Origin of the sequence: Tritonibacter aquimaris (assembly GCF_009617595.1) — a bacterium.
Taxonomy (GTDB): Bacteria; Pseudomonadota; Alphaproteobacteria; order Rhodobacterales; family Rhodobacteraceae; genus Epibacterium; species Epibacterium aquimaris.
Window position 1 is genome coordinate 279,886 of record NZ_WIXK01000005.1, and the last position, 54,960, is coordinate 334,845.

The window sequence follows — 54,960 nt, forward strand, 5'->3', positions numbered from 1 at the left end:
GTACCCGGCACCCATGCGGGCGCGCCGGAAAAACATCATCTGAAAAAGAAGGCTTGGATCACCACAGGGATTGCTGCGGTGCTATGGGCAATTTTTGCAGCGATTATTCTGACCGGCGCAATCTCGGTCGAGAAACTTTATCTGCTGAACTAAAGAAAAGGGGCCGATTGGCCCCTTTATGCTGGTGTCTTACGCCGTGGCAACGGGTCGTGACATGTTCACCCGGTGAAATAAATGGGTGAATGTGGCCGCACCGAGGATCGGGATGACCAGGTTCAAGAGCGGCACTGACAAGGGCACCGCCATCAACCCGCCCGCAAGCCAGACAGTGCCTGCATGTTTTGCGCGTAATTTGCGCGCGGCCTCCATGCCAATGCGGCGCGCCGCCACCAGCGTGAAATATTCCCGTCCAAGCAAGAACCCATTCAGCGCCCAAAAGATAAAGGGCGCTGCCGGGGTGAAGATCAAATACAGGATCAACGCCAGCGCGTTGGCCACGATCAGGACACCCAGAAAGCTAAAGGTATCTTTCAGCGCCGTCATAAAGGGCACCGAATTTGCCTGGGGCAGATAAGGGTAGTGGCGATCTTCGACCGCCTGCGCCACGTCTTCCAGAAACATTGAGGTGATTGCAGAGGCCACCGGCACCATCAGCACCGTGGACAGCAGCATCATGATCAGGAGCGATCCCCAGGAAAGGATATCATCAACCCAGGTGACCGTGCCCAAAAGCGGCAGGTTGGTTTCAGGCCCTACCAACAGATTGAGCCCGGTATAAAAGAGCCCGTAAATCCCCATCAGCAGCGCAATGGTGAGCCCAAGACCTTTGAGCAGGACATGGCGAAATCGGGGGTCTCCGACCTGTGCCAAAGCTTTAAAAAACGCATCCAAAATCATGACTAATTTCCGCTTGTGCCGCCAGGCGGCTTATTCTGAAATCCAGCTGGTGATCTGATCCAACTGGGGGCGTGGGCGTTCCGGGGGGCGTTTGCTCTCGGTGCCAAGGTGGACGATGCCCACCACGCGCTCATGGGATTCTGTGCCAAAGGCTTCGGTGCAGAACTGCGCTTCATGGCTGGCCCAGCCCGAAATCCAGTTTGCGCCCCAGCCAGAGGCAAGCGCGGCATTGACCAGCGAAAGACAGGCGCCTGCGGCCGCATATGTTTGCTCGATTGCGGGGACTTTGGCAGACGGTTTTTGCACCTCAACCACCACAACGGCCAGATGGCTCATCTCAAACTGGCTGCGGCCTTTTTCGATCTCGGCATCGGTTTTGCCCAGACGTTTGCCTGCGGTTTCCACCAGATCCGCCAGACGCACCATCGCGGGCTTTTGCACCACAACAAAGCGCCAAGGCACAATCGCACCATGGTCGGGGGTACGGCTGGCTGCGGTCAGGATGGTGTCCAGCTCATCGCGGTTGGGAACCGGTTCCTGCAGCGTCTTCGCCGGGCGCGACCGACGGCTGAGTAGGAATTCAAGGGCGGCGTCATTGCGGGTGCTCATATGTGAAACCTTTTTACATGGGCGCTGCTTATGTCGGAGTTGGGGCAGCAAATTTCAAGGTGTTTTTGCCGGGCAGTGCGAGGCGCATCTGTCAAAAGCTTGAGGATGAGCGCGGGCTTGGTGTAGGCGAACCTATCGGCGCTGAGGTGGACACACAAGGTAAGGGGCAGACAATGGGACGACCCAAGCAAAAACAGCTCCCGGATTTGAGCGCGCGTGCGGTTTCGGGCGCAGAAATTGCGGTACGTGTCACGCCTAAGGCGGCCCGCAATGGGATCGTTGTTGCTGACAATACGATCAAGGTGATGGTCACGGCTGCGCCGGAAAACGGCAAGGCCACTGAGGCGGTGCGGTCGCTGCTGGCAAAGGCGCTAGGCATCGCGCCCTCACATCTGGAGCTGGTGCGCGGCGCAACTGCGCGCGACAAGCTGTTTCGCGTGCTTTAAGCCGGATGGCGCGGGCGCGGCCGAACTGGTAAGATCAGTCCGGCACCAGCCGATAGATGCCCTCGGGCAGGTCGAGCGCCGCTGCCAGATCGCGCACCTGGGCATGGCTGAGCGTCAGGCGCAGGATCTTATCAGAGGTGGGGTCAAACTGTTCGACTGTCACACATTCAGAGAAGGCGTTTACGACAACATCTTCCTGTAGGGGCGTGCTGCCTTCGTCCACCAGAGTGACAACCGTCGCGTCGAATTCGTGTTCGATGGTAAACATATATCCAGCTTGCCAGCTCTTTTTGCAGCTGGCAAGGCAAAGCTATGTAACATAAATCTGTAGTTTCATGGTCATTTTATCTGCGCGGCTGAGATTGATCTTGAGCCAATCCGCACGATATCATTGTGAAAAGAAGCAAGGAAAGTTTGATGCGTCGGATCTTGATGTTGTTGGCCTTTGTCCCAGCGGCCTGCACGGTGGCACTGGACCAGAATGTACAAACTGCGCCGCCACCTGAAGCGGTTGCTGTGCGGGGTGTTTCGCTGGCTGAGTTTTCTCGGGTGCAGCGCCAGGTGGAGCCCGTGGCCGAGCGGGAATGCCGAACACGGACCTCGGGACTGGATTGTGATTTCCTTGTGCGTATCGAGCCCGATCCCAACGCTCCGCCCAACGCCTACCAAAGCCTGAACAAAAACGGCCGCCCGGTGATCACCTTTACCAAACGTATGTTGGGGCAGATCGATAATCAGGATGAGCTGGCGTTTGTAATGTCGCATGAGGCGGCGCACCATATCCGCAACCACCTGGCCCGGCAGCGTAAAAATGCGATTTCTGGCGCGATTATCCTTGGTGGCCTTGCAACGCTTGCTGGTGGGACTGCGGCGGATGTGGCCAATGCGCAGGATGTGGGCGCGGCAGTTGGTGCACGCGGATATTCCAAAGATTTTGAGCTGGAAGCGGATGAGCTGGGCACCATTATCACCCATCGCGCAGGTTATAAGCCCAGCGTTGGGGTGCAGTTCTTCTACCGTTTGCCAGATCCCGGTGACCGCTTTCTTGGCAGCCACCCGCCCAACCCAGAGCGGATCAAAGTGGTGAATGCAACCATCCGCCGGAATGGGCTCCAGTGACGGGCACCGCAGGCGAAGGTCTGGTGCGGCTTGGGGTGATATTGACCGACCGAGGCTCCAAATACGCGGTGAGCGGAGCGCCTGTGCGCAGCCGCTCTGATGTGGATCAGGTGCTTGCTGAGCTGAAGGCAGAGCGCTCTTACGCCAAGGCTACCCATAATACCTGGGCCGCTTGCCTGCCAAGCGGCGGGTTAAAGGCGGATGACGGTGAAAGCGGCGCGGGCATGGTGATCTTGCGGATGATGGAGCGGGACGAGCTCAAAGATCACGTGATTATTGTCACCCGTTGGTATGGCGGAAAAAAGCTGGGCGGAGACCGATTTCGCCGGGTTCAGGACGCAACCCGCGCTTATCTTGAACAGCTCGACCCCCAAGCCTGAGCGATTACATAGGAAATGTATCGATACACTTTATGCGGTAAGGTGTATTGGATATTTTTGTTTTAGTTGATCCAAATCAAACTGGTACCTGTGAAATATCTTATACTGCGCCTCCGTTATGTATGTTTTGAGAAGGAGGCTTAGATGGCGGATTCTACGCAGTTAAGGCACCATGCTCGTTTGTTTGACCATATGGGCAAGGCCTTGGGTTTGGACTTGCAGGAAGAGGCCATTGCAGGGCGTTTGCAATTTGAAGAGATCGCCGAGGGTGTTTTGCGCTGCGCACGTTGTAGTGCGCCGGGGGCCTGTCAGCGCTGGTTGGCACAGCGAGAAGCCGGTGAGGCCGGTTCCGATGGAACCGCTGAGGCCATGCAGGGCCTCCAAGCACCAGAATATTGCCGCAATGCGGACTTGTTTTCATATTTGCAGCAGGTTTCTCAGTAAATGCCTGAAAAATATAAAGAATATAGAGGTGTCTCCGCAGGTGGGAACCTCTATCGCCACATCTGGTTGTCTGGTCAGGTGGCGCAATCTATTGGGGTTAGTCTGCGGGATGCCTTGCGCAGCGGCAGGTTGGACCCGCGGCGCTACTCTGAAATCATCTCGCGGTGTCAGAACAATGCATGCGATAAAGCTTGCGCATTACACATGTCAGTGCTGCGCGATGGGCAGCAGGAAAACGTACAAGATTTCTGCGCCAATCAGCAATTGTTTGAAGCGCTCAGGGTCACCGATGAGGATCATGCGGCGGTCGCCGCGCGTGAAAATCTGCCAGCGGATACCCAGCGAGAGGCATAATCTCGCTGGGTTTTCTTTTTGCCCCGATTTAAAAGTAAGTGTGGATTTCAATAAAGTTAACTTAGTATCCACACTTACAAGTTGTTTAGCGTCGGATCTGTCCCCATAGATCATAATCGCTGGCTTCATCCACTTCGACAGTCACCAGATCCCCCACCGACAAAGCATCAGTGCCTTCATCGATGAAAAGATTGCCGTCGATTTCTGGTGCATCTGCTTTGGTGCGGCAGGTGGCGATGCCATCTGCGTCGATGTCATCCACAATCACCTGGCAGGTGCTGCCCACTTTAGTCGTGAGCTTGGCTGCGGAAATGGCCTGTGCCTTTTCCATGAACCGTTCCCAGCGCTCTTCTTTGATCGCCTCTGGCACGTGATCCGGCAGATCATTGGAGCGGGCGCCATCAACATTTTCATACTTAAAACAACCAACCCGGTCCAACTGGGCTTCGTCCAGCCAATCCAATAGGTGCTGGAACTCAGCCTCTGTTTCGCCCGGATAGCCTACAATAAAGGTAGAGCGCAGGGTGATATCGGGGCAGGTGGCGCGCCAAGCCTGAATTTCATCCAGTGTTTTGGCTGCTGCTGCTGGGCGGGCCATACGGCGCAAAACATCCGGGTGGGCGTGCTGAAACGGAATGTCTAGGTAAGGCAGCAGCGCCAGATCAGGATCTGCCATCAATGGGATCAATTCGCGCACATGCGGGTAAGGGTAGACATAATGCATCCGCACCCAAAGCTCATCTGCGGGGGCAAGACGTCCCAGTTCGCGCGCCAGATCCTGGATATGGCTGCGCACATCTTCGCCTTTCCAGGGGTGGGTGGAGTATTTGCGATCCAGGCCATAGGCAGATGTGTCCTGGCTGATCACCATGATTTCACGCACGCCCGCTTCGACCAGTTTTTCCGCCTCGCGCAGCACCGCATGTACCGGGCGCGACGCCAGCTTGCCGCGCATATCGGGAATGATGCAGAATTTGCACTTGTGATTGCAGCCCTCGGAGATCTTGAGGTAGCTGAAATGGCGCGGGGTCAGTTTCACCCCTGTTGCGGGCAGCAGATCGACAAAGGGATCCGGGGCAGGCGGCACCGCATCGTGTACAGCATCCAGCACCTGCTCATATTGATGCGGCCCGGTCACCGCGTGAATGCGCGGGTGATGTTCGCGAATATAGTCTGGCTCTGCCCCGAGGCAGCCGGTCACGATGACCTTGCCATTTTCCTTGAGCGCTTCGCCAATTGCATCCAGGCTTTCCGCCTTAGCGCTGTCGAGAAAGCCGCAGGTGTTGACAATCACCGCATCCGCCCCGGCATAGTCCGGTGAGATCCCGTAGCCCTCTGCGCGCAGTCGCGTCAGGATGCGCTCGCTGTCCACCAGCGCTTTGGGGCATCCCAGCGAGACCATGCCAAGCGTGGGCTGGTCTGAGCGTGGTGTCTCTGCAAGCGTGGGTTTGGGGGCGAGGTCGGGGCGTAGATCTGGCGGATTGCTGGTCATGCCGGGCGTATAATACGCAGAGTGCCCATGTGAAAAGGATCTTTGTGCCGGTGAGAGCCTTCCCAGGGGCTATCGTTGAACGAATACTGCCTCACAGAACCAGACCAACACGGGCATATCAGCTGTGTTGGCGTGTGTTTGCGTCGCTTCGCGGCCACCACAAAGAGATCGATTCCATTGCTCGGCGCATTAAATTGGCTTTCCAACGGTGGAGTAGAGAAGATTTCTTGAGAAAGTCCTCACTTGTCGTGATGGAAACAATGTTTTTCTTGTGTGGAAATTTTGTGACAAGGCAAACTGGGCAAAACAGAGCGTGATCTTGTTCTTCGTACTTTGGTGAATGAGTTAAGTCGCGGTTTTTGAAGAGCTAATTTATTCGTTAACTAATTTATTGTTTCTCGAGATATCTTATTTTTCGTGATTTCAGATGGGAGTTGGCTTTCACGAGAACGCGAAGTTAACGTGCTAAACTTTTGTGTGAAACTACTTAAAGTGTGAGATGTTAACACTTTGATTAATAATATTTTAACCAATATTTTTCTATACCTTGCGCCGAAATGATGTTCGTAGCGCCATAACTGTTTCCGTAAATTTAAACGTTTGCGGCCCGTCCTGAGGTTGTCTATTGTGGCAGAAGTAGGGCGAAAACTTGTCAGAGGATCGCTCGCGAATTGCGAAAAGAAGTAATGAGGGTTTTATGATTAGCCAATTGAAACGAGCCGGTATCATTGCCGCACTGATTTCGCTGCCCTTCGCGGCGAATGCAGCAACGATCTCCGGTCAGGTAGATATCGCAGGCGCGGTAAATATCCCAGGTTCTACCTTTAACGCAGGCGGCAATGCCGACTTGACCGATACAGGTACCGTTATTCTCTCGAACGGCGATTTTGCTGGACACGTGAGCTTCGGCGACACCGCGACCTTGTTCGATATCGACTTCACCAGCCCATCCACAATCTGGGAAGTTGGCGGTTTCTCTTTTGTTGCCAGCGTATTTGACGCATTCCAAGATGGCACCGTAAAAGCCTTTACCGCTTTGGGTGTGATTTCCGGCAACGGTTTCGACGCCACGAACGGTACTCTGTCGTTCACTGCACAGCTGAACGGTGGCGCAGTAGATGTGTCCTTCTCAACCACAAGCAGCGCAGTTGACTCCGCACCGGCACCAGTGCCTGTACCGGCTGCTGGCCCACTGCTTTTGCTTGGCCTTGGTGGCCTGGCTGCTGCGCGCCGCAAAAAGCGCAAAGCCTAAGCTGAATTTGAGCCAGGCCGTCACATAGGTTGGCCTTGCTTGAGCAGATCATGAATTGACCGCGCCTTGGTATAGCTACAAGGCGCGGTTTTTTTATTTGTTTTCTCGTTGCGCATTGTCAGCACCCAGAGAGCTTCCTAATCTGTGCACGCATTACAGGAGGCCTCTATGCGATTGATCATTCGGCTTATTTCGGCAGTCTTTGTGGCGATTGCGTTAGGGTTGGGCGTGGTTCTGTTGTTGCCGGGCGAGAAAATCGCCGCTCTAGCAGCAGAACAGTTGGAAAAACAGACCGGACGCACGCTGACTTTTTCTGGACCCGTGCGTTTAACCTTTTGGCCAACCTTGGGAATGAAGGCAGATGGGGTGAGCCTTGCCAATGCCGAATGGGGCAACAACCAGCCCTTATTGCGGGCCGAGCGCCTGACAATTGGTTTGGCGGCAGCTGATCTCTTGCGCGGTAATGTAAAAGTCACCGAAGTCTCCGCCGTTTTGCCACATCTTAACCTCCAAACCCGCGCCGATGGGGTTGGCAATTGGGTGTTCGATCAAGGTGGATCTGCTGCTGCATCGTCTGGTGAAAGCTCGGATACAGCTGTCTCGGTTGATAAATTGCTGCTGACAGGGGCAAGCCTGCGCTATGCGGCGCATGGGGCAGAGGTGGTCGAGATGAAGCAAATTGATCTCATGGCCCATTGGCCTGACCCCCAAGGCACCGCGCAAATTGATCTTACTCTGCGCCCTGAAGGCAAGCCTGTACGTCTTCAGGGAGAGATCGGAACATTTGCGCAGTTCCTGCAGGGCGGTGTTGCTTCGGTCGGGTTGTCTGTGGATATGCCGGGGGCAAAGGCCCGTTTTGATGGCAATGCGGATCTGGCCGGGGATGCCAAAGGACGCCTGACAATTGATGCCCAATCGCCGCAAGAAGCCTCAGCGGCCGTTGGCATTGATCTTCCTTTGGCAGGTACCGCGCTTTTTGCTGGTGATATCACCTATACGTCTGACAAAAAGCTGAGCGTGCGCGACATGGATCTGACCGCACTGGATAATCAACTTAGCGGTGCACTTGATCTCGATCTCGCAGCCAAAGTGCCGCAATTGAACCTGCGTCTCAAAGCTGGTGATCTCAAGCTGCCCGATGTTGCCGGGGAAACTTCGGGTGGGGAGGTGAAAGACAATAGTGGCTGGTCAAAAGACCCCATTGATGCCTCTGCACTTTCGCTTGTGAACGGCAAGATTGCCCTGGGCTTTAACAGCCTGCGTGCGGGCGATGTCCAACTGGGCGCATCCTCAGTGTTGCTGAGCATTGATCGCGCCCGGGCGGTGTTGGAAATGCTGCCTGTTCAGGCCTTTGGCGGCACCATTCAGGGCCAGCTTGTCGCCAACAATCGCAATGGGCTCTCGGTGGGGGGCGCGCTTGGTTTTAACGGCGTCCATCTGGAAAAGGCCCTGGGTCAGACGGCTGATTTTGATCGTCTGAACGGTGAACTGCTTGGTGAATTGGATTTCCTGGGCGTTGGCAACTCGATGGATGCCATTATGAAAACGCTCTCGGGCAAGGGCTGGTTTGAGGTTGGGAAAGGGTTCTACACCGGGTTTGATCTTGAGGCTTTGATGCGCTCTGGTGGTGGCAATGGCGGCAGCACTGTGTTTGACGCGCTATCGGCAAGCTTTACGATGCAGGATGGGGTGCTGAATAGCACGGATCTGCTCGCCAGCGTTAAGGGGGCTAAGGTGACTGGTGTGGGTAATGTGGACCTCGGTGAGCAGAGACTGGATTTCCTGTTCAAGCCAGAGCTTTCTGCCCAGGATGGGTTGACCATTCCGGTCAAAGTGGCAGGCCCCTGGGATGATCCTAAAATTCGCCCTGACCTGGATGCAGCGATTAAGCCAAAGCTGAAAGAAGTGGAAACCAAGGTCAAAGATCAAGCCAAGGAAAAGCTGCGCGAGAAGCTCAGCGAAGAGCTAAACACTGAGGTTGCGCCTGAGCGGGATCTGAACGAAGTTCTGAAAGACCGTATCGAACAAGAAGCCAAAGATCAGTTGCTGAAATTCCTAGGCGGCAATTGATGCAGCGCGACATCCAATTGTTTGATGTTGCGCCCTGCTGCGGGCCAAAAAAGGCGCAACAGGGCTTTTGAAAACCAAAGCGCCCGCCGAAGGCGGGCGCGTGAGTCGTCTGCCGCAGGCAGGCGAAATCCTTATCGCTTTTAGATCACAACCGGTTTGGCTTTGGCAATCTGGTCAAACTGCATCAGGGTCTGTACCAGCTCTGCCATCTGATCAAGATAGATCATATTGGGCCCATCGCAGGGCGCATTGTCCGGGTCTTCATGGGTTTCCATAAAGATTGCAGCAACGCCAATTGCTGCTGCGGCCCGTGCCATCACCGGCGCAAATTCACGCTGTCCACCAGAGGATCCGCCACGGCCACCGGGTTGTTGCACCGAATGGGTGGCATCCATCACCACGGGATAGCCGGTTTGCGCCATGATTGGCAGCGACCGCATATCCGCAACCAGCGTATTATAGCCAAAAGATGCGCCGCGTTCGGTCAGCATGATCTTGTCATTGCCGGTGCTCTGGATCTTGGTGGTGATGTTTTCCATTTCCCACGGGGCGAGAAACTGCCCTTTTTTCACGTTGATCACCGCACCAGAATTACCTGCAGCCAACAGCATATCGGTCTGGCGGCACAAAAACGCGGGGATCTGCAGAATGTCAGCCGCGTCAGCCGCCAGCGCACATTGCGCTTCGGTATGCACATCGGTCAGCACTGGAACGCCAAATTCCTTGCGGATGCCATCAAGCACCTTGAGCCCCTGATCAATGCCAATGCCGCGCTTGCCCGAGAGCGATGTGCGGTTTGCCTTGTCGTACGAGGCCTTGAACACATATTGCGCGCCCGCTTTGGCGCAGGCTTCTTTCATCGTGCCTGCGATCATCTGCGCGTGGTCTGCGCTTTCCAACTGGCAGGGGCCAGCAATAATGGTCAGCGGCTGGTCATTGCCAATGGTGATGTCGGCGATATCGATATGTTTCATAGCTTATGATGAGACCTGTTCTCGGAGAATGGATGCTGTTAGCGAGCACATCAGATAAATACCGGAAAAGATCAAGAAGGCCAAAACTGTATTTTCGAATTTGCGCGGATAGGATGGGGTTTCGCTGGGAACCGGCTCAACCGATGTGGTCAGGTAACGAACCTGGCGGTTGGCCTCAAGCCGGGTGGTGTCCACCTGTTGTAATGCGGATTGCAGGATCAGATCGCGGGTGGCAAGATCTGCTTGTGCCATCTGGATCTGAACCCGGATATTGGCCAGTGAATTTTCGCCCTGTGATGCATCGACCATACGCGCATTCAGCTGCGTAATCACACGTTCAAGACGGCGGATATCTCCTTCTACGCCCGCAACTTTTGCCTTATTGGGGCGGCTGTTGTCTTGTAGCGCAGCCAGCTCCAGCTGCTTTTCCTGCAATTGCACTTCAAAGGTGGAAATCTGCGATCTGAGGGAGGCAATTACCCCTTCTGGATCCAGCACCGAGCCCTGTTGTTGCAACAACACAAGCTGCTCTTGCGCGGCGCGTCGTTTGGCTTCGGCATCTGCAAGAGTGAATTCTGCATCGGCCATCTGGTCCGCACGTTTTTGCTGGGACAGGTTGTTTACACGCTCTTGCGCATAGCCGATCAGCCTGCGCGAAAATTCGCTTGCGACCTCGGGATCAGCGGCAGAAACCTCCATCCGGACCGTGCCTTCGGTGGGATCATAGCCAATTTTGACGTTGCGCGCGTAGATTTTATAGGCGTCTTCATTGGAGGCCGCGGGATCCAGACGCTGTAGTGGGTCGATCCAATCCTGGGTGAAGTGCGCCTTAAAACCACTTTCGCGATCCAGCCGCAGCATCGCCTCTTTGGATTCCAGATAGCTCTGTACTGCAATCGAATCCTGACTGGTGGCAAATTGGGTGCCGCTCAAAAGGCCGCCAACCGCGCCAGAGGCGCTGTCAGCCTGAAGCACCAGAAACTCTGATTTTGACGAATACATCGGCGTCGCCATCACGCTGTAATAATAGCCTGCGATCGCTGTGGGTATAAACACAAAGAAGCTGAGCCGCCCCAGCAACAGGCCAAGCCGACGACGTCTGCGGCGCGCGATGTCGCGCTGAATTTCTAGAATTTCACGGTTGCGCCGCTCGGCGGGGCTCATCTCGGTTGAGGGCAGGGTGGTCTTTGACGCGGGCACGGTCTGCGGCAGTTGCACACTGCCGGGCGCTTTGGGAACACCATCGGGCTGCGCTTCGTTTCTGGCCACCACCAGTTCAAGCATGTTGGAATGTTTGAACGGATCGATACCTTTGCGGCGCAGCAGCCGCACCGCGTCAAAATCGGAGCTTGGATCCAGCCCATGTTTCTGCGCAAGGCGGCGCGCCATGCGCAGTTGGCGACCGGTCAGACCTTCTTTGCGGATGTCGTCGATATCCGTATTCATGCTGCCGTCACGGCCTGTGGTCGCGGGTTTGGCAGCTGACTGGCTGGTCGGGGTCTGCGGCGCAGCAGAAGGGCGCGCCTGCGGTTGTGGCGGCGCAATGGGCTTGGGCGTCTCACCGCGGGCCTCGGTTTTGGCAGAGCGGCGGATGCGAAATTTTTTAGCCTTGGGTTTCATAGTCATAGAGCTGCTTCGCTTCTTCCAAGGTGTCAAACATATAAAGCTGGCCGTCCAGCAATACGGCGGCGGTGCGCGCAAATTTTTCAAGCGTCTTCGCTTGGTGTGACACGATCACAATGGTTGTTGTTTTCAGCCGCTCTTCCAGGATGGATCCGGCCTTCTTGTTGAATTCCACATCTGTCGTGCTCGGCATGCCTTCGTCGATCAGGTATATATCGAATTCCAGCGCCAGCATCAGCGAAAAGTTAAACCTTGCCCGCATCCCTGAGGAATAAGTGCCTAAGGGCTGATCAAAATATTCACCAAGACCACACAGCCAGCGGCAATAGGCTTCGATGTAGTCAGGATCCAACCCGTAGAGTTTGGCGATGTAACGCGCGTTCTCCATCGCTGAAAGCCGACTGACAACGCCGCCCATAAAACCCAGCGGAAACGACACCCGACAGGAACGGCGGATGCTGCCCTCATCGGGTTTTTCAAGCCCCGCCATCATGTTGATCAATGTGGTTTTGCCGGTGCCATTGGGGGCCAGGATGCCAATGGAGTTGCCGAGTTCAACGCGAAAAGACACGCGATCAAGGATGACCTTGCGCTGCGTGCCGGTCCAGAAGGACTTGCTTACGTTTTCAAACTCCAGCATCACTCATTCCGGTACTGCTCTAACTGCCCCGCTTACGGGTGCTGTTCTGGGGCGTCTGAGCACTGTCCAATTGGGGTTAGAACAAAGTGTACTCTGAGACGGTTAACCAATTATATGACGACTTTGTTTTTATTATGTCTCATCGTTTCGTAAAGCTGTAGGCCCTTTGCGTTTCCATGTTTCGATCCCATCTTTATAGTCCGCCTGCTTGAAAACAGGGGCGACGGAGCGATTTTGCACCGAATTACTTAACATTGCCTTTGTCCTCTGCGACGGGGAATAGGGATCAGCCAAGTCTATGAGCCAGGATCTTGCACAGGAAATACGCAATTGCCGCCTTTGTTCGGCCCGTTTTGCGGCCACGCCTACGGGCCATCGGCCGCGCCCGGTTGTGTGGTTTCGCCCTTCGGCGCGGATCTTGATTGCGGGGCAGGCGCCGGGGATGCGGGTATATGAAGCAGGCCGCCCCTTTGCAGATGCATCGGGGGATCGGCTGCGCGCATGGCTTGGTTTGGATGAGGCCGCGTTTTACAATCAAGACCAGCTTGCGATTGTTCCAATGGCTTTTTGTTTTCCAGGGTATAACGCCAAGGGCTCTGATTTGCCGCCACCACCTATATGTGCGCAGAGCTGGCACAGCCGGGTGTTTGACGCCCTGCCAGATGTGCGGTTGCGTATTCTGGTCGGCGGCTATGCACAGAAATTTCACCTTGGCACGCGCGGCTCAGTGACCGATACAGTGGCCAATTGGCGCGCTTTTGGTCCAGATGTGTTTCCCTTGCCGCATCCGTCCTGGCGCAATACTGCTTGGTTGAAGAAAAATCCCTGGTTTGAGGCGGAGGTTCTGCCCGTGCTGCAGACCCGCATAAAGGAAGTGATGCGCAATGAGTGAAACAACACCGCTTGATATCGCCCATGCTGCCATGATGGCAGCTCCGAATGACGATGTGGCGCGGTTGCGGTTTTATGAGCGGCTTGCGGATAGTGAACTGTTCTTGCTGCTTGCGTCTGAGCCGGAAGGTGAGCGGGTGGAGCCCGAGGTGTTTCAGACCGAACAGGGCAGCTTTGTGCTGGTGTTTGACCGTGAAGAGCGCCTTGCCGGGTTTGCCGGGAGAATTGTGCCCTATGTTGCCCTTTCTGGTCGTATCATTGTGCAGATGCTTGAGGGGGCGGAAATTGGTCTGGGGCTGAATCTTGAGGTTGAGAACGGATCACAAATGCTCGTGCCTGCGGAGGCGCTTGATTGGTTGCGTGACACGCTTGGTAATGCGCCAGAAACGGTAGAGGCCAATGTGGAAGAGGTGTTGCCCCCCAAAGGGTTGCCCGAAGTTCTACTGACGGCCATTGATACCAAACTGGCCATGGCGGCGGGGCTTGCTGAAAGTGCGTATCTGGTGGCGCTGCGCTATGACACGGGCGGTCAGGGGCATCTGCTGGGTTTTGTGGGTGCAAAGTCCGGCGCTGAGAACGCTTTGGCCAAGGCGGTGTCTGAGGCGTTGATTTTCTCGGGCATTGAAGCGGGCGCGTTGGATGTGGGGTTTTTCCAAAGCTCTGATGAAATGGCCGGGCGTCTTGCCCGTGTTGGCTTGCGTTATGAATTGCCAAAACCGGTGGAGCCCAAAGTTGAGCGGGCAGCACCTGGGTCTGACCCGGACAAGCCGCCGCGCCTAAGATAGGGGGCGCTCCCGCCCGTCATCGCGTTTTGGAAAAACGCTCTTCCCGTTGGGCCGAGCGCCGCGCCAGAGGCGCGGCGTTTTCATGTTGCGCCCGTCGCGCTGCGAAACAGCGCAACGGGCAAGGCGGGCATTTTACTCCGCAGGCGCGAGCTTATCTTGCGTCTTGGTTTCAAAATCATCCGCTGAGTGACGCTCATGCAGTTGCTCATGCAACTCACCCCAGGTGCGGTTCACTTTGCGGCCCCGTTGCACGGCCGGACGTGCGGCAATCATCTTGGCCCAGCGTTGCAGGTTCGGATAGCTTTCTACGTCCAGAAATTCCGCCGCATCATAAAGCGTGCCCAGCGCAACCGCGCCATACCAGGGCCAGATCGCAATATCTGCGATCGTGTATTCTTCGCCTGCAATATAGGTGTTGTTGGCCAGCTGCTTGTCGAGCACGTCAAGCTGGCGTTTGGCTTCCATAGTGAAACGGTTGATGGCGTATTCGAATTTTTCGGGCGCATAGGCGTAGAAATGGCCAAAGCCTCCGCCCAGGTAAGGCGCGGAGCCCATCTGCCAGAACAGCCAGTTCATCACTTCGGTACGGGCGGCGCCCTCTTTTGGCAGGAAGGCGTCGAATTTTTCAGCCAGCTGCACCAGAATGGAGGCGGTTTCAAACACCCGCACCGGAGCGTCGCCGGTTTTGTCCAGCATCGCCGGGATCTTGGAGTTGGGGTTCACCTCAACAAAGCCTGAGCCGAACTGATCCCCTTCGCCAATGTTGATCAGCCAGGCGTCATATTCCGCGCCAGCGTGGCCTGCTTCCAGCAGCTCTTCAAACATCACGGTGACTTTTACCCCATTGGGCGTCGCCAGTGAGTAAAGCTGGTAGGGGTGTTCGCCAACCGGCAGCTCTTTGTCATGGGTGGGGCCAGAGATCGGACGGTTGATATTGGCGAATTTGCCGCCATTGCTCTCGTCCCAGGTCCAAACCTTTGGCGGAGTATATGCGTTGTCAGTCATCGATATGCGCTTTCTGTAAACCCTGATGCCACCCAAAGGCCTGCTTTAGATGGAATGGTGCTGATCTTTTGAGGCGGCCCGTGCGAGCCGCCGCAGATCCTTAGATATGACATGGTGTGAAAATTCCAATGACTGGAAGGATGGCCCGCGCAAAAAATACCAAAATTTGTTTACGGGTTTATATTACGACTTTCTCACAGCTGCTCCAAGCTGGACACATGGCTGTGACCCCCAGATGCGCAAATGTGACAAAACGCATATGGTCAGAGGGTACCGGCCGGGCACAGATGCACGGCTGCAGCCTAACGATACCTCAAACATCGAATAGAGGATTTGACATGAAACGTTTTGCTTTGGCCGCAGTGGCGGCGCTCGCCCTGTCCGCCCCGCTGGCCCTACCGGCATTTGCAGGTGATCAATATGTGGATGAAACCGGTTTTGCGGTGTCCGGCTATGATGTTGTGGCCTATCGCTCATTGGAGCAAACCCCCGTTGGCACGCCGCAGCCGCTGGCGGTTCCTGGCTCCTCACAGTTCACGGCTGACTACAATGGCTCCACCTTTGCTTTTGCTTCGGCTGAGAACCGCGATCTGTTTGTGAGCAACCCGTCTTACTACGCGCCGCAATATGATGGGCATTGCGCCTATGGCGTGTCGCGCGGTGGTAAAGTGCCAGCAAACCCGCATCTGTGGCGCATTGTCGATGACAAACTGTATCTGAACATCACCAAAAACGTGGTTGGTTTCTGGGAAGAAGATATCCCCGGCAACATCAACTTGGCAGAGGACAACTGGGTTGGCATTGATGACACCCCAGCCTCTGATCGCACTATTCCGCAATTTACCTCATCTGCGCCTGAAAAAGGCTAAGTTGGCAAGCTTAGGTGTCATTTGAAACGAAAAAGCCCCGCAGCAACCGCTGCGGGGCTTTTTTGATCTTAGGTCAGCGCCTTTACGCGAGGCTTGGCAGCCAAAGCACAATGGAAGGGAAAGCCACCAGTGCGGCAATGGTCAGCGCGTCGGCGATGAAAAAAGGTGTTACGCCTTTGAACACGTCCTGAACGCTGATGTCATCGCGAACGCCCGCCACCACAAAACAATTCAGGCCAATTGGTGGTGTGATCAGGCAGAACTCTGCCATTTTCACCACCAAGATCCCGAACCAGATCGCACACATCGGACCTGACATGCCAAAGCTACTGTCCGCGGCTGAGACAAACTCACCGCCGTTCAGCGCCATCACCGCAGGGTAGACCACCGGCAGTGTGAGCAAGAGCATGCCAATTGCGTCCATGAACATGCCCAGCACCGCATAGGCCAGCAGAATGCAGATCAGGATCAGCATCGGTGACATGGTGAGCGAAGTGATCCAATCGGCAAAGGCTCCGGGCAGATCCGCAAACCCCAGGAAACGCACGTAGATCAATACGCCCCAGATGATGGTGAAAATCATCACCGACAGTTTGGCTGTTTCCAGCAGCGCGTCTTTGAACTCACTCCAGCGCATGCCACGATAAAGCGCCATCAGAAACACAACAAAGGCTCCGATCGCGCCGCCCTCGGTCGGGGTGCCCCAGGCATCGCCGCCAAAGGGGTTGTAGACAAAGAGCACAATAGTCGCGACCACAAACAGGATCGGCAGCGCTGGCGGCAGCGCGGTGAAACGTTCCTTCCACGTGAATCCACTGACAGCGGGGCCGAAACCTTTGATTGTGAGGGCCATGCCAATGATCAGCGCGCCGTAGATCAGCGCTGAAAACGCGCCGGGCACAAAGCCTGCAAGCAAAAGCTTGCCCACGTCTTGTTCGACGATGATTGCGTAGATCACCAAAATGGCAGAGGGCGGAATAAGCGAGGCCAATGTGCCACCCGCGGCCACAACCCCCGCAGCAAAACGTTTGTCATAGCCGATTTTCAACATCTCAGGGATGGCGATACGGGCAAAGACAGCTGAGGTCGCAACGGAGGCCCCAGATACGGCTGCAAAGCCTGCGGTGGCAAACACGGTTGAGACCGCAAGCCCGCCCGGAACCCAGGCAAACCAGCGTTTTGCCGCCTCAAACAAGGCCCGCGTGAGGCCTGCGTAATAGGCAAGGTAGCCGATCAGGATAAAGGTCGGGATCAGCGACAGCGCCTGGCTTGAGACTTTGGAATGGGGCACTTGTCCTGCGGTTTTGACCGCAATGGTCAAGGCTTTGCCAAAGCGGCCCGGATCATAGCCAAACTTGGCCCAGAAGATCCAAATGAGCCCGATCATACCCGCAAGGCCAGCCGCAAAGGCCACGCGCATGCCAAGCACCACCAGCACCAGCATGCCGCCAGAGACGATCAATCCAATTTCAATAGGTTCCATCTTCAGCGTCCCTCGGTCTCATCATGGCCAGAGACATGCTCGGCTTCCATTGCGGCTTGGGTGGCGGCGTCGGCAATCATCGGGATTGCAACAGGGGTCTGGTCATTGCGTATGAATGCGCGCGCATAGCCCCATAGCTGCAGGCAAAGGCGCAGACACAGGATGGAAAACGCAACCGGTGCCAAGAGTTTCGCGGGCCAAATCGGTAGGGCAATATCCATCGAGCTGTCGCGGCTCCACATCGGGGATGCAAAATCAAAGCTGCGCTGAAAATGCGCCCAGGTGCCCCAGACCAGAAGGATCATCAGCAAGAGGATTGCCAGGGTTGTGATGAATTCCACCAGATACAGTGCCCGCCCATGCAATGCGCCCACCAGCATATCCATGCGAATGTGGCCGCCATCACGTTGGGTATAGGCCACACCCATAAAGGCAATAAGCGGCATCGCCTGTTCGATCCAATCCACATAACCGGGCAGGGGGGCGTTAAAACCGTTACGCCCGCTGACAGAAACCACCGCCAGCAACATCAGGGAAAAAACCGCCAAACCACTGAGCAGGGCGAACAGCTTTTCCAATGCATAAAGCCGCGTGTCAATTCGGCTCAGCAGACTGTCATCAGACAGAACGAGAGAGGATCCGGCCATGCGGGTCGCTCCTTATGTTCGGGAAATAAAAAGGCCCCCAACAGGCCGCTTTGGCGCTGTCGGGGGCGAGAGGGTGGTCTTATTTGCCTTCGGCAATCATACGCGTGACCATGTCATAGAGCTCTTGTGCAGGCAGGCCGCGTTTGGTGTTTTCTGCGATCCATGCTGCGGCTGCGGGGGCGGCTGCAGCATCTTTGAACGCGGTGATTTCTTCTTCGGAGAAGGTCACCTGGGTGATGCCGCGCTCATCCAGAGCCGGACCCCATGCATCCATGGTTTTGTTGTTGTAGTTGTAGATATAGTAATCCAGCGCCTCGGGCACGGAATCCAGCAGCGCATTGCGGTGCTCATCTGACAGACCCGCCAGCGCGTCGCTGTTGACCACAACCGGACAGTTCAGCGTGCCTGGGTTCAGGTTTGCAGTCCACCAAGTGGCGTTTTCAATGGTGCCGTAAGACATATGCGCGTGGGGCGCAAAGCTGGCCGCTTTGATCACGCCGCTGTCCATAGACTGGCGCACTTCGGTTGCAGACATGGAGGTAGGGACCGCGCCGATGGTTTCCATCGCAGCGCCAATACCACCGGTCGCACGTACGGTCAGGCCCTGAAAGTCAGACAGCGAAGCAGGCGCATCACCCACACCCACAATGTTATACTGCGGCAGCGGCGACGGCATCAGCAGGGTTGCGTTCCAACGGCCCAGATCCTCAACAACTGCCGGGTGCTGATACAGCGCCATCGACAGCTCGGTTTCTTGTGCCAGAGAGGTCACGCCCAGGAAGGGCAGTTCCAGCACGGTGATCGAGGGGTTTTTGTCGCGGTGATAACCGGCACAGAATTGCGCCATCTCAAACGCGCCAATTTCGATCCCGTCAAGGTTCTCGCGGTTTTTGGACAGGCCACCATAGCTGATGTTCAGGGTGAACTCGCCATTGGTTTTTTCATTCACAAGCTCAGCAAGCTTTTCCACGTGCTCGGTAAAGGCGCGGCGTTTGCCCCACAGCGATACATTCCACTCGGTGGCCATAGCCTCACCGGCAAAAGCGACGGTCAAAGCAACAATAGCTGTTTGTGTAAGGGTCTTGCGCATTCTGTCTCCTCCCAGATGCATTCTGAAATCTCGATACAGAGTGTCTAAAACTGAACAGAGTTTGGCTATGAAGGAAATCGCGCGCGGCTGTGTCTTGGGCCTGCGGCTTTCCGCAGGCTGCTAATCTTGGATGAATGGCTTACAAAAGCGCGTCTTTGTCGAGGCCAAGTTTGACGATCTTTTCGTTCAGCGTGCGCCGCCCAATCCCCAGCGCATCTGCGGTGTCATCCATGCGCCCATGATGGTCACGAATGGCCTTGGCGATGAGCTCGCGCTCAAAACTTGCTACCGCCTCACGCAAAGTGGTGGGGCTGTCTTCAGCAGGGGCGGCGCCATGAATGGCCTGCATCATTGTGCCACCGCCACGGCGCGCGGTGAGGCATCTGCGTTCGCAGGCATGGCGCAGTTCGCGCACATTGCCGGGCCAGTCATGCGCCAAAAGCGCGGCGAGGTCATCGTGGCTCAGCTCGGGGGCGATCAGGTCATAGACCCGTGCCGCCTGATTGAGGAAATGACGCGCCAGTAGGGCAATGTCATCGCGGCGCCGTCGCAGCGGGGGCAGCTCCACCATGACAGTATTGAGCCGGTAAAACAGATCCGCGCGCAGATCCCCGGCTGCAACCGCCTGTTCCGGATCCACATTGGTTGACGACAACACGCGGAAATCCACCGCGATCGGGTTGGGTGCGCCAATCGGCAAGATCTCTTTTTCTTCGATCACGCGCAACAGTTTGGCCTGAACCGGCAAAGGGCAGGCGCAGATTTCATCAAGATAAAGCGTGCCACCCACTGCACCGCGCAGCTGGCCGTTGTTTTTGCCATGAACGCCGAACATTTCGGCTTCAAACCGCTCTTCCGAGAGGGCGGCGCAGTTCAGTGCCAGAAACGGCCCATCCGGGTGCGGGCCCAGATCGTGCAGGGCACGGGCGACCAGATCCTTGCCGGTGCCCGTTTCACCTTTGAGCAGCACCGATACACCTATGTCGCTCACGTTTAAGATATCGCGGCGCAGGTGTTCCATATGCGCTGTTTGACCAAGCACGCTGCGATCAAGGCCCGACAATTGCATCAGGCGTTCCGTAAGGCGTGCATTGCTTTGGCGCATGCGGGCGCGTTCAGCTGCGTTTTGCAACACCTGCAACAGGCGGCGCGGCTCATAGGGTTTTTCCAGAAAACTATAGGCGCCGTCCTGTACCGCCTGCACCGCCATCGGAATATCGCCATGGGCGGAAATCAGCACCAGCGGCGGCGTACCTTCACGCAAGGAGAGCGCTGCCAAAAGTTCAAGCCCGGACATGCCGGGCATACGCACATCAGACAAAATCACATCCGGGCGCGCATCATTTAGATAGTCCAGCACCAGATCCGCGCGCGACAAACATTCCACTTGCCAGCCTGCAGCCTCTAACAGTGTCATAAGCGACTGGCGCATTTGCTTGTCGTCGTCCACCACCAAAATACTGTTGGGGCGTTGATCGATCATGTGGTCTCCTGCGTGTTCGGGCTTTCCACAACCGGGAGGCGGACACAGAAACAGGCCCCGCCGGTTTTGCGGTTTGCGGCGCTCATCTCGCCCCCATGTTCTTTGACAATTTGTGCAGATATGGCAAGCCCGAGCCCCATGCCGCGGCCGCTTTCACGTGTGGTCACAAAAGGTTCTTGCAGATCGGACAGGGTATTTGCGCCCAATCCATGCCCATTATCACGCACTTCAACTACGATGCTGCCGTCTTGATGTCTGGCATCCAGATGGATCCTTGGGGTGTCTACGCCTTCAATTGCATCCGCGGCGTTGCGCAAAAGATTGACCACCACTTGCTCTAGCCGCAGCCGGTTGCCGCGCAAACTGGGCAGGCCAGTGGCAATGTTTGTCTCAACCACAATCTTTTGCTGCTCAAAGGTCGGCGCCATAAGCTCAAGCGCGGCCCGCAATGCGCCTTCCATCTCAACTTTGTCGAAGGTCTTTTTGCCGGAACGGGCAAAGAACTTTAGCTGCCGGGTGATCCCGTCCATGCGATCCACCAGCGATGTGAGATTGTTGAGCATCGCGCCAGGGTTCTGCGCGCCGCTGATCTGGGCTGCCACCAGATGGTTGCGCATGGCGGCGATGGGTTGGCCAAGTTCATGGGTAACAGAGGCGGAGATCTGCCCCAAAGCGGCCAATCGGCCCGCGCGGTTCAGCTCTTCTTGAGTGCGTTCTAAACGCTGCTCGGTGAGGCGGCGTTCCGAAATTTCATGGGCAAGACGTGCGTTGGTGGCGCGCAGGCTGCTTTCTTCGCGCTCAGATCTGCGCAGCGCCTCGCGAATGCGGCGGGTGCGATACAGCTGCAGCGCGCCAAGCGCCAGACCCGCCGCCACCGCTGCCACAGCGGTGATCAGGCCACTGCGTGCAACGGCGCGGTCATCGCTTGCGAAATAATGCACTTCCCAGCCGTGAATACCTGATGGGGCGTGAACATGGAGATGGGTGTCATCTTCGATGCGCGCGCGCTGCTCAGGCTCGCTGTGCCAATCCAGGGGTGTTAATCTATAGCTGCCGAATTGCCGGGTGGTTTTTATGTATTCTGCCGCCTCCGGTGCCAGGGGTCGCAAAAGTTTATACTGCCAGTCCGGCATCGACGACAGGATCACCACACCGCGATCATCTGCCAACAAGACCTTTTCGCCAGAACTGCGCCAGCTTTCGGCCAGGGCTTTCAGCCCAACCTTGATCGCCACCACGCCAATCACTGTCCCATCGTCGCGCCGCACAGGATCTGCGATGAAATACCCCGGCGTGCCGGTGGTGCTGCCAATGGCGTAAAACCGGCCCTGCCGCCCTTCGAGCGCGGATTTGAAATAGGGGCGGAACCCATAGTTTTTGCCCACAAAACTTAGAGGTGTGCGAAAGTTTGATGCGGAAATTGTGCGCCCACCCGTGTCCATCAGATAGATCGCTTCCAGCCCCGCGCGCTGGGCAAATTCAGCCAGGCGGAAATTCAGCGTGACGGTGGCGGATTGGTCCAATGCGGCGCGCACATAGCTGTCGCGGGCCAAAACATGGGTGAGATGGGAAAACCGTTCAAGCTCTGCGTCAACGGTCGACTGATACAGCGACAGCCGCCCTTCGGCCCGTGCCATTTCTTCGGCGACAAAATAATCATAGGACAGGCGAAACAGCAGCCCGGTGATCAGCACACAGCATAGAACCAGATAGGGAAGGCGAAAGCGGCGCATATGGGTGGTGTTGGTCCTCATCAGATGACAGGTGCCACCATGAGCCAGAAACAACATGCAGTGCAAATGAAAACACCCCGCGCCTTAGGCTGCGGGGTGTTTGTTCAATCATTGCGTCTGATCAGCGTTTGCGATCGCGCCGGGTGCTCATGGGCTGGAAGGCCACGCCCACATGGGCTTCGCAATAGGGTTTGCCCTGTTGCACCGGCAGGCCGCAGAACCAGAAATCTTCGGTTGCGGGATCACCCACCGGCCATTTGCAGGTACGCTCGGTCAGCTCCATCAGGGTGAGCTTTTTGGCTTTTTTCTCAATCTCATTCACCTTGGCCAGCGCTTCGGGGCTGATTTCATTGGCCGAAGGCTGCGGGGGCAGGGGCTGGCCTGCGGGAATGATCTGTTTGCGCGCGGGCAGCGAAGGTTTCGCATCCGCCGCCGGAGCAGGTGTCTGTGGGCGCGCAGGCTCGGTCTTTGGCTGCGGCTTTGGCTTGGGCGCGGCCTTTGCTGCGGGTGCCTTTTCCTTCGCCTCAGCGCTTTTGGTGCTGGTTGCGCGGTTGGACAGTCCCAGACGATGGACCTTGCCGATCACCGCATTGCGGGTCACGCCCCCGAGTTCCTTGGCGATCTGGCTGGCCGATTGACCCTCGCCCCACATTTTCTTGAGCAGTTCGACGCGCTCGTCTGTCCAGGACATAGTTTGCCTTTCAAAGCTAATAGCGGCCTCAGCATGCTGCGGCCGCCATCGAATTCCTTATCAGCGGTCTATTCTAATCACTGAATTGAGAGTTACAAGGTATCTTGCGCCTGCTGTTACATAAGCTATGCAACATAACCACAGCACAGCAGCACACATAGCACAGCAATGATGGGGCGAAAATGGCAGATTATGGATATCGCGTCGGCGGGATGGAACGTCGTTTTGGCCGCGTAAACTGGTTGGGGCTCAGAACACTTGCACGCCGCGAGATCACCCGGTTCTGGGTGGTTTGGACACAGACTTTGATGGCGCCACTGGTGACCGCTGGTCTGTTTTTGATGATCTTCAATATCGCCATTGGCCCCAGTCGCGGGGATGTGATGGGGGTGCCGTTTTTGCATTTTCTGGCACCGGGCATCATGATGATGACGGTGATACAAAATGCTTTTGCCAATACATCTTCGTCGATCGTGATCTCCAAGGTGCAGGGCAATATCGTGGACACGCTGATGCCACCGCTGTCTGGTTTTGAGGTGCTGATAGGCTACCTAGCAGGCGCTGTTGCGCGCGGTTTGTTTGTTGCGCTGGGTATTGCTGTTGGCCTTTATTTGGTGCTTGGCATTGTGCCTGCGCATCCGCTGGTCGCGCTTCTTTATGTGGTTTTGGGCGCAACCTTTTTGGGCGGGCTTGGTATTGTGGCCGGGGTCTTTGCCGATAAGTTCGATCAGATGGCGGCGATCACCAATTTTATTGTGACACCGCTCGCATTTTTGTCGGGAACTTTTTATTCGGTTGACGCTTTGCCGCCGGTATTGCGCACGCTGAGCCATCTCAATCCGGTGTTTTACCTGATCGATGGCGTGCGATTCGGTATTATCGGCACCTCGGACAGCTCACCTTTGCTTGGCTTTGTGGTGTGTTGCCTGTCGGCGCTGGCGATTTGCACGCTGGGCTGGACAATGCTGCGTTCGGGTTATCGTCTCAAAGCCTGAGCGCGCTGCACCCCTTCGCGCCAGGCCAAAAGCGCAGCCCCGCTTAGAATCACGCAGGCGCCTATCACGCTGATCCAGTCAGGCACCTGCGCAAAGATCGCAAAATCATAGAGCGTGGCAAACACCAGCGTGGCATAGGCGAACGGTGCCACAAACGAGGCATCCGCCCGCGCCATGCCGTTGATGAAAAAGCTCTGTGCACAGGCCATCAAGACACCCAGTGCTGCCAGCGCCCCCCATTGAGACAGGGTTGGCATCTGCCACACTGGAATTACTGCAATGCTCGCGATCGCTACGCCAATTGCGTTGTTGATCCAAAGCACCTGCAGCGGGCGTTCGCGCCCGGTGAGCTTTTTGATAAAGATCAGCTCCATCCCCATCACAACCGCGGCGCCCAACGCCAGTAGCGCGGCGGGTTGAAAACTTGCGGGTGTTGGCCGCAGCAGGATCATTGCACCAATCATCGCAATGCCTGCAGCCCCCCAACGCCAGGGGCCGACACGCTCGCCGAGCAGGGGAATGGCCAGCAGCATGGCAAACACCGGGTTCAAAAAGGTGATTGCGGTCGCGTCAGACAGCGGAATATAGGCCACCGCTGCAAACATCAGCGTAACCCCGCCCCAGCCAAACAGTGTCCGCCCCAGATGCAGCGGCAGATATGGTTTGCTCAGTGTGGGCCGCATTGCTGCAACCGCTGTGGTAATTGCGCAAAAGGCAAAAACAAAACGCCCGTGGCTGACCTGCAGGGGATGCAGCGGTGCGCCCAGGCTTTCAGTGCCAAGAAGCTTTGCAAGCAGCGACGTCGCGGCGATGAAGACCGTTGCTGCAACAATAAACAATGCGGCAAGAGGCGGGTTTTGCTGGGGTGTTTTGCTCATGGTCTAGCGATGCGTTGCATTTGTTGATTTGGCAAGACTGAACTTTGCCCAACGCGCTACAGTCAAAGCCGCAGCCGTGCCATGGCATAAAACCACATCGCGCCCATTCCTGCGGCCGCAATGACATAGGGCAGGCGCAGGGCCAGAAGGTCACCAAGCATCGGTGCGGTCAAAGCCACCATCCAGCCCCCCAACAGCGCGCCAAAAGGTGACATGCCCCAGCCAAAGAACCGATAGAGGCTGTTTACCCGTCCCAGCAGGTCATCAGGGATGTGGCGTTGGCGATAAGAGACCGTCACCACATTCCACAACAGCGCTGCAAACATCTCCAAAAACAGACCGGCGGCCACCCAATACACAGAAGGTGCCGCGGCAATAACGGCCAGCGCAACTGCCATAAGAGGCAACGCCAACAGCAATGCCTGTCGTTCACCGCTTCGTGCCGCAATCATCGGGCTGATCAGCCCGCCCAGAACCCCACCCGCGGCACCAGCCGTCAGCAGCAGGCCATGCTGCGCAGCCGTCAGTCCAAACACATCCTGAACAAACAGGGGAAGTACCGCCAGGGTCATCATCGACAATAGGTTCATGATCCCCAGCATCAAAGCAAGGCGCAGTATCGTTATGTGGCGTAGCAACCATTGGATGCCATCTTTTGCTTCTTGGTGCCAATTGCGCTGTGTACGCGGTGCACGCGCAGGGATCCGCATGGCCCAGATCAGCGCAGCCGCAGCTGCAAAGGTCAGCGCGTCCACCACAAAGGGAGCGGGGGTTGCATAAGATATCAAGATCCCCGCCAAAGGTGGCCCAACAAAACTGCCCATGATCTGTTCAATGCTCCAGAGCTGGCCATTGGCTCGTTCCAGCGCGTCTTTGGGCACGACAGTTGGCAATACGGTTTGTGCAGCATTGTCGCGCAGTACTTCTGCCGCGCCGAGCAGAAAAGCCAATGTGCTGAGCGCCAGAATATAAACCAAAGGGTCAGATGCGGGCAACGGCGGCAGTGCAAGGATTAATGCAATCACCGTAAACGTGAGCATCATGCGACAGAGGTCCGCGCGCACCATCAACTGGCGACGGTCGCGCCGATCCGTCCAGACTCCAGCGGGGATGCTCAATAAAAGCCAGGGCAGGCGGCCCGCAAATGCCACCATCGCCACGAGCATTGGATCGCGGGTGATCAAAGTCGCCAGCCACGGAAACGCAAGCGCCGAAATCCCATCACCCAGATTGGAAATTGCGGTTGCGGAAAACAAAAACCTGAAGTTCGGCACCGCCCATATATGTGTCATACCCGCATCAGGCGCGCGCAGCGGGTTATTGTCAACGTCTGGTCGCAGTGGGGGCGAGTGCGTGTAAAATTGCCGTGCATTCATTTTGCCCGAATGAGGTGACAAAAGGGGTTCACAAGTGTCATTTCCTCCATTATGGAACTGCTCTATGATCAAACGCGCATATACCACGTCCTTGCGACGCCGACGCTGATAGCAGTTGCTTGGGCCATGGCCCTGTTTGATCCCCGTGCCTTGTTGTTTTGTGCACATCACCCTTTCAAATCAATTGACCCAAAGGCCAGGCTGTTGCACTGATTTGGCCTTACTGTTCCAAAAAGGATGATCCAATGATCCCGTCCGTCTTGCCAACCTATTCGCGCGCCCCGCTGCACTTCGTCAAAGGCGAAGGCTCCTGGCTGGTGGAGGCTGACGGCCGACGTTTTCTGGATCTTGGCGCAGGTATCGCGGTAAATGCGCTGGGCCATGCCCATCCGAAACTGGTGGATGCACTCACCAGCCAGGCGCAAAACCTCTGGCATGTGTCAAACCTCTATGAGATCCCGCAGCAGCAGGCTTTGGCAGACAAATTGGTAGAGCATTCCTTTGCTGACACGGTGTTTTTCACCAACTCCGGTACGGAGTCCTGTGAACTCGCCGTCAAAATGGCGCGTAAATACTTCTATGAGAAAGGCCAGCCTGAACGGGTGGAGATCATCACCTTTGACGGATCTTTCCACGGTCGCTCCTCTGCGGGTATCGCGGCTGCTGGCAGCGAAAAGATGACCAAAGGCTTTGGTCCGCTGTTGCCGGGGTTCAAACATTTGACCTTTGGTGATCTGGATGGGGTGACAGACGCCATCTCTGATCAGACCGCCGCAGTTCTGATTGAACCTGTGCAGGGCGAGGGTGGCATTCGCCCGGTGCCCGATGCCGAGCTGAAAACGCTGCGCGGTATCTGCGATGAAGCGGGGATCTTGTTGATCCTTGATGAGGTACAATGTGGTGTGGGCCGTACCGGCAAGCTCTTTGCTCATGAATGGGCAGGCATCACCCCTGACATCATGATGGTGGCCAAAGGCATCGGCGGCGGCTTCCCACTTGGCGCGGTGCTGGCAACAGAAAACGCGGCCTCCGGCATGACGGCGGGCACCCATGGCTCCACCTATGGCGGCAACCCGCTTGCCTGTGCTGTGGGCTGCGCCGTGATGGACGAGATCGCCAATGAAGACTTCCTCGCAGAGGTCAATCGCAAGGCCGCGCTATTGCGTCAGAAGCTGGAAGGCTTGGTGGCAAGCCATTCTGAGGTGTTTGATGCCGTGCGCGGATCGGGCCTGATGCTTGGGCTGAAATGCAAGGTGAGCAATCTTGATGTGGTGCAAGCGGCCTATGACGCTGAGCTTATCACGGTTCCTGCAGGTGACAATGTGATCCGCTTGCTGCCCGCGCTTAACCTGACGGATGATGACATCCAAGAGGCCTTTGCCCGTCTGGATAGGGCCGCGAGCCAGGTCAAAACCAGCTGATTTCACCTTTTCCCAAATACTCCGGGGGTGTGGGGGCTGGCCCCCACATAAGCCCGATCCTGAAAATGAGACCGATATGAACCATTTCCTCGATATCCATAAAACCGACCCGGTCGCCCTGCGCGGCATTATCGATCAGGCCCATGCGATGAAAAAAGCGCGCCTTGGCCGCCCCAAGGGCACGCCTGATGATGAACAACCGCTTGCGGGCCATATGGTTGCACTGATTTTTGAAAAACCCTCCACCCGGACGCGCGTGTCCTTTGATGTGGGAGTGCGCCAGATGGGTGGCGAAACCATGGTGCTTTCCGGTAAGGATATGCAGCTGGGGCATGGCGAAACCATTGCCGATACCGCGCGGGTGCTGAGCCGCTATGTGGATCTGATCATGATCCGTACCTTTGATGAAAGCGTGCTGGTGGAAATGTCGGAATACGCGTCTGTTCCAGTGATCAACGGGCTCACGGATCGCACCCATCCCTGCCAGATCATGGCCGACATCCAAACCTATGAAGAGCACCGTGGCTCGATCAAAGGCAAAAAGGTTGTCTGGACCGGCGATGGCAATAATGTCTGCGCCTCCTTCCTGCATGCGGCGGGCCAGTTCGGTTTTGATGTGACTTTCACAGGGCCTGCGCAGCTTGATCCCGAGGATGAGTTCATCGGTCTTGCACGCAAAGCAGGCGCAACCATCACCATTGAACGTGATGCTGAAAAAGCTGTGCAAGGTGCGGATCTGGTCGTCGCGGATACCTGGGTGTCGATGCATGACAGCCAGTCCTCCAAGGAGCGCCGCCACAATATGCTGCGCCCGTATCAGGTGAATGATGCGCTGATGGCACATGCAAAACCCGATGCGCTGTTTATGCACTGCCTGCCTGCGCACCGCGAAGAAGAGGTGACCTCAGCGGTGATGGATGGCCCGCAGTCGGTGATCTTTGATGAGGCCGAAAACCGGCTTCACGCGCAAAAAGCTGTCATGCGGTATTGTCTGGGCGTCTAAGTGCGCCGCTATACATACGGCAAAAAAGCCGTCCCAGTTCTCGGGGCGGCTTTTTTACGTCTGCTGCCGTTACATAAGCCCCAGCCGGATCAGGCTAAAGATCATTGCCGATAGGGCTGCGGCGGCGGGGACCGTAAACATCCAGGCTGCAATAATGGTCATGAAATGGCTGCGCCGTACCAGTTTGCGACGGCGGCCTTCTTCTGCGGCCAAGGCAACGGGGGCGTTCTTTTTCTTCTTTTTACGCTGGCGTGCCATATGCCATTCGCGAAAGAAACCAACGCCAAATACGCCACCAACCGCCACATGGGTCGAAGACACTGGCAGGCCGAGGCTGCTTGCGAAAATGACCGTGATCGCTGCGGAAAGCGACACACAGAACGCCCGCATCGGGTTCAGCTTGGTGATCTGGTCGCCCACCATGCGGATCAGCTTGGGGCCAAAGAGAAACAGACCAAAAGAAATTCCCAAGGCCCCAATCACCATCACCCAGCGCGGAACCTCTACGTCGGCCACACTGCTGCCGGTCTGGGTCACGTGGACAATTGCAGCCAGCGGCCCGATCGCATTGGCCACATCATTGGCGCCATGCGCAAAAGACAGCAGGGTTGCGGATATCACCAGCGGCAGGGTGAACAGGGTTTTGAGATCGCGATTGCGGTTCTCCAGCTGTTTGGCACGATGGCGAATGATCGGTGCGGTGATCACATAGGTGAGGCCTCCAACCACCAACCCGGCCAAAGGCGCGCTGGTCGGTGCAGAGGTGAATATCCGGTCCACGCCCTTGATCATCAAATAGCTGGTAAAGGCGCCTGCCATAATTGCCACCAGCACAGGCACCCACCGGGCGGCGGCAGCGATTTTATCTTCTTTATAGGCGATCTGAGTTTTGACAAAGGCCAGAAACAGCGCCGCAATCACCGCCCCCATCAAGGGCGAAACCACCCAATTTGCTGCAATCAACGCCACCAGAGGCCAGTTCACCGCGTCAGAGCCAAGCGCAACAAGCCCCGCGCCCAGAACGCCTCCAACAACTGAATGTGTGGTGGAAACAGGCGCACCAACCCAAGTTGAGAAATTCACCCAAAGCGCCGCAGACATCAATGCTGCGAGCATAGCCCAAACCAGGGCGTCAACATCCGTGATATGTTCGATCTGCAAGATATCATAAGAGATCGTGTGCACCACATTGCTGCCCGCCAAAAGCGCTCCGGCGCTTTCGGCAATAGCGGCAATCAATATGGCAGCCCCCATCGGCAGCGCGCGTGCACCCACCGCGGGCCCCATGTTGTTGGACACGTCATTGGCCCCGATATTGAGCGCCATATAGGCCCCAAGCACCGTTGCCGCGAGTACCACAACCATATTGTCGAGATGGCCCATCGAGGCCGCAGCCAGCAGCACCGCAAGCACAACAAAACCTGCGGCCGCCGCTTTGCCGATGACGCCCCGTGCCACATAGGTTGCGGCCAGCTCTACTTGTGAGATCCGGCTCAAATCCTTGTCGAGGGTGCGCCACCCTTTGGGAGAAGGGGCGTTGGACATTGCGGTTCCTTTGGCGTCTGTGCTCAAAGAGCAGCGAGCAGTTCTTGCAGCTCAGGCTCAGCCACCAGTGTTGAAGCCTTTTTCGGCGAGAGCCATTTTCGCTTTCGCTGCGAGGCTTCGGGGTAGCTGTCTGCCAGTTTGTGCACATTTACAGCATAGATCAATGTTGTCACCGGCTCGCGGGTGCCATTGTCGCGCCGTTTGTAATAGTTATACGACCCAATTGGCGTGTCATCAATTTCAGCTTCGATGACACCAGCCTCTTCCCAGGCTTCTTGCAACGCAGCTTCTGAACAGGTCTTGCCGTTCATCGGCCAGCCTTTGGGGATGATCCAGCGACCGGTGTCACGGCTGGTAATCAGCAAAACCTTACGATTGTCACCGCTGCCACGCAGGCACAGGGCTGCAACCTGCAACCGACGAGGGCGCAGGATGAGCGGGCGCAGGTATTCTTCCCAAACCTTTGTTGGGAAAAAAGATGTCATCGACGGGGACAGAATTGTCTGCTTCCTCTGAAATTTGATGGAATGTAACGATAACATGTAGGTTTTCAAGGCCTCGACCGTCGCTTCTGAAGACTACAGCCGGGTTATTTGCAATTCATTGCAAATTTCTTGCAATTGCTGCCGTTTGATAGGTGTGGCGCGTTATTTTGCGGTGGGACGACGTTTGGCCCGTAACGTGGGATCTGCCTCGGTGGGATCTTCGGGCCAGGGGTGTTTGGGGTATTGCGCGCGCATGTCCTTGCGCACATCCTCATAAGAGCCGGCCCAGAAACCGGGAATGTCGCGGGTAATCTGGATCGGTCGCTGTGCGGGTGACAGCAGGGTGACTTTCAGTGGTTCTGTGCCGATGGTCGGGTGGCGTGTGACGCCAAACAGCTCTTGCAGGCGAACCTCAATGGCGGGGATCTCGCCGCTGTAATCAATTGGTATTTTGCGACCAAGCGGCGTTTTGAAACTGGCAGGAGCTTCACGTTCCAAAAGCTGCGACTGCTCCCAGCTCAGCGCGGCTTGCAATGCGGGCACCAGATCAAACCGTTTCCAGTCTTCCTGGCTGCGTTCACGCCCAAGCATCGGCAAAAGCCAGTCCTCCAGCGTGGCCATAAGGCCATCATTTGAAAAATCTGGAAGGTCATGTCCGGCCTCACGTAAAAGCTCTACCCGCGCCACCAATCGTTTGGCCGCGGGGGAGAATTTGAACCCGAGATCGCGCACACCATCCAACATCGCGCGGGCGACCACGTCTTGGGGGGCGTTCTTCCAAATCTGATCATCCAGAACGATTGCGCCAAGTTGCTCTTGTTTGCGCGTGACCACGCGCCGGTCGCGTTTGGACCATTCACACAGATCCACCTGGGTGATCTGATCTGCAAACAGGTCGCGGATGTCGCTGAGGCTGATCTGCGCGGCCATCCGAATGCGCGCTTCACGGGGGTTGCCATCAGTGTCGAGCGTCACAATGAACGGGGCGCTCGCCAGGCCGTCGGCGCTTTCCATCACTGCGCCTTTCCCACCTGAGAGCACAAAACGCGCGATATCGCCCTTGCGACGCTGGCCAATGCGATCCGGATAGGCCAAGGCGGCCATTGCGGCAGGCGATAGGTCGCGCGATACTTCCGGAGACTGACGGCGCAGGCGTTTGATCTCAGATTTGATCCGCTCAACCGTTTGGCGGTTAAACTGATAGGGGCGGCGGCTGGCAAAGGCTTTGGCATCTTTTAAAAGCTCAAGCCGGAGCGCCAGGTCCGGTGGCGCGCCGCGCAAAGGATCGCGTTCGCCGCACAGCGCACATAGCGGCGCGGCGGCAGGGCCTGCGTTCAGCAGCAGATGTCCAAGGCGTGGGTGCAGCGGAAGTTTTGCCAGAGCTTTGCCGTGATCGGTGATGCGCCCATCCTCAGCAAGCGCGCCCAGCATGCGCAGCAATGCCTGCGCTTCGCTTAGCGTGCCAACTGGGGGCTGGGTCAAAAACGAAAGATCCTCTGGGCTAGCCCCCCATAACGCGAGCTCAAGTGCCAGTGGCGCAAGATCCGCCGCCTCAATCTCTGCCGGAGGGAACGCCATCAGCGCGCCTTCTTCGCCCTTGGTCCAGAGCCTGTAGCAGATACCTTCGGCCACCCGGCCTGCACGACCCTGACGCTGGGTGGCTTCGGCGCGGCTGACCCGCTCGGTCACCAGCCGCGACATGCCGGAGCCGGGGTCAAACCGCGCCCGACGCGATTGCCCCATATCAATCACAACCCGCACATCCTGAATGGTCAGCGAGGTCTCGGCGATCGACGTGGCCAAAACGATTTTGCGCCCCTGTGTGGCAGGGCGAATGGCCGCCTGCTGTTCTGCAAAGGGCAGCGCGCCAAACAGGGGGCGAATTTCGCAGCTTTCTGGCAGGCGCGAGGACAAGGTGGTAGCTGCGCGACGGATTTCGCCTTCGCCGGGCAAAAACGCGAGCAAAGCGCCGCCGGTTTTGCGGCTTTCACGTTCGGCGCGCACAATAAGATCAACCATCTCATCGATCCTGCGGGCTTTGGCTGGCAGAGGTTTTTCCAACCAGCGCGTTTCCACCGGGAAGCTGCGCCCCTCGGATGTCACCATTGGCGCATCCATCAAAGCAGCAACAGGTGCCGCATCCAATGTGGCAGACATGGCAATCAGCATCAGATCATCGCGCAGCGCACCCGCAACCTCGAGACATAGCGCCAGGCCAAAGTCAGCATTCAGCGAACGCTCATGGAATTCATCAAAGATAACCGCAGAGATCCCCGGCAGATCGGGTTCGCGCTGCAGCAGCCGGGTCAGGATGCCCTCTGTTACCACTTCGATCCGGGTGTCCTTGCTGACTTGGGCTGCGCCGCGCATGCGGTAGCCCACGGTCTGCCCTACCGGCTCCCCCAGGGTTTCTGCCATCCGTTCTGCGGCGGCACGCGCTGCCAGACGGCGTGGCTCCAGCATGACAATTTTACCCGCGCAGAGGTTCGCATCCAGCAACGCGAGCGGCACCCGCGTGGTTTTGCCCGCCCCCGGTGGGGCCTGTAAAACCGCACGACCGGTTTGGCGCAACGCGGCTATCAGGTCGGGCAGGGCGGATTCGATGGGAAGCTTTTGTGACATAGCTCCTTATTGTCAGAGCTGCGTCAAAGGTCCAGTGCAGGTGCGACCCCAAGCTGTTTTCGCGCGCAAATCGCAGGAGCGTTACGTCAGGGGTTTTGACTTGGTGCGCTAACACTCATTTCTGCCAATCCAAGACTGGACTTTCGGGCGCGGCTCCGGTTGAACTCGGGCAACAAAGAGGGAGGCTGACGCATGGGTGATGAGATAGCACAATTGGGGGAACGGATCCTCAATGGCGAGCGGCGCGCACTGGCCCGCGCCATCACCCTGATCGAAAGCGGTCGCAGCGATCACCGTGCCGATGCTGAGCTGCTGTTGCAGCAGGTGCAACAATCAGGCCGCGAAGCGCTGCGCATTGGCCTTTCTGGTACGCCGGGTGTTGGCAAATCCACCTTTATCGAAGCCTTCGGTATGATGCTGATCAAAATGGGGCTGAGGGTAGCTGTGCTTGCAGTGGATCCAAGTTCTACCCGATCTGGTGGTTCGATCCTTGGAGATAAAACCCGGATGGAATATCTGAGCCGCGAGAAAAACGCCTTTATCCGCCCATCGCCCAGCCAGAATCATCTTGGTGGGGTGGCGCGTCGCACCCGTGAGGCGGTCGCGCTCTGCGAGGCGGCTAATTTTGACGTTGTCTTGATCGAAACCGTTGGTGTGGGGCAGTCAGAAACCGTTGTGGCAGAGCTTTCGGATCTGTTCCTGCTCTTGCTGGCACCTGCGGGGGGCGATGAGCTGCAGGGCGTGAAACGCGGCATTATGGAAATGGCCGATATGATCCTGGTGAACAAAGCCGATGGTGATCTGAAATCAGCCGCCACCCGCACCTGTGCCGATTATGCTGGTGCGCTGCGCCTATTGCGCAAGCGTCCGCAGGATCCCGATGGTTATCCCTGTGCAAAAACGGTGTCCGCGATTGAAAAAGATGGCCTCCAAGACGCCTGGGAGACCATCCAGACCTTGATCGAATGGCGCAAGGACAATCACCATTGGACTCGCCGTCGCGCTTCACAAGCGGCCTATTGGTTTGATCAGGAAGTGCGCAGCGCGCTTTTGGCACAGTTGAATGCGCCCGATGTGCGTCAACGCATGGCGCAGCTCAGCGCCCAGGTGGGGCAGGGGCATATGGCACCAACGCATGCTGCGCGCAAATTGCTTGCCTCATTGGCGCAGTCATAGCGCCAGACGGGCTTCATCTTTATATAAATACTCAAGACAGCCCCATCAGGGGCTTTCTTTATATTGTGGGCGCGGCAAAAGCACAGTAGATGCCGGTGCAGCGCATGCATTTGCGGGAAAACACTGGCTGGCACCATAAATCCGTTTCATTTGGCTTGACCCCGCCCGCGATTCCTCCTAAACGCATCCAACCAGTTTTCGGGCGCAGCCAATGGCCGCGCCCCTTGTGATTTGGCAGTTGATTCGATGTTTCGGCAATTTGGTCGGCCTCGGTTCTTCCGCCCCAGAAACGAAGGATAAACTCATGTCGCGCCGTTGCGAACTGACCGGAAAAGGCCCGATGACTGGCAACAATGTCAGCCATGCGAACAACAAAACCAAACGTCGCTTTTTGCCGAACCTGAACGACGTTACCCTGCAGTCCGAGACCCTGGGTCGTGGCGTCAAGCTGCGCATCTCTGCTGCTGCACTGCGCTCTGTTGATCACCGCGGTGGTCTGGACGCCTTCTTGGCAAAAGCCAAAGACGAAGAGCTGTCCACCAACGCGCTCAAAGTGAAAAAAGAAATCGCAAAAGCGCAGGCTGTAGAAGCCTAATACGCGTCTTTACGATCGTAGAATACAAAACGCCGTCTGGTTATCCAGGCGGCGTTTTTGTCGCGTGTGTCCCTCTTGTGATGTGCTGATCGCCTCGGCATAAGAAGTCTATGAGACATCTGTTGCGGATATACCTGAGCTTGGCTTTGATGCTGAGTGTGACCCTGATGGGGCAGGGGGCCGCTGCTGGCATGGTTATGCCGGATGCCGCCGGGCGGATGGTTATCTGCACCGGTGATGGGGTGATCTCGATCTATGTGGATGCGGATGGCCAACCCACCGCCCCTGATCACGTCTGTCCTGATTGTGTGGTCATGAGCGCATCACTGCTGATGCCCGCGCTGCTGGAATGGCGAGCGCCGCAGTCCACAGCGCGCAATGCGCCAATCCTTGTACGTTCCTTTTGCACCACTTGGCTTGCCCCAAGTTCAAGCGCCCGGGCACCGCCCGTCAGCCTGTTAATTTCATCCCTAATTACAGTCTGACACTTAAGGAAAACACATGTCTTTTACCTCTAAATTCATCGCCGTCGCTGCTGCTGTGATGCTCAGCGGTGCAGCGCTCGCAGATCAAGCCAATGGTGTGGCCATCGAAGACGCCTATGCGCGCGTCTCCTCTCCGAACGCCAAAGTGGGTGCGATCTTCTTTGAAATTGACAACCACGGCGCGCAGGATGATCGCCTGATTGACGCCAAATCCGATATCGCGGCCCGCGTTGAGCTGCACACCCACAAAGAAGGCAATGATGGCGTAATGCAGATGCTGCATGTGCCCGAAGGCTTTGCTGTTACTGCTGGGGGGCATCACGCGCTCAAACGTGGTGGTGATCATGTGATGCTGATGGGGCTGCACAAGGGGCTTCGTGACGGGGATGAAGTTGCACTGACACTGGTGTTTGAAAAAGCCGGTGAGATCGAAGTTGTGGTGCCTGTTGATCTTAGCCGCAAGGGTCATGCTGGCCACGGCGAGCATAAGCACAGTGAGCATAAACATGATGACCACAAGCACGATGGTCACGGGGATCACTCTGGCCACAATCATTAAATCACAATTTGGGCGCGGGGATCTCGCGCCCTTTTTGCATCCAACTTCGTGAGGTGATCCAAATGGCGCAGCGTATTCTGTTTGTCTGTCTTGGCAATATCTGCCGTTCCCCCGCGGCTGAGGGCGTGTTTCGTAGTCTTTGTCCTGAATGTGAGACTGACAGCGCTGGCACCTCTGCCTGGCATGTCGGCGAGCCGCCCTACGGCCCAATGCAGGCCGCCGCGCGGATGCGGGGGCTGGATCTTTCAGATCTTCGCGCGCGTCAGTTTGTGGCGGGGGATTTTGCGGCTTTTGATCTCATCGTGGCAATGGATCAGGATAATCTGCAAAATATCGAAGCTTTGCGCCCAGATGGATCTGACACAGAGGTGGTCTTGCTCACAGATTACGCGGCAGAGACCGGGGCAAGCCATGTTCCCGATCCCTATTACACGCGTGAATTTGATGCCTGCCTCGATCTGATAGAGATCGCGGCCGCCGGGCTTAAACAGGCTTTGGCTCCGGGCTGAACAAGCGCAGCCCGTGCAAAGTCAGTCGTTGATGACCTTAAACTCACCTGCGAGCCAGGGCAGGCGCGCCACGACTTTGTCGATCATCTGGCTTTGCACCAGGCGGCGGCTGGTGGTGGCGACATCACGTGGCACCCGATCTGCCCAATCTGACGCTGCAAACAGCGAAATTGTACGTTCCAGCGCGCCAAATGGCAGCGGGAACGCTTCGAGTTGGTCATGGAAACGCTCAGCACGCATATATCCCAGTGGTGTGGTGACGGCCCAGCCGATCCGACGTGCTACCATCGCCATCAGCGCCAGATGGGAGCCAATTTCAAAACGCTCCTCAAAGGCAAATCCCGCGCGCTGCATCTGTGCTTCGATCTGCTGCGAAATGAGCTGCTCGCGGGCATAGCGCAGGAAGGGCAGGGTATTCAGCCGATCAATGTCGACTTCAGCGCTGCCCAGCAACCCCTTGGGGGCAACCAGAATAAAGGGATCTCGTACCAGCGGATATTCGGTGATGCCGCTGCGGGGCTCACCTGTTGATGCGGCGATGGCGATGTTCAGTTCACGTGCATCCATCGCACGGCTGATTTCCAGGCTTGAGGCGGTGATCATCTTGAACCGGCACTGGGTCATGCTGTCGGCCAGGATGGTTGCAAGGCGTGGTGTCAGGTCATTGTCAAAATCATCAATCAAACCTATCGACAGGGTGCTGAGATGGGTCAGATCCATCACCGACATTTCGCTTTGAGCCAGTCGCAGTTCTGACAGAACCAATTCCGCGCGGCTTAGAAAATTGCGCCCCGCCGGGGTTACAACCATGGGGCGCCGTCCGTGATCCACCAGATCCCCACCCAGTGCTTTTTCCAGATTTCGCAATTGTTGGCTGACGGCGGGTTGGCTCAACCCTGTAATTTCTGCAGTTTGTGCCACCGACCCTGTCTTTGCCAAAGCTTCAAAAACTTCAAGCCCCCGCAGGGTAACCCCTTTTAACAACATATTTGCGCTCCAAAAAAATCTGGCACTTAGTAACCGTTGCGCGCATTTAGGAAAAAGGTGCGAGTCCACCGGTTTTTCCCCATAAACTTCAACGGGAAATTCAGTCACAGACAAGCGTTTCATTGTCTTATGGCATTCACGTAACATGCCCATATATTTCGACAAAGCAAAGTCAGGAAACGCGCAAGGTGCCTATTGATCGTGCAGCCGTGCAAAAAATATCGCGCTGGCGGAATATTATAGGGCCGAAAGAAAAAGGGCCGCTCAGCAATGAGCAGCCCTGTTTTGGCTCGTGATGAATTAGCCGCAAATCCGTCTGGCTGTTTCACCAAACGCCTTGTAGCGCTTCCACAGTGCCTCATCGCTGCGATTGCTTGATTGGCGCACGCTTTGCGCCTCATCCGGGTTGCTAAACCATTTTGCCACGGTGCGCTGTTCGCGGCGAGACAGCTGATTATCAGCAACGCGGCCGATGCAATTGCACAGGTTCCGATTGGCTGTGCGATCTGATTGTCGGCAGGCTCGTTCCACATCTGCACTGGCGGGAGTGAGCGGTACAAAAGCCGCCAGCGTCATACAGGTTGCGCCAACCATCAAAAAGATACGTGTCATCGATTCTGCCCCGCTATTTCGCCTGTTCCAGATTGTGATGAGTTGCGGCTTGCACCTATAAGGTGTGCCGCCTCAAACTGGTTAAGATCAGCTTTTGAAAGATATTTATTGATGCGACAGGACGGGACGAGACGCAATGCTTTCAAATCGAAAACAGCTGCTGCGCGGGTTTTTGCCCAAACAGCAGCTGAAGAAATTTTTATGCAGCTTTCGCCAGATCCAGCCAGGTTGCAGCAAAATCCTCATAGCGGTCTTGCAGGCTTTGATCTTGCCCGGCGAGAACAGACAGACCACTGGCCATAGAGCCGAGCAATGCGCGCTGGTTCAGCAGGGCTGTCAGTACCTTTTGATCCGGGGCAGGCAGATCGGCGCGGTTGTGTTTCAGGGCAAGCACTGCGGCTTCAAACTGCTGAAACGCCATATTGAAATGGGCAACCTGCGTTCGCATACCCATGAGGGTGCTTTCTTGTTTCAGTGCGTCAGGCGTGCTGGTACGCAGCGTATTGCAGACCTGGCTCAGGCCGGTTTGCATTTTGGCCAGCGGGGCACTGATGGTGGCACTGCTGGCAACAAGGCTTTGCGACAGTTCCACCTGCGCGCTCAACCCATCAAGCACCGCAAGTGCAATGGTGCGATTGGCAACCAGGTGATCCACAGATGCGGGCATGGCACCGCGCAGCTGGCGCTGTTCTTCCACCGCGACGGCCTTGGCGGCGGCTTCGGCCTCGGCTGCTGCTGCGGCTTTGGCGGCGATTTCCGTGCGGATGCGTTCGATCTCTATGCCCACCGCTTCGGCGCCTGCGCGCCAGATCGTATCATCGATCAGCGCGACCAATTCCTGCAGCTCCCAATCCAGCGGCGCTCCGGACATAAACCCTTGATACCATTCGACCCAATAGGTCCAGGTTGGTTCATCGCGGGCTGCTTTGGAGAAGCCTTCCCAATACTCAAGGATCGGCATGGGCGCTTTGCCGGTGGTCCAGAGGCGGGTTTCAAACAGTTCCGCACCGTGGGTATCCTGACCCGCTTTGGCATCGCCAATGACAGTTGCTTCTGAGCTGAACGGCGCAAGCCCAGCGGTCAAAGTGGACGACCGTGCCGTATCACTTGAGAGGCTCAACGCCTGACCAGCAGCATCGGCCACAGATGCGCGTGCCTTGCAGGTCACCGATTCCGCAGCAGACATTGCGCACAGCGTTGCGGTGCGATCTGTCACCGATGGGTACATGCGCGGTGCTGCGTTGGCAGCTGCGACAGCTGCGTCAATCAAGGCTTCGCTTGGCCCATCCAAACGATGGGCTGACACGCAGGTCACAATTGTTGCCCGTAAGCATGAGACCAGCGATGCGCCCGCATTGGCATTGGTGGTCATACGCTCCACCCGTGTCATCACCGCAGGCAAGCTGCGCAAGGCCGAGCGCGCCGCCATTGCACGGCTCAGCTCAGCTGGCTGAGTGGCCATCCAACCGTAGAGCTCGCGCTCCGATGAAATATCGTCCAAATCAACCTGCATTACCGTGCCAACCGCCATAGGTCCTCAAACTCCTTACGTCTTGTCTCAAAATTCCTGCCTCTGGGTCATTCGCATCCTTGACCGGGACGCAAAATCGAACCATATCCCAAACCCATGACAGAGCTCTCAAAGATCCGTAACTTTTCAATCGTCGCCCATATCGACCACGGTAAATCCACGCTTGCCGACCGGCTCATCCAAGAGACCGGCACGGTTGAGGACCGCGATATGAAAGAGCAGCTGCTCGACAGTATGGACATCGAACGTGAACGCGGGATTACCATCAAGGCAAATACCGTTCGAATTGATTACAAGGCGGACGACGGTGAGGACTATGTTCTCAACCTGATCGACACCCCCGGCCACGTAGATTTTGCCTATGAGGTCTCCCGCTCCATGCGCGCAGTCGAAGGCTCATTGCTGGTGGTGGACAGCACCCAGGGCGTTGAAGCGCAGACGCTGGCAAACGTCTATCAGGCAATCGAGGCCGATCATGAGATCGTGCCGGTTCTGAATAAGATTGACCTGCCCGCTTCTGATTGTGATCGCGTCGCCGAACAAATCGAAGATGTGATCGGCATTGATGCGACCGAGGCGATTCAGGTCTCTGCCAAAACCGGGCAGGGGATTCGCGAAACCCTCGAATCCATCGTGCAAAAACTGCCCGCCCCCGAAGGCACGCTGGATGCGCCGCTCAAAGCGATGCTGGTGGACAGCTGGTATGACGCCTATCTCGGTGTGATTGTTCTGGTGCGCATCATGGATGGCACGTTGAAAAAGGGCATGCGGGTCAAATTCATGTCCAACGACACGCTGCACCATGTGGATCGCGTTGGCGTGTTCCGCCCGGAAATGCAGATGGTCGACAGCCTCGGCCCCGGTGAGATCGGTTTCCTCACCGCCTCGATCAAACAGGTGCGTGACACCCGCGTGGGCGACACCATCACCAATGATCGCCACGGGACTGAGATCGCGCTGGATGGCTTTAAACCGGCGCAGCCTGTGGTGTTCTGTGGCCTGTTCCCGGTCGACAGCTCTGAATTTGAAGACCTGCGCGACGCCATTGATAAACTGGCGCTGAATGACGCGTCGTTCAGTTTTGAAATGGAAACCTCTGCGGCGCTGGGCTTTGGCTTTCGCTGTGGCTTCCTTGGGCTCTTGCACCTTGAGGTGATCCGCGACCGGATTGAGCGCGAATATAATATCGAGCTTATCACCACCGCGCCCAGCGTGATCTATCACATCTATATGAAGGGCAAGGAAAACGAGCCCGGTGAGATGATGGAGCTGCACAACCCCGCCGACATGCCCGACATGTCCAAGGTGGACCACCTGGAAGAGCCGCGGATCAAGGCCACCATCATGGTGCCCGATGAATATCTGGGCGACGTGCTGAAGCTGTGCCAGGATCGCCGCGGCATTCAGGAAGACCTCACCTACGCAGGCACCCGCGCCATGTGCGTCTATGATCTGCCGCTCAACGAGGTGGTGTTTGATTTCTACGACCGCCTGAAATCGGTCACCAAGGGTTATGCCTCCTTTGACTACCAGATGACCGGCTACCGCGAGGACAATCTCGTGAAAATGTCGATCCTGGTCAACGATGAACCGGTGGATGCGCTGTCAACCATGGTGCACCGCGACCGGGCAGAGATGCGCGGCCGGGCCATGTGTGAAAAGCTCAAGGATCTGATCCCGCGCCACATGTTCAAAATCCCGATCCAGGCGGCCATCGGCGGCAAGGTGATCGCGCGTGAAACCCTGTCGGCGCTGCGCAAAGACGTGACCGCCAAATGCTACGGCGGCGACGCCACCCGGAAACGCAAGCTTCTGGACAAGCAGAAAGCGGGTAAGAAGAAGATGCGCCAGTTCGGCAAGGTGGATATTCCGCAGGAGGCGTTTATCAGCGCTTTGAAAATGGATGATTGATTTTTGACCCCGCGCCCCGGCGCGGGGTTCTTTACGAGTGCGGGCATGTGACCACAGTATTTCAAAAGCTCTTCATGGTTGGTAGATTTTCCAGCTTGAAGGTGGTCTAATTCTAGAGGGATGCAGTCTTGCTGCCAGATAGGCTCTATAGATACCGCAGTACTTCGCCGGGGTACTTTACTGATGAGCTGAAGCATCTCGTTGATAACAAGGTATGGCTGAACTTTATTTGCAAGCAGAATGACCCCTTTGAGGGAACACTTCGTTTTGACGTCGAGACTGCCGAGCAATTCACTGCGAATATCTATGAATACAAATGCTACCTTGAAGAAAAATACAGCTTAGGGAATTTGTTGCCGGATCAGGTCACAGAAACGGACATCAGTAGATCCCATCTGGAACTTCCTCTTTTTGGCGATCGTGTCGCCAAGGATGTGACGCAAGCCTCTTTCAATAGGTCTTGGAAAAACCCTTTGATGTGGGCTCACTATGCAAATAGTTATTCTGGGATTTGTCTGGAATTCGAAAAAGACCTGAAGCGCTTAGATGTTGTTGGGCCGCCAATTCTGCAGGTCCAGTATTGGTCTGATCAGCCCCCAATTTATTCGCCTTCCGAATTTTATGTTCATATGAAACTGCATGATGCTTTGCAGAATGGGGTCAGCGATTTTACTCTCAATGAGCGTTTCCAAACACACCGCAGTGACATCGCAGCTATAGCACGCGAAAAAATGGAACTAGCTGTACTCTCAAAGGCAGCTGTTTGGAGGTATGAAGAAGAATTCCGCATGGTCAGCCCGTCTGGGAACTGCGGTTATAGCAACGTTCCTGGCTACAGGCTTTCCGGCGTCATTTTTGGTAATAGGGCAGGGGATGGTTTGGCATCTCAAGTTATTGATGTGCTTGGGCCTGAACTGAATTACTCACGGCTAGAACTGGCTGGCGGGCAGTATGGTTTCAGGCGTGTGGACTTACCCGGTTTCTGAAGTTCTGCAAAATAAATCTATCTAGTCCGGTCGCCAGACCGGGCAGCCCCCGCCCGCCCCCCAGGCGGGGGCTTTGCCCCCACCTCGGTCGGGCGCTGCCCTCTACGTGTGATCCCGGACTGTCTGTAACACCCGTTTGATCACCCCGCGAAATTTCCCCTAACTCAAATCCCTAAGCATTGCGCAACTCTCTTTGCCAGCCCTGCGCCTAGATGCGTCCCCTCTGATCCAAATCAAAGCCCCGGTGGTTGGCGTCGCTACACTCCTCTAAAGGAAACGCGCCAGATCTCATGGAGACAGCCTATGACCCGCCTCGCTTTGATTCTTCACCTGCTGATTGGCACCACCCTCTCTGGTGTCGGCGTTTTGGTTGCACTGGTTATCGGGCAGGTGACGGTGTCTGCTATTGTGATCGCGGCTGCGCTGGGGTTTGTGCTGGCGGTGCCGGTCTCGTGGCAGGTCGCCAAGCGGCTTTATGAGCTGCGCTAAGCTGCGGCACCTTGGACCTTTTCACCGATGCCACAGTGTTTTAAACCGCTCTGACATGCTGTTGGAGTAACTGGCTGATGAATTGTGATCTTTGCGGCGCGGATGCGTCGCTTTTGCCGCTTGATGTGCCCGGTGGTCCGGACGATGGCCAGGCTCTTATCTGTCAGGACTGTGCTGAGCAGCTCTCTGGGGAATTGCAGCCCAACTACTGGCGTTGTCTCTCGACCGCGATGTGGAGCGAAAAGGCGGCGGTGCAGGTGTTGTCGGCCCGGCTGCTTACGTGCTTGTCGGATCATGACTGGGCCCGCGATCTGCGGGAACAGCTTTGGCTGGATGAAGAGACCCAGGCCTGGGTGGATGCGATGCCTGCCGGAGGGACGCCAAATGATGGCGCCCATAAAGACAGCAATGGCACCCCGCTTGAGGCTGGCGATACCGTGGTTTTGGTCAAGGATCTGCCGGTAAAAGGCGCAGGTTTTACCGCGAAACGGGGCACCGCGGTGCGCAATATTTCCCTAGTGCAAGACAATCCCGAGCACATCGAAGGCCGCGTCGAAGGTCAGCGCATTGTAATCTTAACCAAATTTGTCAAACGAAAGTGAGTTTCCCGCGTCACATCCGCGTGGAAATTACTTGGAATCGTTGCTCCGCCGGGTCGCCTGTGGCACAAAGGTGTAACCGCCAAGTTATCTATGAGCTGAGCCAATGAGTGAATTCGCCGAACGTCGCCGTATGATGGTTGATACCCAGGTCCGTCCGTCAGATGTGACCAAGTACCCGATCATTGACGCAATGCTGGCTGTTCCTCGTGAGGCATTTGTTCCGGATGCGCAGGTGGAAGGGGCCTATGCTGACCAAAACGTGCCGTTGGGGGATGGTCGTGTTGTGGTCGAGGCCCGCACGCTCGCCAAGACGCTGGATGCGCTGGACATCAACAATGATGAGCTGGTGCTGACCGTGGGCTGTGGTCTGGGCTATACGGCAGCGGTGATTGCGCGCATGGCGCAGATGGTCATTGCCGTAGAAGAAGACGAAGCACTGGCGCGTGATGCGGCGGCGCAACTTTTGGAAGTGGGCGCGGACAATGCCATTGTGCATCCAGGTGCCTTGGTTTCAGGGGCCGCTGAACACGGTCCTTATGATGTGATTTTTGTAGAAGGGGCGGTGGAAACACTGCCTGACTCTTTGCTGGATCAGCTCAAGGATGGCGGGCGCATTGCGGCCCTGTTCATGAGCGGCTCGGTCGGAGAGGTGAAAATCGGCTATAAATCCAACGGTCAGACCTCCTGGCGGTTTGATTTTAATGCCACTGCGCCGGTTCTGCCCGGCTTTGAAGCTGCCAAGGAATTTGCTCTTTAAGGGCAAGATCTGTCTTGGATCTGCCTAAGGGGAGCTGACGTCTGGATCTGGGGACCGGCGTCATACCTGTGGATGATAGTGGTGCTTGGCAATTTGTCTGGCAGCCTGTCATATTTTAATCACGTCCATTTGCCACACGGCAGGGGGCGGCGGCAGATAGGGGGCAGTCACATGCTCAAGACTTTTTTTGCAAACCGGTCCCGCAGGGGCTCAGTCTCTTTTGCACTCAAGGGAACTGTACGGGCGGCGGCGATGGCCGGCGGGATGCTTGCTGTGCTGGGCGCTCCCAGCGCGCTGAAAGCCGATAATCTTTCGGATGCTTTGATAGGGGCTTACAAAACCAGCGGCCTGCTGGATCAAAACCGCGCGCTGTTGCGGGTTGCGGATGAAGACGTGGCCTCGGCCGTGGCTGCGCTGCGTCCGATTTTGAACTGGGCGCTCACTGCGTCACACCAATATACCCGTGGGCCGGGCACCTTCGGGCTGCAGGACCATGACACCAATACATTCAGTGCTAATGCAAACCTATCTTGGGTGCTTTGGGATGGCGGCCAGCGAAAACTGACCAAGCGTGCGGCCCAAGAAGTGGTGCTGGCGACGCGGCAGAACTTGTTGAACGTTGAACAACAGGTGCTGTTCAGTGCGGTGAACGCCTATGTCAGCGTGTTGTTCCAAGAGGAAAACGTGCGCCTGCGGGGCAACAACCTACGCCTGCTGCGGGAAGAACTGCGCGCAGCACAAGACCGTTTCGATGTTGGTGAAGTGACCCGCACCGATGTATCGCTTGCCGAAAGCCGTGTTGCTGGCGCGCAGGCGGAGCTGACCCAGGCTCGCGGTGATCTTGCTGCGGCACGTGCGACCTATAAACAGGTGGTCGGCAATGCACCTGGCACCATCCAGGGCCAGCCACCACTGCCAAGCGCCAGCCGCTCGGAACGTGATGCGCAGGCACTGGCCCGGCGCAACCATCCGGCACTTTTGTCACAACAGCATGCGGTAAAAGCGGCGCAGTTGCGTATTGCGAGTACCCGTGCAGCCCTGGGGCCAACCATTACGCTGCGCGGTAACGTCGGCCACACTCAAACCTTCAATCAACGCACCGATACAGACAACCGTGGTGTGTCGCTTGAGCTGGGTCAGACTCTTTATGCCGGGGGCGGGCGCCAGGCTGCCGTGCGTGCAGATCAAGCCCGTATGGATGCAGAGAAAGGCGTGCTGATCACTGTGCAGCGCCAGATCGAGCAGGGGGTTTCCGCGACCTTCGCCAACCTCAATGCAACCCGAGCAAGTCTGACCTCTTCTGAGCAGCAAGTGCGCTCGGCCCGCGTAGCCTTTGATGGCGTGCGCGAAGAAGCCACCTTGGGCGCGCGCACAACGCTGGATGTGCTTGAAGCTGAACAGGAACTGCTCGATGCGCAAGTAGACCGGGTGCAAGCGCGGGCAAACCTGTCGCTCGCTGCCTATAACCTGTTGCAATCTCAGGGCCTTCTGACCGCCGAACATCTGGGGCTTGCAGTCGAGATTTATGACCCGACGCTGTATTATAACCTGGTGAAAGATGCACCTAGCGCGGGCAGTAAGCGCAGCAAGGATCTGGACCGGGTGCTGAAAGCGCTTGGAAAACAGTGATTTCGGCGCACAAATTCGACGCTAGATCGAGATAATGACCTGAGAGACAGCCCATGGAGAACCATGGGCTGTTGTCGTAATAGATTGAGCAGGCTAGAGTTCCTGCAACAGGCAAGAGTCGATAGGAAAACATGTCCGATCCGGTAGAGCACGCAGGTGTTGAAGATGTTCTTTCCTCCATTCGCCGTTTGGTGAGTGATGAAACCCGGATGAACGCGGAAAATCGCGCCTCGCGCGGCCGCGTACGTTCTCCGGCGCCTCGGCTGGTGCTGACCCCAGCGTTGCGGGTGATGGAAGAGGACGCGCCCGCCGCAGCAGAAGATATTGAGCAAACTGGCGATGCACAGGCTGGCGATGCGCAGGCAGATGATGCTGACCAAGATGTGTCCCAAACGCAGGACATCCCCAGCGCAGAGGATGCATCTTTCAAAGCAGATGCGGCTCTATCGCAGGAAGAACCTTGGAAAGAGCCTGGCGCGACGTTGTTTCAGGCTGCCTTGAACCCCAATGATGGTGAGACGGCCACGCGGCTAAATGGCCATGTGCGGGATGCCAATGGTGCGAACGCGTTTGCAGGTTCAACCGCGCCTGAGCGCAATCGCGCAGCTGCGGTTGTGAAAAAAATTGCAGAGATGGAAGCCGCCAATGATGCGGCAGAGGATGAGATCTGGGAGCCGGATGCCAGCGCAACCGCACCATTTGCTGATGCAGCGAAGCAGGTGCCACAGTTTGTGCGCGCTGAGGCGCATTCAGCGCCCGAGCAGGACGCGCCAGTAGAACCACTTCAGCAGATGCTGGAAGAGGATACCACCGAGGCCGTTGTCACCCAGCTGGAAGCCACTGAGGACACAGCCGTGGTGGATGAAGAGATGCTGCGTGAGATGGTTGTTGATATCGTGCGCAGCGAGCTGCAGGGCGCATTGGGTGAACGGGTCACGCGCAATGTACGCAAACTCGTCCGCCGCGAAATCCAGCGCGCGTTGGCGGCTCATAATCTGGACTAAGGCCAAATCTGGCCACCACAGTTAGATCTGTTGCGGTATAGCACGCCAAGTCCAATCAATAACTTTCGCGCAGTACGTTTCAAACGTTGGGGGAGGGCCTCCCGCCCGTTTCAGCTCTCCTTATCAGGAGGGCTTCTCCAGTTGGGGTGGCAGCGCGAAGCGCTGCCACCCCCAAGACCCAAGCGTAATCTATATGATTGCGCTGAAGGGCGCGGGAGCCACCCCGCCCCCTGTGTGTCGCGTCAGGTATGGCTAGAGATGCGGCGTATAACCTGAGCAGCGCCTAGCCAGCGGTGGGGGCTGATACAGGGCCTGCCAGTGTCAGCAGTTGATCCAGATCCATATAGCGCTCCAGATGATCCGCGAGATCGTTGAGGGCGGTTTCTACGCTGGCATCATAGCTGCCGTTGCTGCTGACACCGAGCTTGCCTAGAAAATCAGCACGAAACGTATCGCTTTCGAACAGCCCGTGCAGATAGGTGCCACGCACACGGCCGTTTTCAGACTGGGCCCCTTCTGCGCGGCCCTCTACGTCAAGCCAGGCGCGGTGACAGTCCGGCCCATCTGTGCGCCCCATGTGGATTTCATAACCGCTGAGTTTCAGCGCGCCGTCCTTGGTCTGTGCCAGCGTCTGGCGCACCCGCTTGTCACCCGCCATTACTGTTTCTACGTTCAAGAGCCCCAGCCCCTCAGCGCGGCCCGGTTTGCCATCTACACCTTCTGGATCATCGATCCAGCGTCCCAGCATCTGATAGCCTCCACACAGCCCCAGCACATGACCGCCGCGGCGCACATGGGCGTGAATGTCGATGTCCCAACCTTGCGCCCGCAAAAAAGCCAGATCGCCGAGGGTGGATTTGCTGCCAGGAATAAGGATGAGATCGGCGTCGCCCGGCAGGGCGCGGCCCGGCTCGACCATATCGACGCTGATGTCAGGTTCTGCGGCCAGGGGGTCGAGATCATCAAAATTGGCCATGCGCTCCAGCTGCGGCACTGCGATCTTGAATTCACCGCCCGCGCGCGAGGCCACATCCATACTGTCTTCGGCTGGGAATTTCCACGCGTCCCAAAACCACGGAACCACGCCGAGGCAGGGCCAGCCCGTGCGCAGGGCAATATCATCACGCCCCGCATCAAACAGGCTGATGTCACCGCGAAAACGGTTGATGGCAAAGCCTGCAATCTTGTCTTGATCCGCCTGATCCAGAACGGCCTGTGTACCCACGATCTGCGCAATGACCCCACCGCGATGAATGTCACCCATCAGGACCACCGGAACATTTGCGGCCTGGGCAAAGCCCATATTGGCAATATCGCCTTGGCGCAGATTGGTCTCAGCCGGGCTGCCTGCGCCTTCAATCAACACAAGATCCACATCCGCAGCCAGGCGGTGAAAGCTTTCCAGTGCAGCGTCCAACAAGCCGGTTTTATCGCGCATGAAAGAGCCTGCCGCGCGGGTGCCGCGCCTTATGCCTTGCACAATCACCTGCGCGCCAGTGTCGGTTTCAGGCTTTAGCAGGATCGGGTTCATATCCGTGTGCGGTGCGCGCATGGCCGCTTTGGCCTGCAAGGCCTGCGCCCGGCCGATTTCACCACCTTCCGGGGTGACGGCCGCATTGTTTGACATGTTCTGTGGCTTGAACGGCGCAACCTTCAGCCCGCGGCGGGTAAACGCGCGCGCAAGCCCTGCAACGATCAAAGATTTGCCAACATTGCTGCCAGTGCCTTGCACCATGATTGCGCGTGTCACGTCATATCCTTAACTGTGGAAAAAACATTTCTGATTCCGTTCGCAGACCATAAACCGAGCCAGCCCGAAAACCATCAGGCAAAAACCACCAAACATTGCCCATCAGCGTCATAGGAAGACCACATGAACACACCCGCACATCTTTTGGTTGGTGCAGCGCTGTTTGGCCGTAACGGTGGACGTAGGGTGATGGCGGCAGCGCTTGCAGGCAGTCTTACGCCGGATCTGTCGCTTTACCTGATGAGCGCCTGGGCCATCAATGTACAAGGCGTGCCAATAAACCATGTGTTTGATACACTTTACTTTTCTGAGGCATGGCAACAGGTCTTTGCGATCGACAATTCCATACCGATTTGGGGAGCGCTGCTTGCCTTGGCGCTCTGGCGCGGGCAGGGCTGGATGGTGGCTTTTACCGCTGCTGCGCTTTTGCATATCGGGCTTGATTTCACCATGCATGCGGGGGACGGGCGGCCCAATTTCTGGCCGTTTACCGACTGGGTCTTTCACTCCCCGCTGAGCTATTGGGATCGTCGTCACCATGCGCATTTGCTGGAGCCCGTGTTGCTGGCGGCAAGTCTTGCAGCTTTTGCAGTGCTCTGGCGGGGGCGCAGCTGGGGGGCGCGCGCAGGGTTTGGTGTATTGGCGATGATGGAGCTTGCGACGTCCAGCCTGATGTATCTGCTCTTTGTGGACTGAGCCTGACAACACGTACCCCAAAAAGAAAAACGCGCCCCCACCGGACGCGTTTTTCTTTTAGCAGCTTTATAATGCCAGGCCCGAGCAGAGGCAGACATTATATATATGCTTAGGCAGCTTCCGCCTGAGCGTTGCGACGTTCGCTTTCTTCGCGCGACAGTGCAACAGAGGTCCGCACCCCGCGGCCAACAAATTCCATCAGACCGGATACAACCCGTTCATTGGGGTCAATACCGGCGCAGGTCAGAACTTCGCGCCCATCACGCGAACGGGCCCAACGGGCAATCTGCTCAGGGCCATTGCCATATTTTTTGTCGTCCGCAATGGCGTCATCAAGCGCAGCCAGCACGACAGCTGCAAAGAGTTTGCGGGCACGGTTGCCTTGCTCATTATTATAAGCGGTGCCGTCAACGAAATCTCGCATCTCGCTTCCTTCTTGTTCTTGCTATTGCATTTTCTGTTTTTTCGGCGTGGCGCCCCTTATGGCGATTTTGTGACGATTCGGGTAGATAAATATTGCAACCCTCTTATGCGTTTTGCGCATACCTTACGTCGTAGCCATGTTGCTCGCCGTTTACCTGATCGTTTTCTTGATAGTTGTTACCCTGATCGATATAGGGGCATGTAACAGTTCAACAACCACCCGAAAGGCATTTCCCATGCCCAAAATCAACGGCAATGAAATCCGCCCCGGCAACGTTCTGGAACATAACGATGGGCTCTGGGCCGCTGTAAAAGTCGACCATGTGAAACCTGGCAAGGGCGGCGCCTTTGCACAGGTAGAGCTGCGTAACTTGCGTAATGGGTCCAAGCTCAATGAGCGGTTCCGTTCTGCTGACAAAGTTGAGCGCGTACGTTTGGAGCAAAAAGATCAACAATTTCTGTACGAAAGCGACGGAATGCTGGTCTTCATGGATTCCGAAACCTACGAGCAAATCGAACTTCCAGCGGATCTTCTCGGCGACCGTCGTGCGTTCCTGCAAGATGGTATGACCATCGTTGTGGAGTTTTATGAATCTGAGGCATTGAATGCGAGCTTGCCGCAAAAGGTTGTTTGCAAGATCGTAGAGACCGAGCCGGTGGTCAAAGGTCAGACCGCGGCGAATTCGTTCAAACCAGCGATCCTCGACAATGGCGTCAAGGTGATGGTGCCGCCGTTTGTTGGCCAAGATGAGATGATCGTGGTGAACACCGAAACGATGGAATATTCAGAACGCGCTTAAAACACGCATTTTTTACGGCAAGATTACGCCCTGCAGCTTCTGGCTGCGGGGCGTTTTTATGTGTATTTACGCGATTTCCTGCAAATTTACGAAGGTTGCCCAAAAAAACAGCAGCGGATTTTGTGGCAAATGCGCCCCGATCTACGCCCTTTGTCCTAGATGACATCTCACCTTACAGGAGTCATCGTTTTCCCAGGACGCGACAGAGGAGAGTCGCGCAACAGGAGGAAATGTGATGAACGAGATGACCCAAGTCGCAGGCGATATGACCTCGCCGTTCAAAGACCGCTACGACAACTATATCGGCGGCAAGTTCGTCCCCCCGGTCTCGGGCCGTTACTTTGACAATGTCACCCCGATCACCGGTGGTGTGGTTGGTCAGATCGCCCGCTCAGATGCACAAGATGTGAACCTTGCACTGGATGCTGCCCATGCTGCCCGCAGAGCCTGGGGCACCACCGCACCTGCCGCCCGCTCTGATCTGCTGTTGAAAATTGCAGATCGCATGGAAGAGAACCTCGACATCCTTGCCAAGGCCGAAACCTGGGATAATGGCAAGCCAATCCGTGAGACAACCCTGGCTGATATTCCGCTGGCGATTGACCACTTCCGCTATTTCGCAGGTGTTTTGCGCGGCCAGGAAGGCACCATGTCGGAAATCGACAATGACACCGTGGCCTATCACTTCCACGAACCACTTGGTGTTGTGGGCCAGATCATCCCCTGGAACTTCTCGATCCTGATGGCGGCGTGGAAACTTGCACCAGCACTGGCTGCAGGCAACTGTGTGGTTCTGAAACCAGCGGAACAGACACCGGCTGCGATCATGGTGATGATGGAACTGGTGGGGGATCTGCTGCCAGATGGCGTGTTGAACGTTGTGAACGGCTATGGCGCCGAAGTGGGGGCTGCGCTGGCAACCTCGGACCGTATCGCCAAGATCGCCTTCACCGGTTCAACCCAAACCGGCAAGATCATCATGAAGGCCGCGACCGAGAACCTCATTCCTGTCACGCTGGAGCTGGGTGGTAAATCGCCCAACGTCTTCTTTAAGGATGTGATGGATCAGGATGACGAGTTCCTCGACAAGGCGATCGAAGGCTTTGTGCTTTTTGCCTTTAACCAGGGTGAAGTCTGCACCTGCCCATCGCGCGCGTTGATCCACGAAGACATCTATGAAGAATTCATGGCCCGCGCCATTGAACGGGTAAAAGCGATCAAACAAGGTGATCCACGTCTGATGGAAACCATGGTTGGCGCACAGGCAAGCCAAGAGCAGCAAGACAAGATCCTCTCCTATCTGCAGATCGGTGTGGAAGAGGGCGCAGAGGTGCTTACCGGTGGTGCCGCTGCCCGCTTTGGTGGCGATCTGGAAGAAGGTTTCTATGTCCAGCCTACCGTCCTGAAAGGCCACAATAAGATGCGCGTCTTCCAGGAAGAGATCTTTGGCCCGGTTGTGTCGGTCTGTACCTTTAAGACGGATGAGGAAGCATTGGAAATCGCCAATGACACGCTCTATGGCCTCGGTGCTGGTGTCTGGTCGCGCGATGCCAACCGCTGCTACCGCTTTGGCCGTGGCATTGAGGCGGGTCGCGTCTGGGTCAACAACTACCACGCCTATCCGGCACACGCGGCCTTTGGTGGCTACAAACAGTCGGGTATTGGACGTGAGACCCACAAGATGATGCTTGATCATTACCAGCAGACCAAAAACATGCTGGTCAGCTACAATCCCAACAAACTGGGCTTTTTCTAAGTCTCAGATCTTGGGTGAAATACAGCCGGGGCAGCATTGCCCCGGTTTTTTGTTTGAAAACGCTCCCCCAAATAAATCAGGCCAATGTACAGCACAGTATCAGGCCACGCAGGTCCACGCGCTGTTGCAAGCTGAGGCAGAGGGCTTAGCGTAAATTGAAGCATCTGCCAAAATCAGGCGATCACTTCCCCTGAACCGCGAGGGTTTTTGTAAGCTCCAGCCAGGCATGTATTTTCGCGGGTTCGGCGCTGCCAGCTGGGGCGAAATGGGTGATGCGCGTAGGTTTGATTCCGACAAACTGAAAGATTTGCCCCTTGATCTGGCGCAGCAGCGCCTTGCGATAGAGCAGGCCAAAAAAGACATCCGGTGTATCTGAGGTGACAAACACCCGACCGGTCTTTCCTGTCAAAAGCGGGGTGGGCATCCCCCCGAATTTCAGCTTGCGCGTATCAAAGGCCCAGCCCGGCAGCAGTGCCCTGTCAAGCAACCCTTTCAGTTTGGCGGGTAGACCGCCCCACCACATCGGCGTGGTCAAAACCACATGATCTGCCCATTCCAGATTGTCGCGAAAGGCCACTAGATCGGCCTCCAACGGCTTGTGCTCTTTGTAGCCAGCAAATCCGTGATCGGGATCAAACGTAAGCGCGTGTAGATGCATTGTGCGTGCCTCATGGCCCGCCTCCGTCGCAGCCCGTTCATAGGTATCAGCAAGCATATTCGAGAGCGACGTTTCCGCCGGGTGGCCGTTCAGGATTAGAATGCGTTTCGCAGGCATGAGGGGCTCCAAAGGTGAAATAATTGACCATGGTCATATTTGAAAAAATGACCGCGGTCAATTGATGGTTTGTGCCCGCGTGAAAAGTTGCTATTGAGAGGGTATGAACAGACCTGTGCAAAAACGGACCCTCGCCACCCGTGCGAAACTGATTGCGGCGGCAAAAACTGCTATAGACGCCAAAGGCTTTGCGGCGATGCGCGTCGAAGAAGTTGTGCAGGAAGCAGGGGTCGCCAAGGGCACGTTTTTTGCCCATTTCAGTGACAAAGATGCGCTGATGGATTTGATCATCGCGGATTACATCAATCACATTCTTGATGAGATTGAGCAGCGCCCCGCGCCAGAATCAGTGGATGCGTTGATCTGTGGTCTTGATCCGTTGCTCAGCTTTATGACGTCAGAACGTTATGTGTTTGACCTCATCCTCAGGCACTCGGGCGCGGCCGCAAAAGAAGAGATTGGGCCAATCTCACAGACCTTCACCCGGATGCACGTTTTGTTCAGTCACTGGCTTGCAACCAGATCTTTCCGCAAGGATGTGCCCCCGGCTATTCTCGCCGAAGGGATCCAGGCCTTTGCTATTCAGGCCATCGCGTTGGATTTCTGTGCCGCCAACAATGAGATGCCGATGCAGGTTCGGCTACGAACCTACCTTGAGGCATGGCTGCGCCCGAGCTGTATCTGAGGGGGGCTGACAGCGTTACCGCCCGGTCTAAAGACACGCTCAAACCCAACGCTCATCGGGCGCGGCCGATACACAGGGCGTTCCGGTGTGGAGAATTTATAGCGTTCGCGGGGAGGATGCGGTGCCAAATTGAACGTTGGCGGTCAATCCAGCGCGGGTTCAACCAATTCCAGGGAATGGCCGCAGCTGTCCATCATTTTGCCGTAGGCTGCGGTAAATCCATTCAGCGAGGCCAGCGTTATCCGCGTACTGGCGCGATCAGGCTGCAGCAGGCGCACATCCATTTGCTGGCCCGCTTGCATACCAATCAGCGCGTAAACCGCATCCTGCCAGCGCAGTTCAGCCGTTGCGTTCAAGATCCCGTGTTCGTCAAAATAGCCATCCACCAATGCGTAATAAGCGAGGCTCTGATCCACAATCATCACCACGGCCTGACCATTTTGCATCTGGGTGTTATGGCCGCGGGGGGCGGTCTCATGCAATGTTAGCTGCGGGTAGTGCTCGGGCGGGCCAGCATCACCGTTTGAAATCGACAGCCGCAGGCTGGGCATGCCATCGCCGCCGGTGTGGGCGCTACACTCCACCCGCAAATCCTCACGGGTATCAAAGGCTGTGACCTGCACTGCCCAATCACCATACTGCCAGTAGCTTTCCTGCGCCGCGACAGGGCAGGCCAGCAGCGTTGCCGCCAGTACCCATTTCAACACACCCATACCACACACCAATTCAATCCAGATTGCTGGTAGCTTAGGGAACGCGCCTTAAGATCGCCTTAGCCCTCCCAGCTGAGCGTGGCATCACCAGCCAAAAGCTCCCCTTTGGCACGGTCATAGCGCAGATAGGCAATCGCCTTGCCCCCCGATTGCGTGAAAAGCGTGCCAACCGGCTTTCCTGCGGCGGTTATTTCAGTCCCCACTGGCGCCGCGCCTTCAATGGAAACC

The 54,960-nt window shown here is 56.6% G+C and carries 57 protein-coding genes (2 of these 57 cut by a window edge); 30 read left to right on the forward strand and 27 right to left on the reverse strand.

Annotated elements, in window-relative coordinates:
* On the forward strand, positions 1–153 hold the 3' portion of the coding sequence (locus GG681_RS11725) for a DUF1467 family protein (RefSeq protein WP_153548192.1). It extends 105 nt beyond the left edge of the window; only the last 153 of its 258 coding nucleotides appear in the window; its start codon lies off the left edge, out of view; it ends in the stop codon at positions 151–153.
* Positions 154–189: 36 nt separating this feature from the next.
* Here GG681_RS11725 and GG681_RS11730 read toward each other — a convergent pair whose 3' ends face one another.
* Entirely contained in the window at positions 190–897 is a 708-nt protein-coding gene (locus tag GG681_RS11730) for an EI24 domain-containing protein (RefSeq protein WP_153548193.1), read from the reverse strand.
* 30 nt (positions 898–927) lie between these two features.
* Positions 928–1,506, reverse strand: a complete 579-nt coding sequence (locus GG681_RS11735) for a nitroreductase family protein (RefSeq protein ID WP_153548194.1) — start codon at positions 1,504–1,506, stop codon at positions 928–930.
* A 173-nt stretch (positions 1,507–1,679) separates the two neighbouring features.
* On the opposite strand from GG681_RS11735, the gene GG681_RS11740 reads away from it, so the two are divergent.
* The gene (locus GG681_RS11740) at positions 1,680–1,952 is read left to right on the forward strand and encodes a DUF167 domain-containing protein (RefSeq protein WP_153548195.1); all 273 of its coding nucleotides are present in this window, start codon (positions 1,680–1,682) and stop codon (positions 1,950–1,952) included.
* A gap of 34 nt (positions 1,953–1,986) precedes the next feature.
* Here GG681_RS11740 and GG681_RS11745 read toward each other — a convergent pair whose 3' ends face one another.
* On the reverse strand, positions 1,987–2,220 hold the full coding sequence (locus GG681_RS11745) for a hypothetical protein (protein ID WP_153548196.1): 234 nt from the start codon (positions 2,218–2,220) through the stop codon (positions 1,987–1,989).
* 149 nt (positions 2,221–2,369) lie between these two features.
* Here GG681_RS11745 and GG681_RS11750 point away from each other — a divergent pair, with 149 nt between their 5' ends.
* The 4 genes from GG681_RS11750 (at position 2,370) to GG681_RS17910 (ending at position 4,249) form a co-directional block, all read left to right on the forward strand.
* Entirely contained in the window at positions 2,370–3,071 is a 702-nt protein-coding gene (locus tag GG681_RS11750) for a M48 family metalloprotease (protein WP_153548197.1), read from the forward strand.
* Entirely contained in the window at positions 3,068–3,451 is a 384-nt protein-coding gene (locus GG681_RS11755; protein ID WP_328593363.1) for a YigZ family protein, read from the forward strand. Before GG681_RS11750 ends, GG681_RS11755 begins: the two co-directional genes overlap by 4 nt.
* A gap of 144 nt (positions 3,452–3,595) precedes the next feature.
* On the forward strand, positions 3,596–3,895 hold the full coding sequence (locus tag GG681_RS11760) for a DUF6455 family protein (RefSeq protein ID WP_153548198.1): 300 nt from the start codon (positions 3,596–3,598) through the stop codon (positions 3,893–3,895).
* Positions 3,896–4,249: a DUF6455 family protein gene (locus GG681_RS17910; protein ID WP_235899908.1), complete on the forward strand. Its 354-nt coding sequence runs from the start codon at positions 3,896–3,898 to the stop codon at positions 4,247–4,249. It abuts the gene before it with no gap.
* 85 nt (positions 4,250–4,334) lie between these two features.
* Here the strand turns inward: GG681_RS17910 and rimO are convergent, their stop codons facing one another.
* Complete coding sequence (gene rimO / locus GG681_RS11770; RefSeq protein ID WP_153548200.1) at positions 4,335–5,741, reverse strand: 30S ribosomal protein S12 methylthiotransferase RimO; 1,407 nt, start codon at positions 5,739–5,741, stop codon at positions 4,335–4,337.
* A 649-nt stretch (positions 5,742–6,390) separates the two neighbouring features.
* Here rimO and GG681_RS11775 point away from each other — a divergent pair.
* Together GG681_RS11775 and GG681_RS11780 are read left to right on the forward strand one after the other, a co-directional pair.
* Positions 6,391–6,993, forward strand: a complete 603-nt coding sequence (locus GG681_RS11775; protein ID WP_235899910.1) for a VPLPA-CTERM sorting domain-containing protein — start codon at positions 6,391–6,393, stop codon at positions 6,991–6,993.
* A 168-nt stretch (positions 6,994–7,161) separates the two neighbouring features.
* On the forward strand, positions 7,162–9,063 hold the full coding sequence (locus GG681_RS11780; protein WP_153548201.1) for an AsmA family protein: 1,902 nt from the start codon (positions 7,162–7,164) through the stop codon (positions 9,061–9,063).
* 140 nt (positions 9,064–9,203) lie between these two features.
* On the opposite strand, the gene kdsA is transcribed toward GG681_RS11780, so the two are convergent.
* From kdsA to GG681_RS11795, 3 genes are read right to left on the reverse strand one after another with little or no spacing between them, the layout of a single operon-like run.
* Positions 9,204–10,037: a 3-deoxy-8-phosphooctulonate synthase gene (kdsA, locus tag GG681_RS11785; RefSeq protein ID WP_153548202.1), complete on the reverse strand. Its 834-nt coding sequence runs from the start codon at positions 10,035–10,037 to the stop codon at positions 9,204–9,206.
* 3 nt (positions 10,038–10,040) lie between these two features.
* Complete coding sequence (locus GG681_RS11790; protein ID WP_153548203.1) at positions 10,041–11,663, reverse strand: capsule biosynthesis protein; 1,623 nt, start codon at positions 11,661–11,663, stop codon at positions 10,041–10,043.
* On the reverse strand, positions 11,641–12,300 hold the full coding sequence (locus GG681_RS11795) for an ABC transporter ATP-binding protein (protein WP_153548204.1): 660 nt from the start codon (positions 12,298–12,300) through the stop codon (positions 11,641–11,643). The genes GG681_RS11790 and GG681_RS11795 overlap by 23 nt, the downstream gene beginning before the upstream one ends.
* 298 nt (positions 12,301–12,598) lie before the next feature.
* Between GG681_RS11795 and GG681_RS11800 the strand changes: the two genes are divergently transcribed.
* Entirely contained in the window at positions 12,599–13,192 is a 594-nt protein-coding gene (locus tag GG681_RS11800) for a uracil-DNA glycosylase family protein (RefSeq protein ID WP_153548205.1), read from the forward strand.
* Entirely contained in the window at positions 13,185–13,976 is a 792-nt protein-coding gene (locus tag GG681_RS11805; protein WP_153548206.1) for an SseB family protein, read from the forward strand. Before GG681_RS11800 ends, GG681_RS11805 begins: the two co-directional genes overlap by 8 nt.
* 132 nt (positions 13,977–14,108) lie before the next feature.
* Here the strand turns inward: GG681_RS11805 and yghU are convergent, their stop codons facing one another.
* Positions 14,109–14,981 (reverse strand): glutathione-dependent disulfide-bond oxidoreductase, encoded by an 873-nt coding sequence (gene yghU / locus GG681_RS11810; RefSeq protein WP_153548207.1) that lies wholly within the window; start codon positions 14,979–14,981, stop codon positions 14,109–14,111.
* Between the two features lie 338 nt (positions 14,982–15,319).
* On the opposite strand from yghU, the gene GG681_RS11815 reads away from it, so the two are divergent.
* Positions 15,320–15,850, forward strand: coding sequence for a YHS domain-containing (seleno)protein (locus GG681_RS11815; RefSeq protein ID WP_153548208.1), 531 nt, complete (start codon positions 15,320–15,322; stop codon positions 15,848–15,850).
* A gap of 82 nt (positions 15,851–15,932) precedes the next feature.
* Here the strand turns inward: GG681_RS11815 and GG681_RS11820 are convergent, their stop codons facing one another.
* From GG681_RS11820 to GG681_RS11845, 6 genes are all read right to left on the reverse strand, one after another.
* The gene (locus GG681_RS11820) at positions 15,933–17,333 is read right to left on the reverse strand and encodes a TRAP transporter large permease (protein WP_153548209.1); all 1,401 of its coding nucleotides are present in this window, start codon (positions 17,331–17,333) and stop codon (positions 15,933–15,935) included.
* Between the two features lie 2 nt (positions 17,334–17,335).
* A complete protein-coding gene (locus GG681_RS11825; protein ID WP_153548210.1) occupies positions 17,336–17,980 on the reverse strand; it encodes a TRAP transporter small permease subunit in 645 nt (214 codons plus the stop codon).
* Positions 17,981–18,059: 79 nt separating this feature from the next.
* A complete protein-coding gene (locus GG681_RS11830) occupies positions 18,060–19,070 on the reverse strand; it encodes a type 2 periplasmic-binding domain-containing protein (RefSeq protein WP_153548211.1) in 1,011 nt (336 codons plus the stop codon).
* Between the two features lie 139 nt (positions 19,071–19,209).
* On the reverse strand, positions 19,210–20,553 hold the full coding sequence (locus GG681_RS11835; RefSeq protein WP_153548212.1) for a sigma-54-dependent transcriptional regulator: 1,344 nt from the start codon (positions 20,551–20,553) through the stop codon (positions 19,210–19,212).
* On the reverse strand, positions 20,550–22,307 hold the full coding sequence (locus GG681_RS11840; protein ID WP_235899912.1) for a sensor histidine kinase: 1,758 nt from the start codon (positions 22,305–22,307) through the stop codon (positions 20,550–20,552). Before GG681_RS11840 ends, GG681_RS11835 begins: the two co-directional genes overlap by 4 nt.
* Before the next feature lie 100 nt (positions 22,308–22,407).
* Positions 22,408–22,977, reverse strand: a complete 570-nt coding sequence (locus GG681_RS11845) for a GcrA family cell cycle regulator (protein ID WP_153548213.1) — start codon at positions 22,975–22,977, stop codon at positions 22,408–22,410.
* Between the two features lie 182 nt (positions 22,978–23,159).
* Here GG681_RS11845 and GG681_RS11850 point away from each other — a divergent pair, with 182 nt between their 5' ends.
* Positions 23,160–23,972, forward strand: a complete 813-nt coding sequence (locus GG681_RS11850; RefSeq protein ID WP_153548214.1) for an ABC transporter permease — start codon at positions 23,160–23,162, stop codon at positions 23,970–23,972.
* Here GG681_RS11850 and GG681_RS11855 read toward each other — a convergent pair.
* Both GG681_RS11855 and GG681_RS11860 read right to left on the reverse strand, forming a co-directional pair.
* Complete coding sequence (locus tag GG681_RS11855) at positions 23,954–24,850, reverse strand: DMT family transporter (RefSeq protein ID WP_153548215.1); 897 nt, start codon at positions 24,848–24,850, stop codon at positions 23,954–23,956. The genes GG681_RS11850 and GG681_RS11855 overlap by 19 nt on opposite strands.
* A 62-nt stretch (positions 24,851–24,912) precedes the next feature.
* Positions 24,913–26,142, reverse strand: coding sequence for an MFS transporter (locus GG681_RS11860; RefSeq protein ID WP_153548216.1), 1,230 nt, complete (start codon positions 26,140–26,142; stop codon positions 24,913–24,915).
* A gap of 329 nt (positions 26,143–26,471) precedes the next feature.
* Here GG681_RS11860 and GG681_RS11865 point away from each other — a divergent pair, with 329 nt between their 5' ends.
* Together GG681_RS11865 and argF are read left to right on the forward strand one after the other, a co-directional pair.
* Positions 26,472–27,647 carry an aspartate aminotransferase family protein gene (locus GG681_RS11865; protein ID WP_153548217.1) on the forward strand — a complete coding sequence of 392 codons (1,176 nt, stop codon included), beginning with the start codon at positions 26,472–26,474 and terminating at the stop codon, positions 27,645–27,647.
* A 76-nt stretch (positions 27,648–27,723) separates the two neighbouring features.
* A complete protein-coding gene (gene argF, locus GG681_RS11870; RefSeq protein WP_153548218.1) occupies positions 27,724–28,650 on the forward strand; it encodes an ornithine carbamoyltransferase in 927 nt (308 codons plus the stop codon).
* A 69-nt stretch (positions 28,651–28,719) separates the two neighbouring features.
* Here the strand turns inward: argF and GG681_RS11875 are convergent, their stop codons facing one another.
* The 3 genes from GG681_RS11875 to hrpB all read right to left on the reverse strand — a co-directional run bounded on the left by GG681_RS11875 (position 28,720) and on the right by hrpB (position 33,302).
* Entirely contained in the window at positions 28,720–30,195 is a 1,476-nt protein-coding gene (locus GG681_RS11875; protein WP_153548219.1) for an inorganic phosphate transporter, read from the reverse strand.
* Positions 30,196–30,218: 23 nt separating this feature from the next.
* The gene (locus GG681_RS11880; RefSeq protein WP_153548220.1) at positions 30,219–30,680 is read right to left on the reverse strand and encodes an NUDIX hydrolase; all 462 of its coding nucleotides are present in this window, start codon (positions 30,678–30,680) and stop codon (positions 30,219–30,221) included.
* Between the two features lie 162 nt (positions 30,681–30,842).
* On the reverse strand, positions 30,843–33,302 hold the full coding sequence (gene hrpB / locus GG681_RS11885; RefSeq protein ID WP_153548221.1) for an ATP-dependent helicase HrpB: 2,460 nt from the start codon (positions 33,300–33,302) through the stop codon (positions 30,843–30,845).
* A gap of 192 nt (positions 33,303–33,494) precedes the next feature.
* Between hrpB and meaB the strand changes: the two genes are divergently transcribed.
* The 5 genes from meaB (at position 33,495) to GG681_RS11910 (ending at position 36,626) form a co-directional block, all read left to right on the forward strand.
* The gene (gene meaB, locus GG681_RS11890) at positions 33,495–34,478 is read left to right on the forward strand and encodes a methylmalonyl Co-A mutase-associated GTPase MeaB (protein WP_153548222.1); all 984 of its coding nucleotides are present in this window, start codon (positions 33,495–33,497) and stop codon (positions 34,476–34,478) included.
* 304 nt (positions 34,479–34,782) lie between these two features.
* Positions 34,783–35,073, forward strand: coding sequence for a 50S ribosomal protein L28 (rpmB, locus tag GG681_RS11895; protein ID WP_153548223.1), 291 nt, complete (start codon positions 34,783–34,785; stop codon positions 35,071–35,073).
* 110 nt (positions 35,074–35,183) lie between these two features.
* Positions 35,184–35,558 (forward strand): hypothetical protein, encoded by a 375-nt coding sequence (locus GG681_RS11900; RefSeq protein WP_153548224.1) that lies wholly within the window; start codon positions 35,184–35,186, stop codon positions 35,556–35,558.
* A 16-nt stretch (positions 35,559–35,574) separates the two neighbouring features.
* Positions 35,575–36,117 carry a copper chaperone PCu(A)C gene (locus GG681_RS11905; RefSeq protein WP_153548225.1) on the forward strand — a complete coding sequence of 181 codons (543 nt, stop codon included), beginning with the start codon at positions 35,575–35,577 and terminating at the stop codon, positions 36,115–36,117.
* A gap of 62 nt (positions 36,118–36,179) precedes the next feature.
* Positions 36,180–36,626, forward strand: a complete 447-nt coding sequence (locus GG681_RS11910; RefSeq protein WP_153548226.1) for a low molecular weight protein-tyrosine-phosphatase — start codon at positions 36,180–36,182, stop codon at positions 36,624–36,626.
* A gap of 21 nt (positions 36,627–36,647) precedes the next feature.
* On the opposite strand, the gene GG681_RS11915 is transcribed toward GG681_RS11910, so the two are convergent.
* The 3 genes from GG681_RS11915 to GG681_RS11925 all read right to left on the reverse strand — a co-directional run bounded on the left by GG681_RS11915 (position 36,648) and on the right by GG681_RS11925 (position 39,756).
* Entirely contained in the window at positions 36,648–37,613 is a 966-nt protein-coding gene (locus tag GG681_RS11915; RefSeq protein ID WP_153548227.1) for a LysR family transcriptional regulator, read from the reverse strand.
* 300 nt (positions 37,614–37,913) lie between these two features.
* A complete protein-coding gene (locus GG681_RS11920; RefSeq protein WP_328593364.1) occupies positions 37,914–38,225 on the reverse strand; it encodes a hypothetical protein in 312 nt (103 codons plus the stop codon).
* Positions 38,226–38,424: 199 nt separating this feature from the next.
* Positions 38,425–39,756: a hypothetical protein gene (locus tag GG681_RS11925; RefSeq protein ID WP_153548228.1), complete on the reverse strand. Its 1,332-nt coding sequence runs from the start codon at positions 39,754–39,756 to the stop codon at positions 38,425–38,427.
* Positions 39,757–39,852: 96 nt separating this feature from the next.
* Here GG681_RS11925 and lepA point away from each other — a divergent pair, with 96 nt between their 5' ends.
* The 7 genes from lepA (at position 39,853) to GG681_RS11960 (ending at position 47,134) form a co-directional block, all read left to right on the forward strand.
* Complete coding sequence (lepA, locus tag GG681_RS11930) at positions 39,853–41,667, forward strand: translation elongation factor 4 (RefSeq protein WP_153548229.1); 1,815 nt, start codon at positions 39,853–39,855, stop codon at positions 41,665–41,667.
* Between the two features lie 128 nt (positions 41,668–41,795).
* The gene (locus GG681_RS11935) at positions 41,796–42,653 is read left to right on the forward strand and encodes a DUF2971 domain-containing protein (protein WP_153548230.1); all 858 of its coding nucleotides are present in this window, start codon (positions 41,796–41,798) and stop codon (positions 42,651–42,653) included.
* Positions 42,654–42,956: 303 nt separating this feature from the next.
* Positions 42,957–43,142, forward strand: coding sequence for a CTP synthetase (locus GG681_RS11940; protein ID WP_153548231.1), 186 nt, complete (start codon positions 42,957–42,959; stop codon positions 43,140–43,142).
* Between the two features lie 77 nt (positions 43,143–43,219).
* Complete coding sequence (locus tag GG681_RS11945; protein WP_153548232.1) at positions 43,220–43,744, forward strand: PhnA domain-containing protein; 525 nt, start codon at positions 43,220–43,222, stop codon at positions 43,742–43,744.
* A 103-nt stretch (positions 43,745–43,847) separates the two neighbouring features.
* Entirely contained in the window at positions 43,848–44,501 is a 654-nt protein-coding gene (locus GG681_RS11950) for a protein-L-isoaspartate O-methyltransferase family protein (protein ID WP_153548233.1), read from the forward strand.
* Between the two features lie 264 nt (positions 44,502–44,765).
* On the forward strand, positions 44,766–46,130 hold the full coding sequence (locus GG681_RS11955; RefSeq protein ID WP_408057668.1) for a TolC family outer membrane protein: 1,365 nt from the start codon (positions 44,766–44,768) through the stop codon (positions 46,128–46,130).
* Positions 46,131–46,261: 131 nt separating this feature from the next.
* Positions 46,262–47,134: a hypothetical protein gene (locus GG681_RS11960; protein WP_153548234.1), complete on the forward strand. Its 873-nt coding sequence runs from the start codon at positions 46,262–46,264 to the stop codon at positions 47,132–47,134.
* Between the two features lie 283 nt (positions 47,135–47,417).
* Here GG681_RS11960 and GG681_RS11965 read toward each other — a convergent pair whose 3' ends face one another.
* The gene (locus tag GG681_RS11965; RefSeq protein WP_153548337.1) at positions 47,418–48,869 is read right to left on the reverse strand and encodes a cobyric acid synthase; all 1,452 of its coding nucleotides are present in this window, start codon (positions 48,867–48,869) and stop codon (positions 47,418–47,420) included.
* Positions 48,870–49,007: 138 nt separating this feature from the next.
* Here GG681_RS11965 and GG681_RS11970 point away from each other — a divergent pair, with 138 nt between their 5' ends.
* On the forward strand, positions 49,008–49,580 hold the full coding sequence (locus GG681_RS11970) for a cobalamin biosynthesis protein CobQ (protein ID WP_153548235.1): 573 nt from the start codon (positions 49,008–49,010) through the stop codon (positions 49,578–49,580).
* A gap of 109 nt (positions 49,581–49,689) precedes the next feature.
* Here GG681_RS11970 and GG681_RS11975 read toward each other — a convergent pair whose 3' ends face one another.
* Positions 49,690–50,004: a DUF6280 family protein gene (locus GG681_RS11975; protein WP_153548236.1), complete on the reverse strand. Its 315-nt coding sequence runs from the start codon at positions 50,002–50,004 to the stop codon at positions 49,690–49,692.
* 235 nt (positions 50,005–50,239) lie between these two features.
* Between GG681_RS11975 and efp the strand changes: the two genes are divergently transcribed.
* Both efp and adh read left to right on the forward strand, forming a co-directional pair.
* A complete protein-coding gene (gene efp, locus GG681_RS11980) occupies positions 50,240–50,803 on the forward strand; it encodes an elongation factor P (protein ID WP_153548237.1) in 564 nt (187 codons plus the stop codon).
* 235 nt (positions 50,804–51,038) lie between these two features.
* Positions 51,039–52,559 (forward strand): aldehyde dehydrogenase, encoded by a 1,521-nt coding sequence (gene adh / locus GG681_RS11985; RefSeq protein WP_153548238.1) that lies wholly within the window; start codon positions 51,039–51,041, stop codon positions 52,557–52,559.
* Between the two features lie 181 nt (positions 52,560–52,740).
* Here the strand turns inward: adh and GG681_RS11990 are convergent, their stop codons facing one another.
* Entirely contained in the window at positions 52,741–53,334 is a 594-nt protein-coding gene (locus tag GG681_RS11990) for an NAD(P)H-dependent oxidoreductase (RefSeq protein ID WP_153548239.1), read from the reverse strand.
* A gap of 103 nt (positions 53,335–53,437) precedes the next feature.
* On the opposite strand from GG681_RS11990, the gene GG681_RS11995 reads away from it, so the two are divergent.
* Positions 53,438–54,019: a TetR/AcrR family transcriptional regulator gene (locus GG681_RS11995; RefSeq protein ID WP_153548240.1), complete on the forward strand. Its 582-nt coding sequence runs from the start codon at positions 53,438–53,440 to the stop codon at positions 54,017–54,019.
* Positions 54,020–54,162: 143 nt separating this feature from the next.
* On the opposite strand, the gene GG681_RS12000 is transcribed toward GG681_RS11995, so the two are convergent.
* Both GG681_RS12000 and ygfZ read right to left on the reverse strand, forming a co-directional pair.
* Positions 54,163–54,732 (reverse strand): invasion associated locus B family protein, encoded by a 570-nt coding sequence (locus tag GG681_RS12000; protein WP_153548241.1) that lies wholly within the window; start codon positions 54,730–54,732, stop codon positions 54,163–54,165.
* A gap of 59 nt (positions 54,733–54,791) precedes the next feature.
* Positions 54,792–54,960: the 3' portion of a CAF17-like 4Fe-4S cluster assembly/insertion protein YgfZ gene (gene ygfZ, locus GG681_RS12005; protein ID WP_153548242.1), read on the reverse strand. 566 nt of this gene lie beyond the right edge of the window; only the last 169 of its 735 coding nucleotides appear in the window; its start codon lies off the right edge, out of view — the gene reads right to left on this strand; it ends in the stop codon at positions 54,792–54,794.

What these genes read in the sequence shown, in the direction of transcription:
- GG681_RS11730 (WP_153548193.1), bottom strand. Translation starts at nt 897, where the DNA reads ATGATTTTGGATGCGTTTTTTAAAGCTTTGGCACAGGTCGGAGACCCC.
- lepA (WP_153548229.1), top strand. Translation starts at nt 39,853, where the DNA reads ATGACAGAGCTCTCAAAGATCCGTAACTTTTCAATCGTCGCCCATATC.
- rpmB (WP_153548223.1), top strand. Translation starts at nt 34,783, where the DNA reads ATGTCGCGCCGTTGCGAACTGACCGGAAAAGGCCCGATGACTGGCAAC.
- kdsA (WP_153548202.1), bottom strand. Translation starts at nt 10,037, where the DNA reads ATGAAACATATCGATATCGCCGACATCACCATTGGCAATGACCAGCCG.
- GG681_RS11990 (WP_153548239.1), bottom strand. Translation starts at nt 53,334, where the DNA reads ATGCCTGCGAAACGCATTCTAATCCTGAACGGCCACCCGGCGGAAACG.
- hrpB (WP_153548221.1), bottom strand. Translation starts at nt 33,302, where the DNA reads ATGTCACAAAAGCTTCCCATCGAATCCGCCCTGCCCGACCTGATAGCC.
- rimO (WP_153548200.1), bottom strand. Translation starts at nt 5,741, where the DNA reads ATGACCAGCAATCCGCCAGATCTACGCCCCGACCTCGCCCCCAAACCC.
- GG681_RS11955 (WP_408057668.1), top strand. Translation starts at nt 44,766, where the DNA reads ATGCTTGCTGTGCTGGGCGCTCCCAGCGCGCTGAAAGCCGATAATCTT.
- GG681_RS11845 (WP_153548213.1), bottom strand. Translation starts at nt 22,977, where the DNA reads ATGTCCTGGACAGACGAGCGCGTCGAACTGCTCAAGAAAATGTGGGGC.
- GG681_RS11945 (WP_153548232.1), top strand. Translation starts at nt 43,220, where the DNA reads ATGAATTGTGATCTTTGCGGCGCGGATGCGTCGCTTTTGCCGCTTGAT.
- meaB (WP_153548222.1), top strand. Translation starts at nt 33,495, where the DNA reads ATGGGTGATGAGATAGCACAATTGGGGGAACGGATCCTCAATGGCGAG.
- GG681_RS11850 (WP_153548214.1), top strand. Translation starts at nt 23,160, where the DNA reads ATGGCAGATTATGGATATCGCGTCGGCGGGATGGAACGTCGTTTTGGC.
- GG681_RS11735 (WP_153548194.1), bottom strand. Translation starts at nt 1,506, where the DNA reads ATGAGCACCCGCAATGACGCCGCCCTTGAATTCCTACTCAGCCGTCGG.
- GG681_RS11905 (WP_153548225.1), top strand. Translation starts at nt 35,575, where the DNA reads ATGTCTTTTACCTCTAAATTCATCGCCGTCGCTGCTGCTGTGATGCTC.
- GG681_RS11865 (WP_153548217.1), top strand. Translation starts at nt 26,472, where the DNA reads ATGATCCCGTCCGTCTTGCCAACCTATTCGCGCGCCCCGCTGCACTTC.
- GG681_RS11900 (WP_153548224.1), top strand. Translation starts at nt 35,184, where the DNA reads ATGAGACATCTGTTGCGGATATACCTGAGCTTGGCTTTGATGCTGAGT.
- GG681_RS11860 (WP_153548216.1), bottom strand. Translation starts at nt 26,142, where the DNA reads ATGACACATATATGGGCGGTGCCGAACTTCAGGTTTTTGTTTTCCGCA.
- GG681_RS11855 (WP_153548215.1), bottom strand. Translation starts at nt 24,850, where the DNA reads ATGAGCAAAACACCCCAGCAAAACCCGCCTCTTGCCGCATTGTTTATT.
- GG681_RS11970 (WP_153548235.1), top strand. Translation starts at nt 49,008, where the DNA reads ATGAACACACCCGCACATCTTTTGGTTGGTGCAGCGCTGTTTGGCCGT.
- GG681_RS11745 (WP_153548196.1), bottom strand. Translation starts at nt 2,220, where the DNA reads ATGTTTACCATCGAACACGAATTCGACGCGACGGTTGTCACTCTGGTG.
- efp (WP_153548237.1), top strand. Translation starts at nt 50,240, where the DNA reads ATGCCCAAAATCAACGGCAATGAAATCCGCCCCGGCAACGTTCTGGAA.
- GG681_RS11780 (WP_153548201.1), top strand. Translation starts at nt 7,162, where the DNA reads ATGCGATTGATCATTCGGCTTATTTCGGCAGTCTTTGTGGCGATTGCG.
- GG681_RS11915 (WP_153548227.1), bottom strand. Translation starts at nt 37,613, where the DNA reads ATGTTGTTAAAAGGGGTTACCCTGCGGGGGCTTGAAGTTTTTGAAGCT.
- yghU (WP_153548207.1), bottom strand. Translation starts at nt 14,981, where the DNA reads ATGACTGACAACGCATATACTCCGCCAAAGGTTTGGACCTGGGACGAG.
- GG681_RS11910 (WP_153548226.1), top strand. Translation starts at nt 36,180, where the DNA reads ATGGCGCAGCGTATTCTGTTTGTCTGTCTTGGCAATATCTGCCGTTCC.
- GG681_RS12000 (WP_153548241.1), bottom strand. Translation starts at nt 54,732, where the DNA reads ATGGGTGTGTTGAAATGGGTACTGGCGGCAACGCTGCTGGCCTGCCCT.
- GG681_RS11805 (WP_153548206.1), top strand. Translation starts at nt 13,185, where the DNA reads ATGAGTGAAACAACACCGCTTGATATCGCCCATGCTGCCATGATGGCA.
- GG681_RS11740 (WP_153548195.1), top strand. Translation starts at nt 1,680, where the DNA reads ATGGGACGACCCAAGCAAAAACAGCTCCCGGATTTGAGCGCGCGTGCG.
- GG681_RS11880 (WP_153548220.1), bottom strand. Translation starts at nt 30,680, where the DNA reads ATGACATCTTTTTTCCCAACAAAGGTTTGGGAAGAATACCTGCGCCCG.
- GG681_RS11815 (WP_153548208.1), top strand. Translation starts at nt 15,320, where the DNA reads ATGAAACGTTTTGCTTTGGCCGCAGTGGCGGCGCTCGCCCTGTCCGCC.
- GG681_RS11940 (WP_153548231.1), top strand. Translation starts at nt 42,957, where the DNA reads ATGACCCGCCTCGCTTTGATTCTTCACCTGCTGATTGGCACCACCCTC.
- GG681_RS11965 (WP_153548337.1), bottom strand. Translation starts at nt 48,869, where the DNA reads ATGGTGCAAGGCACTGGCAGCAATGTTGGCAAATCTTTGATCGTTGCA.
- GG681_RS11975 (WP_153548236.1), bottom strand. Translation starts at nt 50,004, where the DNA reads ATGCGAGATTTCGTTGACGGCACCGCTTATAATAATGAGCAAGGCAAC.
- GG681_RS11790 (WP_153548203.1), bottom strand. Translation starts at nt 11,663, where the DNA reads ATGACTATGAAACCCAAGGCTAAAAAATTTCGCATCCGCCGCTCTGCC.
- argF (WP_153548218.1), top strand. Translation starts at nt 27,724, where the DNA reads ATGAACCATTTCCTCGATATCCATAAAACCGACCCGGTCGCCCTGCGC.
- GG681_RS11835 (WP_153548212.1), bottom strand. Translation starts at nt 20,553, where the DNA reads ATGATCGATCAACGCCCCAACAGTATTTTGGTGGTGGACGACGACAAG.
- GG681_RS17910 (WP_235899908.1), top strand. Translation starts at nt 3,896, where the DNA reads ATGCCTGAAAAATATAAAGAATATAGAGGTGTCTCCGCAGGTGGGAAC.
- GG681_RS11795 (WP_153548204.1), bottom strand. Translation starts at nt 12,300, where the DNA reads ATGCTGGAGTTTGAAAACGTAAGCAAGTCCTTCTGGACCGGCACGCAG.
- GG681_RS11960 (WP_153548234.1), top strand. Translation starts at nt 46,262, where the DNA reads ATGTCCGATCCGGTAGAGCACGCAGGTGTTGAAGATGTTCTTTCCTCC.
- GG681_RS11920 (WP_328593364.1), bottom strand. Translation starts at nt 38,225, where the DNA reads ATGACACGTATCTTTTTGATGGTTGGCGCAACCTGTATGACGCTGGCG.
- GG681_RS11925 (WP_153548228.1), bottom strand. Translation starts at nt 39,756, where the DNA reads ATGGCGGTTGGCACGGTAATGCAGGTTGATTTGGACGATATTTCATCG.
- GG681_RS11950 (WP_153548233.1), top strand. Translation starts at nt 43,848, where the DNA reads ATGAGTGAATTCGCCGAACGTCGCCGTATGATGGTTGATACCCAGGTC.
- GG681_RS11830 (WP_153548211.1), bottom strand. Translation starts at nt 19,070, where the DNA reads ATGCGCAAGACCCTTACACAAACAGCTATTGTTGCTTTGACCGTCGCT.
- adh (WP_153548238.1), top strand. Translation starts at nt 51,039, where the DNA reads ATGAACGAGATGACCCAAGTCGCAGGCGATATGACCTCGCCGTTCAAA.
- GG681_RS11840 (WP_235899912.1), bottom strand. Translation starts at nt 22,307, where the DNA reads ATGAGGACCAACACCACCCATATGCGCCGCTTTCGCCTTCCCTATCTG.
- GG681_RS11820 (WP_153548209.1), bottom strand. Translation starts at nt 17,333, where the DNA reads ATGGAACCTATTGAAATTGGATTGATCGTCTCTGGCGGCATGCTGGTG.
- GG681_RS11750 (WP_153548197.1), top strand. Translation starts at nt 2,370, where the DNA reads ATGCGTCGGATCTTGATGTTGTTGGCCTTTGTCCCAGCGGCCTGCACG.
- GG681_RS11995 (WP_153548240.1), top strand. Translation starts at nt 53,438, where the DNA reads ATGAACAGACCTGTGCAAAAACGGACCCTCGCCACCCGTGCGAAACTG.
- GG681_RS11825 (WP_153548210.1), bottom strand. Translation starts at nt 17,980, where the DNA reads ATGGCCGGATCCTCTCTCGTTCTGTCTGATGACAGTCTGCTGAGCCGA.
- GG681_RS11760 (WP_153548198.1), top strand. Translation starts at nt 3,596, where the DNA reads ATGGCGGATTCTACGCAGTTAAGGCACCATGCTCGTTTGTTTGACCAT.
- GG681_RS11875 (WP_153548219.1), bottom strand. Translation starts at nt 30,195, where the DNA reads ATGTCCAACGCCCCTTCTCCCAAAGGGTGGCGCACCCTCGACAAGGAT.
- GG681_RS11800 (WP_153548205.1), top strand. Translation starts at nt 12,599, where the DNA reads ATGAGCCAGGATCTTGCACAGGAAATACGCAATTGCCGCCTTTGTTCG.